Genomic DNA, 57,671 nt, shown 5'->3' on the forward strand with positions numbered 1-57,671 from the left:
GAGCGGTTTTTTATTGTTCGGCTCAAAGTACGAACTCCGTGGTCGAGCGCCTCAAGATTTGGTAATGGGCTGGGTCGCTACCAGCGCACTGGTCAGCGCGTCCGAGATTAGTCATCTTCTGCACACGGAAGAACACTTTCATGCGAATTGCGCTGAAGCCTGACCCACTCTCAAAGTAAAAGTGCTGTCCCCACATTCGACAGCTTGTTGTCGCGCCGAGCCAAACGCTGCCAACAGGCGATAGTGCTTGAGTTTCTTCCTCCAGGAAGCTGGCTATTTGCCACCAGGCCATCGAGGCAAGAATCGCGGAAACAGCAGCGCTCCTTGATGCAGATATCGAACGTAATCGCTTGTAATCGCAACAACTGGCCCGCTTGCCCATACTGCAGATGCACTTCCACCCAAGCTTTCTTGACAAAAAGATAGGCAAGACCGGTGCATTTTTTTAACTATTTTTAGGAGCACTAACATGCGTTATGCACAAAAAGACCTCGGTATGGGCGCGTACAACATTTCCGTTCAGATCAACAACACTCCGGACTTCCAAATGGTTCCCCAAGTTGAAGCTGTCATCGAAGTTCCCTTGACTACGATCACGTTTCATTGCCCGAACCAAACCATTCCCGTCACTGCCAACGCACCCGACAATACGATTTATCGGGTTGAAGAGAAGGCGCCCGCAGTGGCTGCGCCAAACTCGCTCGAAGTGGTGCAATATGCAGTGGAATGAAACGGTGCGAATTTGACCTGCCGATGGGCAAGAAGGGGAATCCTTGCCCCCTTCCCGCCGACGTGCCGCCAACGAAGCGCTCTACGCGACCGAAGCAGCGGGCGCCATGCCATGCTGGGCCAGCATGGCCCAAAGGCGCGTGGCCACGGGGCCGTGCTGGACATCACGTCGGCGCGCCGCCACCTGCAAACGGGTCGCCTTGAAGTGGCGCTCGGCGAGCGAAACCCACACGCCTGCAGCTTAAAACGGGTTATCGGGTCGATGTTCCACAGCGTAATTGGTCGTCTGGCAGGCGACTTCACACCTACTTCATATAGCTCATCAAGACCTCACAGGCGCGTATCAGACTGCACCTATCGAAAGACGAGTACATCAATCTGATGTTTTCGTTTCGAAGAAAGGTCGGTCTGTGAGTTCAATCCATAGCGTCGCTACTCTTCCGCCATACACACGAATTTTTGGCCCGGCAACGACAAGAAAGACTGTCCAGCTTTTAAAACTGTATCTGCTGCTCGTTGCGGGAGGCTCGGTTTTGCTGCTTTTTGCGCATCAGGATGCTTTGCAGATTTTCGGCTTGGGGTTGATGGTGCCGGGCGGCGGATTTCTGGCGCATGCTGGTATTTGCACAGGCGGTGGTATAGGTCATTTGGCCGCTTGGCTGTGTTCGGTGGGTGCCTTGGCGTTTGCACTGTTGGTCTGGTTTGGCACGGGTAATGTGTTGCTGCCTCCGTTTGTATGGCTCGGCTCGGCATTTTGGGCCGCGAGCATGAACCATGGCGCAATTCAGCCAGGTGTGGTCCTTAATGTGTACTACGTGCTCGCGCTGTCTGCAGCGGCGGGCTGCCTGTCGATGCTGGGCTGGTTTATGTTTTCAGGCCGGCAAAGGCGCATCGATAACGATTACCTGGTCCTGCAAGCGGCTAGATTAGACACGATCTTCACAGCCCAACCATCAAGGCAAAAACCGGAAATGTCGTTGGCGCATCTGCATCGTGTGAGGTTCGCGCTCGATCGGGCCCTGCAGCCTTTGGATGAATTTTCGGGGTTCGAGCAACGCGATCAATTTCAGACGGCGGCGCTTCGGTATCAAGTCAACTTTCTGGCTTATGGCATTGCCTTGACGCAGGCACGCTTCACGCCTGCGTTAGGCGGATACATGAGCGATGCGCAAAACAAGCTACTGAACAAGCAGACGCAGCATCGCGCGTGGGCCTACTGGTGGCTGGAAAATCTATGGGGAAACTTCCGGTGGAACTCCGACCCTACTGCCCGTGAAAACATCATGTACACGGGCTTCGTGGCGCTGCAGATGGCCCTGTTCCAGGCCAGCACGGGAAATCAGGAATTTTCAAAAAAAGGTGCCTTTACGCTGGTGCATCCGAACGGAAAACGCTATGAACACAGTTTCGAGTCCTTGCTGTCCAGGTTGGAAAAAGAATACGAACGCTCACCCTTTTATTTGATGGCCTGCGAGCCCAACTGGGTCTATCCCCTGTGCAACACAATGGGAGCCGCAGCGCTGCGTGCCCACGATGCGCAGCACGGTGAGATGAAATGGGCCGGTCACGCGCCAGAGTTTCACCGGCATCTGGACGCGGAGTTTCTGGATGGCATGGGTCGCTACGTGCCATGCCGTTCGACGTATACGGGATTGGCCTTGCCCGCCATTGGTGGCGCGATGCCTCTGGCGATGCCCTGCTACTTTTTGAATGCGCTGGAACCTGACTTGGCGCGTCGCCAATGGCTGTTGTTGAGACGTCAGCTGTTCGATAGTCATGAGCGGCTTCGACGCAGGGTGTTCTGGCCCATCGACACAGGAAACTATGGTTTCTCAAGAGGCAGTGCCTACGCAGCGACGGCCTTGGCGGCGGCAGAGTTAGGCGATGAGTGTGTGTATCAAAACTGCATGGATGCCTTGGAGCGCGCGTGTCCAACCACGCTCAGTCATGGGGTCGCCCACCGGAGTAAGGCTTCGGTATGGGCGCACGGTGTCGAGCTGATGGCGCATTCCGGAGGGCGCGACAGTTTTCGAAACTTGATCAGTAACCCACCTTCATCAAAAGGTCCCAGGTTGGAACCCCTGTCCTATCCCGATGTGCTGGTTGCGGCTGCGCACTCCGATGATGTGAGCAGCTCTTTGCAAGCGGTGCTGTACGGCGGAGCCGGCGATGGCATTAAAAGCTTGGGCGTGTCGGGCTTGCGCCCGTTGGCACCCTATCGGGTCACAGGTGCATGCCTGACGCAGGTTCGGGCTGACGACATGGGAAAGGTGTGCTTGCAGATTCCGCTTGCTGGGCGCACCTGTTTGACGCTGGAGCCGGCCGGCGCATTGTGATGGGTTGCTGTATTTTGATGGCCACGGTATGGGGCTGCTTGTATGGGTTGCAGGCTATACGGGCGTGCACTGTTCGACGTTCATGTGTTGCCCAGGCTTGGCGGTTGGTAAATAAGAAGGATGAGAAATGAAAGAAATCCCTCATGCCTGCGCTCCGCAGCGGTTCACTCTGACCGCACGCTTCAAGAGCTTTGGTTATGCCTTTGAGGGGATAGCTTTGATGCTTAAAACACAGCACAACGCATGGCTGCATCTAATCGCCACAACGCTGGTGACGGGACTGGCCGGTTGGTGCCGAGTGAACGCCGGCGATTGGCGCTGGCTGATTGGTGCGATGACCATGGTTTGGATGGCGGAGGCCATGAACACAGCAGTGGAGTCGCTCTGCGATGTTGTGTCGCCACACTATTCATTGGCAGTCAAATGCGCAAAGGATCTTGCCGCCGGCGGCGTGCTAATTGCGGCTTGTGCAGCAGCGGCAATCGGCGTCATAACCTTCTGGCCCTATTTGGGTGCCAGGTAGTTGCGCTGTGACGCTGTGCGTGATGCGCCGCCTTTTGGCAAAGCCTAAATCACAGATAAGGCTTATGTGGATCAGATTTCGACAGGATTCAAGCGAACCACGTAGCAAGCTGCTTGTCTGGTGGGAGTTGTGCTTTCTAAATCCCAAAAAAATAAAGGACACCGAGGTGTCCTTTATTGGATGTACTGACCGAGTGGTAGTTTTTTACTGCACACGGATTCGTAGCCATTTATTTCAGTTTGATTTCTTTGTATTCCACGTGCTTGCGTGCCTTGGGATCAAACTTCATGATCAGCATCTTGTCGGGCGTGGTTTTCTTGTTCTTGGTGGTCGTGTAGAAGTGACCGGTGCCGGCGGTGGATTCCAGCTTGATTTTTTCGCGTGCGCCTTTTGCCATGATGGTGCTCCTTAAGCTTGGCCGCGTGCGCGCAGGTCTGCGAGCACGGTATCAATACCCTTCTTGTCGATCAGGCGCAGTGCAGCGCTCGAAACGCGCAGGCGAACCCAGCGGTTTTCGGTCTCGACCCAGAAGCGGCGGTATTGCAGGTTCACGAGGAACCGGCGCTTGGTTTTGTTGTTGGCGTGGGAAACATTGTTTCCGACCATTGGGCCTTTGCCCGTGACTTCACATACGCGTGCCATGTGCACTCCAGTACTTTTCAACAGCAGTCGTGTCGAAGGCATTTGCTGCCTGTCGTCATTCCTGCCTCACCTCGCCAGAATAGGGTGGCGGTAACCCGAGACTGCCAAACACGGCCTTTTTGGGGCGAATTTAGCAAAGCCTTGAATTATAAGGGATTTTTGGCTTACTCCGCTTGTTCCAGGAAACGCTGGGCGTCCAGCGCGGCCATGCAGCCGGTTCCGGCGCTGGTGATGGCCTGGCGGTAGACGTGGTCCTGCACGTCGCCGGCGGCGAACACGCCGGGCACGCTGGTCATGGTGGCAAAGCCCTGCAGCCCGGTTTTGGTGATGATGTAGCCGTCTTTCATCTCCAGCTGGCCGGCAAAGATGTCGGTATTGGGCTGGTGGCCGATCGCGATGAAGCAGCCTTTGAGGGTCAAGTCCTGAGTCGCGTCGTTCTGGGTGCTTTTGAGGCGCACCCCGGTCACGCCGGAGGCGTCGCCCAGCACCTGGTCCAGCGTGTGGTGCAGCTTGAGCTCGATCTTGCCGGCCGCGACCTTGTCGTGCAGCTTGTCGATCAGGATGGCCTCGGCCTTGAATTTGTCGCGGCGGTGCACCAGTGTGACCTTGCTCGCGATGTTGGACAGGTACAAGGCCTCTTCCACGGCCGTGTTGCCACCACCCACCACGCAGACTTCCTGGCCGCGGTAGAAGAAGCCGTCGCAGGTGGCGCAGCCGGAAACGCCGCGGCCCATGAAGGCGCTTTCGGATTCCAGGCCCAGGTATTTGGCGGAGGCGCCGGTGGCGATGATCAGCGAGTCGCAGGTGTAGGTGCCGCTGTCCCCAGTCAGGGTGAAGGGGCGCTTGCTGAAATCGACCTTGTTGATGTGGTCGAAAATAATCTCGGTCTTGAAGCGCTCCGCGTGTTCGAGGAAGCGCTGCATCAGGTCCGGCCCCTGCACGCCATGAACATCGGCCGGCCAGTTGTCGACATCGGTGGTGGTCATGAGCTGGCCGCCCTGCGCAATGCCGGTGATCAGCACCGGGTTGAGGTTGGCGCGCGCCGCGTAGACGGCTGCGGTATAGCCGGCAGGTCCCGAACCGAGGATTAAGACTCTTGAATGTTTCATGTTGAAAAACTGATTGGGAAAGTGTAAGAACTCAGGTAGAGTCGTGCCGCATAAGCGCAGCGCAAGGTAAAAACCGTCGGGTAATACTTTTGCGGCATTTGGTTTTATAAATTACGTGCCATTGTAAGAACTCACGCGACGTCCCGTTGTTTGTGAGGTTGGGAGATATCAGATATGACGACGATGGTGTCCAACCTGGAATTGATTCGCCGGGTGCCCCTTTTCTCCGTGTTGACGGCCGCCCAGGCCGCATCCGTCGCCGATACGGTGGTCAAGCGCCGCTTCAAGCGGGGCGAGCCCATCGTCGAGCAGGGCAAAAAATCCAATGCCCTGTCCATCATCCTGACGGGTCGGGCCCGCGTCGTCACCACCGACGCCCGCGGCCGCGAGGTCATACTGGCCACCATGCACCCGGGCGATTACGTCGGCGAGATGAGCCTGATCGACAACGAACCCCATTCGGCCACGGTGCGCGCCGAGATCCAGACCGACGCCCTGATCCTGGGCCGCCTCGAATTCGCGCGCTGCCTGCCCGAGAACAGCTCCATGGCCTATGCCGTGCTCAAGGGGCTGGTGCAGCGCCTGCGCCACGCCGACCGCCAGATTGAGTCGCTGGCCCTGATGGACGTCTACGGCCGCGTGGCCAGGGCGCTGCTGGAATTTGCCAGCGACGACGGCACCGGCAACACCGTGATCCGCGACAAGGTCTCACGCCAGGATCTGGCCAAGATGGTCGGCGCCTCGCGTGAAATGGTCAGCCGGGTCATGAAAGACCTGGAGGAGCGCGGTTTCATCGAAACCCGGGAAGACGGCTCCGTGCTGGTCAAGGAACGCCTGCACACCCTGGGTTAACGCGCCCAGCCCGCCGCCCGCCATCCGCTTTGGCGCCCCTGGCGCCCTTCAGAGCCCTCGCCCAACTGCGTTAAGCTTCAAGCCGGGCCATGACTTACTCACTCGACACCCTGAACTCCAGAAACTCCCCCGCCACGGGCGCGCCCGGCGGCATCAAACGCTTTGCCCATGAAGTCAGCCTGATCCTGGGCCTGCTCGGCCTGGTTTTCTGGCTGGCCGCCTTGCTCAGCTACTCGCCGCAGGACGCGGCCTGGTCGACTTCCGGAACGGCTCAAGCCGCGGCCGGCGGCCACGCCACGAGCCTTGTCAACTGGGGCGGGCGTGTGGGCGCCTGGCTGGCTGACGCCAGCTATTACCTGCTCGGTTTTTCGGTCTGGTGGGCGCTGGCCGCCGGCGGCCAGGCCTGGCTGCAGTCGCTGGCGAGGTGGTTGCGCGGCGAACCGGTGGCGGACGGGGAGTCCCACCGCATCCGTTTCTGGCTCAGCCTGGCGTTGTTGCTGGTAGCCTGTACGGCGCTGGAATGGTCGCGCCTCTACCGTTTTGAATTGAAACTGCCCGGCCATGCGGGCGGGGTGCTGGGCTATCTGGTCGGCTCGATGGGCGAGAACTGGCTGGGATTCGCCGGCTCCGGCCTGGTGTTCATCGCGCTGGGCGTCATTGCCGTGTCGGCCGTGTTCGGTTTTTCCTGGGCCCATGTGGCGCTGCGCGTCGGCGCCTGGATAGATAACCTGATCGATTCGCGCCGCGAAAAGCGCGAGATCGCCGAAGACCTGGCCTTCGGCAAGCTGGCGGCCCGCGAGCGCGAGGAAACGCTGATCGACGAACGCATCGAAATCGAGGAACATCATCCGGTGCCGGTGCTGATCGAACCCGTGCTGGTCGACATCCCCAAGAGCGAGCGCGTCGCCAAGGAGCGGCAAAAGCCGCTTTTCAGCGAAATGCCCGACTCCAAGCTGCCGCAGGTCGACCTGCTCGACGGCGCGTTGAGCCGCCAGGAGACCGTGGCCCCCGAGACGCTGGAGATGACCTCGCGCCTGATCGAGAAAAAGCTCAAGGATTTTGGCGTCGAGGTGCGTGTGGTCGCCGCCGCGCCAGGCCCCGTCATCACGCGTTATGAGATCGAACCTGCCACCGGCGTCAAAGGCTCGCAGGTCGTCAACCTGGCCAAGGACCTGGCCCGCGCCCTGAGCCTGGTCTCCATCCGCGTGATCGAGACCATTCCCGGCAAGAACTACATGGCGCTGGAGCTGCCCAACGCCAAGCGCCAGTCCATCAAGCTCAGCGAAATCCTGGGCTCGCAGGTCTACAACGAGGCCAAGTCCCTGCTCACCATCGGCCTGGGCAAGGACATCAGCGGCGCCGCCGTGGTGGCCGACCTCGCAAAAATGCCGCACTGCCTGGTGGCCGGCACCACCGGTTCGGGCAAGTCGGTCGGCATCAACGCGATGATCCTGAGCCTGCTCTACAAGGCCGATGCGCGCGACGTGCGGCTGCTGCTGATAGACCCGAAGATGCTGGAAATGAGCGTCTACGAAGGCATTCCGCACCTGCTGGCCCCGGTGGTCACCGACATGCGCCAGGCAGCCCACGGCCTGAACTGGTGCGTGGCCGAAATGGAAAAACGCTACAAGCTCATGAGCAAGCTGGGCGTGCGCAACCTGGCCGGCTACAACGGAAAAATCGACGAAGCCAAGGCCAAGGGCGAATTCATCTACAACCCCTTCAGCCTCACGCCCGAGCAGCCCGAGCCACTCGAGCGCCTGCCCTACATCGTGGTGGTGATCGACGAGCTGGCCGACCTGATGATGGTGGTCGGCAAGAAGATCGAGGAACTCATCGCCCGCCTGGCGCAAAAAGCCCGGGCCGCAGGCATCCACCTGGTGCTGGCCACGCAGCGCCCCAGCGTCGACGTGATCACCGGCCTGATCAAGGCCAACATCCCGACCCGACTGTCCTTCCAGGTCAGCAGCAAGATCGACAGCCGCACCATCCTGGACCAGATGGGCGCCGAGGCTTTGTTAGGAATGGGTGACATGCTTTACATGCCGAGTGGTACAGGCTTTCCAATCCGGGTGCATGGTGCGTTTGTGAGTGATGACGAAGTGCACCGCGTGGTGGCCTATCTCAAGCAGCAGGGCGAGCCCAACTACATTGACGGCGTGCTCGAAGGCGGCACCGTCGACGGCGAAGACGGCGACCTGCTGGGAGAAGGTGGTAGTGGCGGCAACGGCGGCGGCGAGAAAGACCCGATGTACGACCAGGCCGTCGAGGTCGTGCTCAAGAACCGCAAGGCCAGCATTTCGCTGGTGCAGCGTCATCTCAAGATCGGCTACAACCGCGCCGCGCGGTTGGTCGAAGACATGGAAAAAGCCGGGCTGGTCAGCGCCATGAGTGGTAGCGGCCAGCGCGACATCCTGGTGCCTGCAAGGGCGGAGTGACGATCATGAAGAAATTTATTGCAACGATACTGGTGGCGGTTTGTGCGCATCCCGCCTGGGCCAACGGCCTGGACAGTCTGGAGCTTTTCGTGAAGACCGTCAGCAGCGGCCGCGCCGAGTTCACCCAGGTGGTCACCGCGCCGGCCAGGGACGGCCAGGCCGCGCGCAGCAAGACCTCCACCGGCACGTTCGAGTTTTCCCGGCCGAATCGCTTTCGTTTTGTCTATAAAAAGCCGTTTGAGCAAAGCATCGTGGCCGACGGCCAGACCCTCTGGCTGCACGATGTGGACCTGAACCAAGTCACCTCGCGCAAGCAGTCCAGCGCCTTGGGTTCCACACCCGCGGCCCTGATTGCCGCAGCCCCCGATTTGCGCGCCCTGCAAGCCGACTTCACCCTTGCCGCCGCACCCGATGCCGACGGCCTGCAATGGGTAGTGGCCACGCCCAAAAGCAAAGAGGGCCAGCTGCAGGCCGTGCGTGTGGGTTTTCGCCCCGGTGAAAAATCCTCGGGCCTGGCCGCGCTGGAGATCATCGACAGTTTCGGCCAGCGTTCGGTGCTGAGTTTCAGCAAGGTCGAGGTCAATCCCAGCCTGCCGCCCGACACCTTCCGCTTCACGCCGCCCAAGGGCGCTGACGTGATCCGGCAATAGGCAAGGCTTTCTCAGACCGTCGGAGGTTTGGGAAGCCGCTGCGCGGGGTCGTAGAAGAACGTTTCCTCCGCGATGCGCTCGCCTTCCCAGCGTTGCCAGGCGAGTTCCTCCATCTCGGTGCGGCTGCCGTCCTGCCACTCAAAGCGAAAGATCCAGCGGATCACCACGTGGTCGCCGTTGAGCAGGGCGGGGCGCACGCAGGTCGAGGTCAGCGATTTCGCCCTTTCCATCACCTTCTGCTCGCCCAGGACAAGGGTGGCGCGGCCGACGCGCGGGGCGGCCTGGTTTTCCTGCATGGAGGCATTCTCGGTGTAGAACTCTTCAATGGCTTCGGCGTGGGCGTTTTCTTCAACGCGCGCGATAAATCGTTCCAGTGTTTCGGGGCTTGGCATGGCGTTTCCTTGGAAGGGGATGATGGCGTTTTACACGACTTGCCGTAACCCTGCCGCCGACCCGGCTCGGTGGCTTAGACTTCTGCCATCGCAGTTTCCGATTTTCTGGTCTCCACTGTTTCCTGCCCTCCCGTGAAAGCCGCTTCCTCCACCCACCAGCCCCTGGCCGAACGCCTGCGCCCGCAGAACCTGGGTGAGGTCATAGGCCAGCAGCACCTGCTGGGCGAGGGCATGCCGCTGCGCATCGCCTTCGAATCCGGCCAGCCGCACAGCTGCATCCTCTGGGGGCCGCCGGGGGTGGGCAAAACCACCATCGCGCGGCTCATGGCCAGCAGTTTTGACGCGCACTTCATCACCATCTCGGCCGTGCTCGGCGGCGTCAAGGACATCCGCGAGGCGGTGGAGCAGGCCAGCATCTGGCAGGCGCAAAGCGGTCGCCGCACCATCGTGTTCGTCGACGAGGTGCACCGCTTCAACAAAAGCCAGCAGGATGCGTTTTTGCCGCATGTCGAGAGCGGACTCTTTACTTTTATTGGCGCCACCACCGAAAACCCCTCGTTCGAGGTTAACTCGGCCCTGCTGTCGCGCGCGGTCGTCTATGTGCTGCAGCCGCTGGGCGAGGTCGACCTGAAGCAGATCGTGGCCAAGGTCCTGGCCGAAAAAGCGCTGCCGGCCATCGAGACCATCGCGGCGGAGGCTGCCGACCGCCTGGTGGCCTATGCCGACGGTGATGCCCGGCGCCTGCTCAACACGCTCGAGTCGCTCAGCGTCGCGGCCAAGGCTGAAAAAGTCACCGAGGTCACCGACGCCTGGCTGCTCAAGGTGCTGGGCGAGCGCCTGCGCCGCTACGACAAGGGCGGCGAGCAGTTCTACGACACCATCTCGGCCCTGCACAAGTCGGTGCGCGGCTCAGACCCCGACGCCGCGCTTTACTGGTTCATGCGCATGCTCGACGGCGGCGCCGAACCGCGCTACATGGCGCGCCGCTTGGTGCGCATGGCCAGCGAGGACATCGGCCTGGCCGACCCGCGGGCGCTGCGCATGGCGCTGGATGCCGCTGAAGTCTATGAACGCCTGGGCTCGCCCGAGGGCGAACTGGCGCTGGCCCAGTGCGTGATTTACCTGGCGGTGGCGCCCAAGTCCAACGCGGTCTACAAGGCCTTCAACGAAGCCAAGGCTTTTATCGCCAGGGACGGCACCCGGCCGGTGCCCCTGCATTTGCGCAATGCACCAACAAAGCTCATGAAACAGCTGGATTACGGCAAAAATTACCGTTACGCCCATGACGAGGAAGACGGCTTTGCCGCTGGTGAGAACTACTTTCCCGAAGGCATGCAGGCTCCGGGCTTCTACCGGCCCGTCAACCGGGGGCTGGAGATACGCATCGCTGATAAGTTGAATGAGCTGAAATTAAAGAACAATAAGAAAGGCTAATAAAAAACAAAAGCCGCTGATAAAGGCTGCTTCGGCCGAAAAAATCCCCTTTCTCAAGGGTAAACCCCGCGTAAACCGCAGCGCTGGCTCGATTCTCGCTAGAGACGCTTGGCTACAATTTGCGGATTAGCTCGCCATCTTCACCAGCCAACCGGCTTTGATGGGCGGGCTTTTTGTTAACTCGCGCCAGCCGCCGGTGATCCCGGCGTAGGGCGGCCGCCAGGCGGAGTTTGCAATTTCAATCAATCGGACGGGAGAGTGAGTTATGGAAATATTGCTTCAGCAGATCATCAATGGTCTGGTCCTGGGCAGCATGTATGCCCTGATCGCCCTGGGCTACACGATGGTGTACGGCATCATCAACCTGATCAATTTCGCGCACGGCGAGGTACTGATGGTGGGCGCGCTCACCAGCTGGACCATCATCGGCCTGATGCAGAGCGCCATGCCGGGCACGCCGGGCTGGCTGATCCTGCTGATATCGCTGCTGATCGCCTTTGTCGTTTGCGGCGCCCTCAATTTCGCGATTGAAAAAATCGCCTACCGGCCGTTGCGAAACTCCCCCAAGCTGGCCCCGCTGATCACCGCCATCGGCATGTCGCTGCTGTTGCAGACACTGGCCATGATCATCTGGAAGCCCAACTACAAACCCTATCCCACCCTGCTGCCGAGCGAGCCCTTCCAGGTCGGCGGCGCCGTCATCACGGTGACCCAGCTCTTCATCCTGGGCGCCACCGCCGTCTCCCTCTCCGTGCTGATGTGGCTGGTGCACTACACCAAGCTGGGCCGCGCCATGCGGGCCACCGCAGAGAACCCGCGCGTGGCGGCACTGATGGGCGTCAAGCCCGACACCGTCATTTCGGCCACCTTCATCATCGGCGCCGTCCTGGCCGCGCTGGCCGGCGTGATGTACGCCTCCAACTACGGCACCGTACAGCACACCATGGGCTTCCTGCCCGGCCTCAAGGCCTTCACGGCGGCCGTGTTCGGCGGCATCGGCAACCTGGGCGGCGCGGTGCTGGGCGGCATCCTGCTGGGCCTGATCGAATCGATAGGCGCGGGCTACATCGGGCCGCTGACGGGCGGCGTGCTGGGCAGCCAGTACTCCGACATCTTCGCCTTTATCGTGCTGATTTTTGTCCTCACGCTGCGGCCTTCGGGCTTGCTGGGTGAGCGTGTGGCGGACCGGGCGTAAGGCCCTTCCATCCGGTACACAAGGAGAACTTTGATGAATTCCACACAATCCAAAAAACTGGTGACCTTCCTGGTCGTCGCGGCGGCGCTGCTGGTGCTGCCCCTCTTGTTGCAGCAGGGCGGCAACGCCTGGGTGCGCATCGTCGACATGGCGCTGCTCTATGTGCTGCTGGCCCTGGGCCTGAACATCGTGGTCGGCTACGCCGGCCTGCTGGACCTGGGCTATGTCGCCTTCTTCGCCGTCGGCGCCTACCTGTTCGCGCTGCTGGGCTCGCCGCATCTTGCCGATGCTTTCCCCTGGATCGCCGCGCAGTTCCCGAACGGGCTGCATTTGCCGATCTGGGCCATCATCCCGGCCGCCGCGGCGCTCGCCGGCTTTTTCGGCGTGGTGCTGGGCGCCCCGACGCTCAAGCTGCGCGGCGATTACCTGGCCATCGTGACGCTGGGTTTCGGCGAAATCATCCGGGTGTTCCTGAACAACCTGGACCGCCCCATCAACCTGACCAACGGGCCCAAGGGCATCAACCAGATCGACTCGATGAAGTTCTTCGGCTTCGACCTGGGCAAGCCGCATGAGTTCTTCGGCTTCGAGGTCAACTCGGTGTCCATGTATTACTACCTGTTCCTGGTGCTGGTGATCGTCTCGGTCGTCATCTGCCACCGCCTCGAAAACTCCCGCATCGGCCGCGCCTGGATGGCCATCCGCGAAGACGAAATCGCCGCCAAGGCCATGGGCATCAACACCCGCAACCTGAAGCTGCTGGCTTTCGGCATGGGCGCTACCTTCGGCGGCGTGTCCGGCTCGATGTTCGCGGCCTTCCAGGGTTTTGTCTCGCCCGAATCCTTCAGCCTGATGGAGTCCGTCATGATCGTCGCCATGGTGGTGCTGGGCGGCATCGGCCATCTGCCCGGCGTCATCCTGGGCGCCTTGTTGCTGGCCGCGCTGCCCGAGGTGCTGCGCCACGTCGCCGGCCCGCTGCAGGCCATGACCGATGGCCGCCTTGATTCCGCCATCCTGCGCCAGCTGCTGATCGCGCTGGCCATGATCACCATCATGCTGATGCGTCCGCGCGGCCTGTGGCCGTCCGCGGAACACGGCAAGTCGCTGAACAAGGTCGTCGGCAAAGACCCCATTCAGTCAATCAACCCTTAAGGAGAATGGACATGAGCGAAACCATTCTTAAAGTCTCCGGTGTCTCCAAGCGCTTCGGCGGCCTGCAGGCCCTGAGCGACGTCGGCATCCACATCGAGCGCGGCCAGGTCTACGGCCTGATCGGCCCCAACGGCGCCGGAAAAACCACTTTCTTCAACGTGCTGACCGGCCTTTACACGCCCGACAGCGGCAGCTTCGAGCTCGCCGGCAAGGCCTACAAGCCCACCGCCGTGCATGAAGTCGCGAAGGCCGGCATCGCCCGCACCTTCCAGAACATCCGCCTCTTCGCCGACATGACCGCGCTCGAAAACGTGATGGTCGGCCGCCACATCCGCACCAAGTCCGGCCTGCTGGGCGCCGTGTTCCGTTCGCCGGGCTTCAAGCACGAGGAAGCCGCCATCGCCAAGCGTTCGCAGGAGTTGCTCGACTACGTGGGCATAGGCAAATACGCCGACTTCAAGGCGCGCACCCTGAGCTACGGCGACCAGCGCCGCCTGGAAATCGCCCGGGCGCTCGCCACCGACCCGCAGCTGATCGCGCTCGACGAGCCGGCCGCCGGCATGAACGCCACCGAAAAAGTGCAGCTGCGCGAACTGATAGACCGCATCCGCAAGGACAACCGCACCATCCTGCTGATCGAGCATGACGTCAAGCTGGTCATGGGCCTGTGCGACCGCGTCACCGTGCTCGACTACGGCAAGCAGATCGCCGAAGGCGCGCCCGCCGACGTGCAAAAAGACGAAAAAGTGATCACCGCCTATCTGGGCACAGGTCATTGAAGGAAAGCAAGAACATGGCAGCAAACACACTCCTCAAGGTCACCGGCCTGAAGGTCGCCTACGGCGGCATCCAGGCGGTCAAGGGCGTGGACTTCGAAGTCCACGACGGTGAACTGGTCACGCTGATCGGCTCCAACGGCGCCGGCAAGACCACCACCATGAAGGCCATCACCGGCACCCTGCCGATGCTGGACGGCGACATCGAATACCTCGGCAAGAGCATCAAGGGCCGCGGCGCCTGGGACCTGGTCAAGGAAGGCCTGGCCATGGTGCCGGAAGGCCGCGGCGTGTTCACCCGCATGACCATCACCGAAAACCTGCAGATGGGCGCCTACATCCGCAGCGACAAGGCCGGCATCGCCGAAGACATCGAGAAGATGTTCGTGCTTTTCCCGCGCCTGCGCGAGCGCAAGGACCAGCTGGCCGGCACCATGTCCGGCGGCGAGCAGCAGATGCTGGCCATGGGCCGCGCGCTGATGAGCCGCCCCAAGGTGCTGCTGCTCGACGAGCCCTCCATGGGTCTGTCGCCCATCATGGTCGACAAGATCTTCGAGGTTGTGAAAGACGTCTCCTCCCGCGGCGTGACGGTGCTGCTGGTCGAGCAGAACGCCAGCCGCGCGCTGGGCATCGCCAACCGCGGCTACGTCATGGAGTCGGGCAACGTCACCATGAACGGCGACGCCAAACAGCTGCTCAGCGACCCGCGCGTGCGCGCCGCCTACCTCGGCGAGTAAGCCATTGCATTGCGCCAGCCCGCGCGCCGCACGGCGCCGCGGGATGCGCATTGCAGCCGTAACACCGGCGGGCCGGCCCGGGGCCATAAATGCCTTGCCGCGCCAAATCTTTGCGCATAAAGTTCAAAGGGTGCGCCGCGCGCGCACCTTTACCGAACCCTGGGAAGCAAAAAATGAATCCAATCTTTGTCCGCGCCGCCGCCGTGACCCTGGCCTTCCTGGCTTCTTCCGCGTTTACCGGCGCCTCCGCCCAGTCGCTGCGCTGCAAGGGCGACCTTGCGCAGATCGGCAACTCCAAAGGCACCATCCTGCAAAAATGCGGCGAGCCCGTCCTGAAAGACAGCTTCTGCAAACCTGTTCAGGAAACCGTGTCCAGCGCGCCGGTCACCACGCCGACAGTGCCCACTACCTCCGGTGGCACCACCAATGTCACGGTTAACACCTGCCAGCAAGTTGAAGAGTGGACCTACAACCCCGGCTACGGCCAGTTCATGACCATGCTGCTGTTTGAAGGCGGGTCCCTCAAGAGCATTCGCTACGGGGATCGGGTCACGAAATAAGCCCCCACGCTCCCCACTGCGTGTGGTTCGCTGCCCCCCAAGGGGGCGCTGCGCCTGCGGTCTGGCAAAGCCAGTCCCGCGGCCCCTGCTGGGTTTAAGAGACCACGACGGTGAGCAATTAAAAAGGCCGGCCCCTTTGTGGGTACCGGCCTTTTTTAAGGGCGCTGGATCACTCCAGGCGCCCCGGGATCAGTCCACCTTCGCGCCGGAGGCTTTCACCACTTTTTCATACTTGGCCAGTTCGCTTTTCATGAAGGTGCCGAACTGTTCGGGCGTGCTGCCCACGGGCTCGGCCATCAGCGTGGCGAAGCGGGCCTTGGCTTCGGGGGAGTTCAGCGCGGCGACAAAAGCATGGTTGAGCTTGGCCACCACGTCTTTCGGCGTGCCCGCGGGCGCCACCAGCCCCCACCAGGTGTCGATCTCAAAACCCTTGAGCGTCTCGGCAACCGCCGGCACGTCGGGCAGCATGGCGCTGCGCTGGGCTGTTGTGACCGCCAGGGCCTTGAGCTTGCCGGCCTTGATGTTGGCCGAGGCGGTGGCGAGGTTGTCAAAGTTGTAGTCCACTTGGCCGCTGAGYAGCGCCAGCTGCGCGGGGTTGCCACCGTTGTAGGGAATGTGCAGCGCGAAGATGCCGGCTCGTGCCTTGAACATCTCTCCGGCCAGGTGGCCCGCGCTGCCGTTGCCGCCGCTGGCGTAGTTGAGCTTGGCTGGGTTGGCCTTGGCGTACTTGATCAGGTCGGCCAGCGTGTTGATGTTCAGGCGCCGCGCGGTCTCGGCGTTCATCACCAGCACATTGGGCACACGCACCATCTGCGTGATGGGCGCGAAATCGGTGGCCGCGTTGTACGGCATCTTGCTGTAAAGCCAGGGGTTGATGGCGTGCGTGGCCACCGCCGAAATGCCGACCGTGAGTCCGTCGGGCTGGGCCTTGGCGATCGCGTCGACGCCGATGTTGCCGCCGCCGCCCGGCTTGTTTTCAATGATCACGGTGCCCAGCGAGTCTTTCACGCGCTCGGCCATCAGGCGGGCCGTCGCGTCGATGGGGCCGCCGGCCGCATACGGCACGATGATGCGCATGATCTTGGCCTGGGCTAGCGCCGGGGCGGGCGACAGGGCCGCGCCGGCCATAAAACATACCGCCAGGCTTTTTGCCAGCAGGGAGGGGAGGGTGAGAGGTCGAATATTCATACCCTATTGTTGCAAAAAGTTGGCCGGGCCATGGCTGCCCGGCCTGGCGCATGCCGTTACAGCATCTTTACCTGCCAGACATGGCCGCCCGGCGGCCGCCGGGCGTTGGGATTTCATGAGGCGCCCGCTTCATGTTTTTCAACCTTCAAGCCCAAGGAAACCCCATGAAGATCCATACCCTTGTCGCCACTTTCGCCCTGGTTGCCGGTGGCGCGGCCTTTGCCCAGGCGCCTGCCGCCCCCGCGGCGCCGAAAGACCCGCTGGCCACGCCTCGCATCGACCAGCGCCAGGCCAACCAGGAAAAGCACATCGACCAGGGCATCAGCTCCGGCGCGCTGACCGCCAAAGAGACGGCCAAACTCGATAAGCGCGAAACGAAAATTGAATCCGACAAGCTGGCCGCCAAATCCGACGGCAAGGTCACGCAAGCCGAGCGCCGCAAACTGAAACGCGAAGAAAACCGCGCCGGCACCGCGATACGCCGCCAGAAGCATGACCGGCAGGTCGCGCCCGCCAAAGCCGGCTGAGCGTTCGCACCGCAGCGCTTGACCCGCGTATAAAAAAGCCCCGGCTGATGCATCAGCCGGGGCGTTTCTTGTTCTTCTTCTTTATTCTTCTTGTTTGTCGGGAGGGTGCCCGCCTGATTCAAAGTTTCAGGTTTCAGGTCTCCGCAGGCACGGTTGCCTGGGCTTTTTCTTTTTCGGTCACAAAAGAGTCGGCATAAAACTCGTCTTCCGGCAGGCCGGCCGCGGTGTACGCGGCCTGGGCCGAGTCCACCACGATGGGCGCGCCGCAAGCATACACCTGATGGCCCGACAGGTCGGCGAAATCTTCCAGCACCGCCTGGTGGACAAAGCCGGTGCGGCCGGTCCAGTTGTCTTCGGGCAGGGCATTCGAAATAACGGGTATGTAGCGCAGATTCGGCATTTCCGCGGCCCTGGCCTTGACCCATTCGTCCATGTACAGGTCGGCAGGGCGGCGGCCGCCCCAGTAGAGCACCGCCGGGCGCGTGCTGCCCTTGAACTGCAGATGCTCGATCAGCGCCTTGATGGGCGCAAAACCGGTGCCCGAGGCCAGCAGCACCATGGGCTTGTTGCTGTCTTCGCGCAGGTAGAAGCTGCCGAAGGGGCCCTCGATGCGCAGGATTTCCTTTTCCTTCATGGGGCCGAACACGTGCTCGGTGAATTTGCCACCCGGCATGTGGCGGATATGCAGTTCCACGCCCGGGTTTTCGGCCTGGGTGTGCGGCGCGTTGCCCATGGAATAAGCGCGGCGGTCGCCGTCGCGCAGCAAAAATTCCACGTACTGACCGGCGTGGTACTTAAAGACGTCGCTGGCCGGCAACTGCAGGCGCACCACCATCACGTCATGCGAGGCCTTGGCCAGGCTGTTGATGCGCACCGGCATCTTCTTGACAGGGAAGGCGCTTTCATCGGTCACATGGCGCGACTCGATGACGACGTCGGAATGGGCCGTGGCGCAGCAGGTGAGGATGAAGCCGGCGGCTTCCTCCTCGGGCGAAAGGGCCTTGACCTGATGCGCGCCGTGGGTCACCGTGCCCTCGAGTTTTTTCGACTTGCAGGAACCGCAGGCGCCGTCCTTGCAGCCGTAGGGCAGGCCTATGCCCTGGCGTATGGCGGCGGCCAGCAGGGCTTCGTCCACCTGGGCAATGAAAGTCCGGCCGCTGGGCTGCACGGTCACGTTAAAGCTCATATTCGGTATCCTTGCGGTATCTGTTCTCGACTCGGCCGGTTTTCCCGGCAACCCCCCAATTTTGCCCTCAAACTTGAACCCCCTAGGTGCGCTGCCTTTCCGTTTCCGCCGGGAGCGGATTTTGGTCGTCGGCTGCGGCGACGTGGGCTTGCGCGCCGCCCGGCAACTGCCGCGCAATGCCAGGCTGATGGCACTCACGTCTTCGCCCGCGCGCGCGCCCGAATTGCGGGCCCGTCGCATCACACCGCTGCAAGGCAACCTGGACGACGGCGCCTCGCTGCGCCGGCTGGCCGGCCTGGCCACCCGGGTGCTGCACCTGGCGCCGCCCCCCAATGACAAACCCGACGAGCGCAGCGACCCGCGCACCCTGGCCCTGCTGCGCGCCCTGCGGCTACGCAGCCTGCCGCGCTCCCTGGTCTATGCCTCCACCAGTGGGGTCTACGGCGACTGCGGCGGCGAATGGGTGCGCGAAACCCGGCCCTTGAGCCCCCACACGCCGCGCGCCGCGCGCCGCGCGCATGCCGAGGCGCATGTGCGGCTGTTCGGCCGGGCAACCGGCACCCGCGTGCACCTGCTGCGCATCCCGGGCATTTACGCGCCCGACCGCGAAGGCGGTACGCCGCGCGGCCGGCTGCTCAAGGGCACGCCGGTGCTGCGCGCCGAAGACGACGTCTACACCAACCACATCCATGCCGACGACCTGGCCCGCGCTTGCCTGGCGGCGCTGTGGCGCGGCAAGCCGCAGCGCGTGAGCAACGCCAGCGACGACAGCCAGCTCAAGATGGGCGATTACTTCGACCTGGCCGCCGACCTTTACGGCCTGCCGCGGCCGCCGCGCCTGGCGCGCGGCAGCGCCCACGAGGAACTACCGCCGGTGCTGTTGAGCTTCATGAGCGAATCGCGCCGGCTCGACAACACCCGCCTGAAGCGGGAATTGCGGCTTCGCCTGCGCTACCCGACGGTGAAAATCGGCCTGCGCGAGCATTAAAAACGCATGCCCGGTGCGTGGCGGAGCCGTTCCCGGGCAAGTCGCTTTTTCATTTGTATGTTTTTTGCAACATTCATATTTATGAATATTGTTACAAAAGAAGTAACTATTTGAAACTTGCAGACCTCACTTGGAGCCGTTTCTATTAACCGTTAAAAGATCTTTTTTTGCACTGATCTGCGGTGATTCCATTCTGCATACCATCACTTTGACGGCCCTTTCCAGCAATTAGCTGAAAAAAGGGTTTTTGCGGAGTGTGAAAAATGCACAAAAAAAATTCGAGGGGCAGTGCACCAAAGGCTGCGGAACTTGTAACAAATATTGGCTGGCGGGTGCTTCCCACCGCTCCGTCGGTCCCTGATGGATTGAGCCGGAACGCCAGTCGCGCGGCGGGCAGATGGACCTTGCGCAAACCCGTCACCGCCGTTCTGCTGCTCGGCGCCGCAACGGCTCAGGCCGGGCCGGTGGACGGCCAGGTCACCTCGGGCGCCGCCACCATCTCCCGGAACGGCTCCGCCACCACCATCACCCAGTCCAGCCAGAACGCTTCCCTGAACTGGAAAAGCTTCAACGTCGGCGCGCAGGAAAGCGTCAACTTCGTGCAACCCTCGGCCAGCGCGATCGCGGTCAACCGCATCCTGGACACCCACGGCAGCCAGATCCTGGGCCAGCTGAACGCCAACGGGCAGGTCTTCCTGATCAATCCCAACGGCATCCTGTTCGGCGCCGGCGCGCAGGTCAACGTGGGCGGACTGGTGGCGTCGACACTGGATGTCAAGGATGCGGACCTCGGCGGCGGCAAGCGCAGCTTCAGCGGCGCGGGCGCAGGCAGTGTGGTTAACCAGGGCAGCATCAATGCCGCCACGGGCGGTTATGTCGCCCTGATCGGCAACACCGTGCGCAACCAGGGAAGCATCAATGCCGCCAAGGGCACCGTGGCATTGGCGGCCGGCAGCGCCGCCACCCTGACATTTCAGGGCAACCAGCTGCTCAAGATCGAAGTGGACCAGAGCGTTCTCAACAGCCTGGCCGAGAACGGCGGGCTGATCCTGGCCGACGGCGGGCAGGCGCTCATGAGCGCCGGCGCCCGGGATTCGCTCTTGGCCAGCGTGGTCAACAACAGCGGGGTGATCCAGGCGCGCACCGTGGAAAACCGCAGCGGCACCATCATCCTGCTGGGCGGCATGGCCGCCGGTACGGCCAATGTTGCGGGCACGCTGGACGCTTCAGCGCCCAACGGCGGCAACGGCGGCTTCGTTGAGACCTCGGGCGCGCAGGTGAACATTGCCGGCGGCGCCCGGATTTCCACGGCGGCCCCCGCGGGCAACAGCGGTACCTGGCTGATCGATCCGGTGGACTTCACCATCGCCGCCTCGGGTGGGAACATCACCGGCGCGACTCTGGATGCCAACCTGGGCGCAGGCAACGTTGTCATCCAGAGCAGCAGCGGGAACACCGGCACGGCAGGCGACGTGAACGTCAACGACGTGGTGAGCTGGAGCGCCAACCAGCTGACGCTTAACGCGCAGAACAACATCAACATCAATGCCAACCTCAACGCTTCGGGCACGGGCAAGCTGGCGCTGGAATACGGCCAGGGCACGACCAGCGGTACCGGCAACACTTACACCGTCAACAACGGCGCGAAAGTCAATCTGCCGGCGGGCAACAACTTCAGCACCAAACGAGGCAGCACCGGCGCCACCCTCGCGTATACCGTCATCACCGACCTGGGCGCCGCGGGCAGCACCACCACCACCGACCTGCAGGGGATCAGCGGCAATCTCGGCGGGCGCTATGTACTGGGCGCCGACATCAATGCCGCGCCCACCAGCACCTGGAACAGCGGCGCGGGATTCGCACCGATCGGAACGGGGAATGTCAGCTGCACCCCCAACTGTTTTTACGGCACTTTTGACGGCCTGGGCCACACCATTACCGGCCTCACGATAGATCGCACGACCCGCTTCACCGGCCTGTTTGGTTCCACCGGCTCGACCAGCGTCATCCGCAATGTGGGACTGGTAGGCGGTTCAGTCAAGAGCACCGACAGCGACACGGGCCCGCTGGCAGGATGGAACGACGGCATTATCAGCAACAGCTACGCCAGCACCACCGTATCCGGAGGAGGCGATGCCGGCGGACTGGTGGGGGGAACCAGCGGCAGCTCAAAAATCGACCACAGTTACGCGACAGGCGCTGTGAGCGGCTCGGTGTTTACCGGCGGCCTGGCCGGCTACAACCAGGGCGACATCAGCAGCAGTTATGCCACCGGCACCGTGACCAGCTCAAACAATGCCGGCGGCCTGGTGGGCTACATGCTCCATACCGGCGCCATCAGCAGCAGCTATTCAAGCGCCACCGTAAACAATTCCGGCGACACCAGTGGCGGGCTGGTTGGGTTGTGGAGCGGCAGCGGCGGAAGCATCAGCAACAGTTACGCCACTGGCACCGTCACCGGCACCACCAAGACGGGTGGCTTGGTGGGGGACATGAGCAATAACGGTGGTGTTCTCAGCAACAGTTATGCCGCCGGGCAGGTGACCGGTACGGCCGGCAGTGTTGGCGGGTTGGTGGGAAGCCGGACGACAGGAACGATCAGCGGCAGCTTTTGGGATAGCACCACGACCGGCCAGGCCACCAGCTCGGGCGGCGGCACGGGCATGACCACAGCCCAGATGCAGCAACAGGCCAACTTCAACTCAGCCACGGCCGCCAACGGCAACGTCAACCCGAATTGGGACCTCAGCAACGTCTGGCGCATTTATGAGGGCAACAGCCGCCCCCTGCTCAAATCACTGATGAAGGCCACCACGGTCACCGTTGGCAATGCCAGCAAGACCTACGACAAGCTGTCCTGGAACGGCGGAACCGGCATCAGTTGCTCCAACGTGGCCTGCGGCAGCTTGTCGGGGAGCATCAGTTTCGGCGGAACCGCGCAGGGAGCGGTCAATGCCGGCAGCTACACGGTGACGGGTTCCGGCCTGTATTCGAACCAGCAAGGCTATGACATCAACATTGTCAATGGCGTGCTGACGGTGAATCCCGCCAGCCTCACGGTCACAGGTGTAGGCGCAAACAACAAGGTGTATGACGCGGGCCTGGGTACCACCTTGAACGGCACGGCCAGCGTCACGGCCATCGCCGGCGACACGGTGAGCGTGGCCGGCGCCGGCAGCGGTGCTTTCGCCGACAAGAACGTGGGCAACGGCAAGGCCGTCACCGTCACCGGCTACACGCTGGGCGGCGCCGATGCCGGCAACTATGTCATCGTGCAGCCCACGGGCCTGACCGCGAACATCACGCCGGCCAGCCTTGCCGTTGGCGGTGTGACGATCCAGAACAAGGTGTACAACGCCAACGACGCCGCCACCATCAACGGCACGGCCAGCGTTGCAGCCTTCGCCGGTGATACGGTGAACGTGGCCGGCACGGGCATCGGCCGGTTTGCCGACAAGAACGTGGGCAACGGCAAGGTGGTTACCGTGACCGGCTACACGCTGGGCGGCGCCGATGCCGGCAACTACACCGTGGTGCAACCCACAGGTTTCACGGCCAACATCACGCCGGCCAGCCTGGCTGTGACCGGCGTAGGCGCGAACAACAAGGTCTACGACACAACCACCACGGCGACGCTCAATGGCACGGCCAGTGTTGCCGCTTTGGGCGGCGATGTGGTGACCGTGGCCGGCACGGGCAGCGGCGCCTTCGCCAACAAGAACGTGGGTAACGGCAAAGCCGTGACCGTCACCGGCTACACACTGGGTGGTGCCGACGCCGGCAACTACACCGTGGTGCAGCCCACGGCAGTGACCGCCAACATCACGCCGGCCAGCCTGGCTGTCACCGGTGTGGGGGCGAATAACAAGGTCTATGACACCACCACTACCGCCACGCTCAATGGCACGGCCAGCGTGACGGCTTTGGCCGGCGATGCAGTAACGGTTGGCGGGACCGGCAGCGGCAATTTCAACAACAAAAACGTTGGCACGGGTAAAGCCGTGACCGTCACCGGCTACACCCTTGGCGGCGCCGACGCCGGCAACTACACCGTGGTTCAACCCACGGCGGTGACCGCCAACATCACACCCGCCAGCTTGACTGTCAGCGGTGTGAACGCAAACAACAAGGTCTACGACACCACCACCACCGCCACCCTCAGCGGAACGGCGGCCGTCTCGGCCCTGGCTGGCGATACCGTGACGGTGGGCGGCACCGGCAGCGGCAACTTCGCCAACAAAAATGTAGGCAACGGAAAAACCGTCACTGTCACCGGCTACACGCTGGGTGGTGCCGATGCCGGCAACTACACCGTGGTGCAGCCCACGGCTGTCACGGCCAACATCACGCCGGCCAGCCTGGTTGTGACCGGCGTAGGCGCGAACAACAAGGTGTACGACACCACCAGCACGGCTACCCTTAATGGCACTGCTGGTGTTACTGCCCTGAGCGGTGATGTTGTGACGGTGGGCGGCACCGGCAGCGGCACCTTCGCCAACAAGAACGTGGGCAACGGCAAGGCCGTCACTGTCACCGGCTACACCCTTGGCGGCGCCGATGCCGGCAACTACACCGTGGTGCAGCCCGCGGCGGTGACGGCCAATATCACACCGGCCAGCCTGGCGGTCACGGGTGTGAACGCAAACAACAAGGTCTACGACGCCACCACCACGGCGACGCTGGGCGGAACAGCGGCCGTTACGGCCCTCGCTGGCGATACCGTGACCGTGGGCGGTACCGGCAGCGGCAATTTCAACAACAAGAATGTGGGCAACGGCAAAGCCGTGACCGTCTCGGGCTACACACTTGGGGGCGCCGACGCCGGCAACTACACCGTGGTTCAACCCACGGCGGTGACTGCAAACATCACACCGGCCAGCCTCACGGTGACGGGTGTGAACGCCAACAACAAGGTGTACGACACCACCACCACGGCCACGCTCAGCGGAACAGCGGCGGTGGCAGCTTTGGGTGGCGATGCGGTGACGGTTGGCGGTGGCAGCGGCACTTTCGCCGACAAGAACGTGGGCAACGGCAAGGCCGTCACCGTCATCGGCTACACATTGGGCGGTACCGATGCCGGCAATTACACCGTTGTGCAACCCACGGGATTGACCGCCAACATCACGCCAGCCAGCCTTGCCGTCACGGGTGTGGGCGCCAACAACAAGGTCTATGACACGACCACCACGGCGACGCTCAACGGAACGGCGGTCGTCACGGCCTTGGGCGGCGATACCGTGACTGTGGGCGGCGCCGGCAGCGGTACTTTCGCCAACAAGAACGTGGGTAACGGCAAGGCCGTGACCATCACCGGCTACACCTTGGGCGGTGCCGATGCCGGTAACTACACCGTGGTTCAGCCCACGGCAGTGACAGCCAACATCACACCGGCCAGCTTGGCGGTGACGGGTGTGAGTGCAAACAACAAGGTCTACGACGCAACGACCGCCGCCACGCTCAGCGGAACGGCGGCTGTTACGGCCCTGGGGGTTGACGTCGTGACGGTTGGCGGTGGAAGTGGTGCGTTTGCCAACAAGAATGTGGGCAATGGCAAGGCCGTCACGGTCACCGGCTACACACTGGGCGGTGCGGACGGCGGCAACTACACCGTGGTCCAACCCACGGGGCTGACCGCCAACGTCACCCCCGCCAGCCTCACGGTCACAGGCGTGAATGCCAACAACAAGGTGTACGACACCACGACCGTGGCCACGCTCAGCGGAACAGCAGCGGTGGCGGCGCTGGGTGGCGACACGGTAACGGTAGGCGGCACCGGCAGCGGCAGCTTTGCCAACAAGAACGTTGGCAACGGCAAGACCGTCACCGTCACGGGCTACACACTGGGCGGTGCCGATGCCGGCAACTACACCGTGGTTCAGCCCACGGCGGTGACGGCCAACATCACACCGGCCAGCCTGGCGGTCACAGGTGTAGGTGCAAACAACAAGGTATATGACACCACCACCACGGCGACGCTCAATGGTGCGGCCGGTGTCACGGCCCTGAGCGGTGATGTCGTGACTGTGGGTGGCACGGGCAGCGGCAGCTTCGCCAACAAGAATGTGGGTAACGGCAAGGCTGTCACCGTCACCGGCTATACGCTGGGCGGCGCCGATGCCGGCAACTACACCGTAGTGCAGCCCACAGCTGTCACGGCCAACATCACCCCGGCCAGCCTGGCCGTCACCGGCGTGGGTGCCAACAACAAGGTCTATGACACTACCACCACCACCACGCTGAACGGCACGGCCGGCGTCGCGGCCCTGGGCGGTGATGTCGTGACGGTGGGTGGCACCGGCAGCGGCAATTTCGCCAACAAGAATGTTGGCAACGGCAAGGTTGTCACCGTCACCGGCTACACACTGGGTGGCGCTGACGCCGGCAACTACACCGTGGTGCAACCCATAGCTGTCACGGCCAACATCACACCGGCCAGCCTGGCCGTCACGGGCGTGGGGGCCAACAACAAGGTCTACGACAGCACGACCACCGCCACCCTCAATGGCACGGCAAACGTCGCGGCCCTGGGCGGTGACGTGGTGACGGTTGGCGGCGGCAGCGGCGCCTTCGCCAACAAGAACGTGGGCAATGGCAAGGCCGTCACCGTCACCGGCTACACCTTGGGTGGTGCCGATGCCGGCAATTACACCGTCGTGCAACCTGCCGGCGTCACGGCCAACATCACCCAGGCCACCCTCGCCGTCACGGGTGTGGGCGCCAACAACAAGGTCTATGACACCACGACCACCGCCACGCTGAACGGTACGGCCGGTGTCACGGCCCTGGGCGGTGATGTGGTGAGCGTGGCCGGTACCGGCAGCGGCAGCTTCGCCGACAAGAACGCAGGAAATGGCAAGGCCGTGACCGTGACCGGCTACACGCTGGGCGGCGCCGACGCAGGCAACTACGTCATCGCGCAGCCCGGCGGCGTCACCGCGAACATCACCCAGGCCAGCCTGGCCGTCACCGGTGTGAACGCCCAGAACAAGGTGTTTGACGGCACAACCGCAGCCACCCTGGGCGGCACCGCCGCCGTCACCGCCCTGGCCGGCGATGTGGTCAGCGTCGGCGGCGGCGGCCGCGGTGCTTTTGCCGACCCGAACGTGGGCAATGGCAAAGCCGTGACCGTGACCGGCTTTACCCTGGGTGGTGTCGATGCCGGCAATTACACGGTGGTGCAGCCCACCGGGCTGACGGCCGCCATCACGCCTTTGCCCGCGGCACCTGTGCCCGCTCCCGCGCCGGCGACGTCCGGGCGGGGATTGGGAGCGGATGGTGACGGCATACGTTCGGCCATGCAACAGGCCCTGGATACGGAGCGCTCTACATCCAGCTCCAACGCCAACGCCAACTCCAACGCCAAATCCAATCCCAACGCCAGCTCGACCGAGGCATCGTCAACCCTGCGCGTGACGCACAGCGCAAGCACCGACGCATCGTCGGGCGGTGAGGCGCTGGAGCTGTCCAGCCGGCCCGCCGAGGTGGTGGTGGAGGACACGCCCCTTGCCGCGGGAAGAAAAGACCCGCGCCTGCACATCGTTGACGGCGGCGTGCAGCTGCGGATCGGTGTGCTCTCCGCCAAAAAATAAAACCGGTCGCCCCACGGAAGTTTTTCATGAAATGCCTCGTATCCCGAAAGCACGTGGTGCTGCTGCTGGCCGCCGCGCCCTTGTTGGCGGCCCAGGCGGCCGATCCCCCACCGGTCGATATCGGCGGCATCCTGCAGCAGGTCCAGCCGTCCCAGCCATTCGCGCCGCCGCCCCGCGGGGAAGGGCCGTCCCTCAACAACCAGGAAAGTGCCCCGGCGCCGCCCGTACGTCCCCCGGTTTCGGTGGACGTCAAATCGATCCAGATCCTCGGCAACACCGTGGTCGAGACGGACACCCTGCATGGGCTGGTAGCCGATGCGGAAGGCAAAACCCTGACGCTTGACCAGCTCGATGAAATGGCGACGCGCATCAGCAGGTACTACCGCGGCCGCGGCCACACCTTTGCGCGCGCCGTGGTGCCCGCGCAGGTGATCCAGTCGGGCATTGTGCGTTTTCTGGTGATAGAGGCGCGCTACGGCAAGGTCGGCATCGACAACCAGACGCGCGTGAACGACCTGCTGCTGCAGGCGACGGCGGCGCCGCTGCAAGGCGGGCAGCCGGTCGAGCAGGCTTTGCTCGACAGGTCCCTGCTGCTGATGTCGGACATACCCGGCGTGGTGGTGCAGGCGACCTTGAGGCCCGGCGACGGCATGGGAAGCTCGGACCTGAGCATCCAGGTCGCGCCCGGCCAGGCGGTCTCCGGAAGCCTGGTTCTGGACGACTACGGCAACAGCTATACGGGCAGGGGCCGGCTCGGTGGCACGGTGTACTTCAACAACCCCTTGCGGCGTGGCGATGTCCTGGGCGTGGGCGGCCTGAGTTCAGGCGCCGGGGTCAACTACGGGCGCGTGAGTTACGAGTCCTTGTTGAACGGGCAGGGCACGCGCGGCGGCGCCGCCTATTCCATGCTGAACTACAAAATCGGCGGATCCTTGCAGGAGCTAGGCGCGCATGGTTCCGCCGAAACCAAAAGCCTGTGGGGCAGGCATCCGCTGCTGCGAAGCCAGACGGCCAATGTCTACGGCCAGGTCCAGTACGACAACCTGCAGTTGCGTGAGCGCATCGATATGGCGGGCATGAAGACCGACCGGCATCTCGGCAGCTGGGTTTCAAGCCTGAGCGGGGACTGGCGCGACACCCTGTTGTCCGGCGGCATCAACACCTGGAGCCTGACATGGAGCCGGGGCCGGGTGGGCTTTGACGCAGCGGAGGCCCAACTGGCGGACGCGGCCGGCGCAAGAACTGAAGGCTGGTTTTCAAAGACCAACCTGAACTTCTCCCGGCTGCAGCGCTGGGGAGACAAGGGCACGGTGTATTTGTCCTGGGCGGGCCAATGGGCGAACACCAACCTCGACTCGTCGCAAAAAATGTCCGTGGGCGGGCCCTATTCCGTCCGTGCCTACGACGTGAGCGCGCTGTCGGGCGATGCCGGTTACCGCGCAAGCATTGAGCTGCGCTACGACCTGGGTCAGGCCGGCGGCGGGAAACTCCAGGCGCTGGCGTTCTGGGACGGTGCTTACCTCAAGGTCAATCAGCGCCCCTGGACGGCCGGCGCCAACAGCGCGAACTTCAGCGGCGCCGGGGTCGGGCTTGACTGGACCGGGTTCAACCAGTGGCGAGCTCGGGCCTACCTCGCCTCGCCGCTGGGGCCTGCACCTGAGCTGGTCAAGGCGCCGGATGCGATGCGGATGTGGACAGAAGTCGCTTACCGGTTCTGATGTTCTTTGTTCTTATGAGCGCTGCTGCTTTTTGCTTAGGCTTGCTGGCCGGTTTTGCTCCGGCCCTTGTGCTCTTGTTCTCTCTGCTGAGGGCGGTTGGCCGGGGGTTGCCCGGCGGCAAGTAACTTTCTTTTGCTTCGCCAAAAGAAAGTCACCAAAGAAAAGGCGACCCGCAGTCTGGGTCCCTACGCTTCGCTACGGGCAACCTGCGGTGCTCGAGCCAAGCGGGGTCCGGCTAAACTCGCTTCGCTCAGACAACGCCGGCCCTGATCCGCTTGTCTCTGCGCTCCTCGGCCCAGCCAGGACGGGGCAAGCGGGAACGGGGACAGAAGACAAACACCAAAGAATAAACCAAGACAAACAAGGACTCGCCAAGGCGAGTCCTTGTTTCTTCAGGTCTTCGGTATTGGTATTCCTTCCCCACCCCTTGTGGATGCGCCGAGGAGCGGAGGTCCAGACGGATCAGGGATCGCGTTGTTTGAGCGAAGCGAGTTTAGCGAGACCCCGTCTGGACCGAGCACCGCAGGTTGCCCGTAGCGAAGCGCAGGGACGCAGCAACCAGGGTCGCCTTTTCTTTTGCTTACTTTTCTTTTGGCGAAGCAAAAGAAAAGTGAGTAGCTGCCGGGCTACCCCCGGCCAGCAGCCCTCAGCAGAGAGAACAAAAGCGCAAAGGCCGGAGCAAGACCCGGCCACCAATCCCTTTCAATTCCATGAACAAAGCCCTGTTTTGCGTCTTGTTCGGGCACAAGCGCCCGAACTTTTCTTGATACCGTGCATGAGCTTGGCCTCTCCCGCGCCTTCAGACGGAAGCGGCTTGCAGGAGACAACACCATGCAACTGGACAATTTAAAGATCAGCACGCGGCTGGGCGCGGGTTTTGGCCTGGTATTGCTGCTGACCGGCGGCTTGCTGGCCGTGGGCCTGAGCCACCTCGCCGGCGCCGGCGCCTTCAGCCGCGATGTGAGCGGTGACGCCTGGACCCGTGCCGGCGCCGTGGCGGCATTGGCCGCTTCATCGCAGGCCAATGCGCGCGCCACCCTGGAACTGTCCCTGGCGGGCGATCCCACGCAGGCGGCCGCCGCGCGCCGCCAACTGGCGCTTGGCGACAAGAACATCACGGACGCACTTGCGGTGCTGGAGGCCGGCGCCCCGCCGGCCGAAGAGAAAACCTTGCTGGCTGGCGTGCGCGGCGCGCAGGCCGCCCATGCCCAGGCGCTTGCCAAAACGGCCAGGCAATTCGAAGCGGGCGACCGCGACGGGGCCTCCCGCGCCTGGGCGGGCGAAGCCGGCCCCGCGCTGGATCGGCTGCAGCAGGAACTGGCGGCACTGGCCCAGCTGCAGGCGCGGCGAGCCAAGTCGGGCGGTGAGGCTGTCGCAAGCGGCATCGCATCGGCGCAGCGCTGGATGCTGGGCCTGGCACTGGCTGCTTTGTTGGTGGGCGCGGCCGTAGCCTGGCGGCTGGGCCGCAGCATCGCGCAGCCGCTCAATGAAGCGATTTACATCGCCGAAACCGTGGCCGCCGGCGACCTCAGCCAGGAGTTTTCCACTGAGCGCGGCGGCGATTTCGGCCGGCTGCTGGGCGCGCTCGGTGACATGGAAGACACGCTGACCGACCTGGTCAGCCGCATCAAGGCCTCGACCGACTCCATCACCCTGGCGTCCGGCGACATCGCCGCCGGCAACGCCGACCTGTCGCGCCGCACCGAAGAGCAGGCCGCCTCGCTGGAGGAAACCGTCTCCAGCATGGAAGAGCTGACCTCCACCGTCAGGCTCAACGCCGAGCATGCGCGCTCGGCCAGCGGGCTGGCGGCCACCGCCTCGGGCACCGCGGAACAAGGCGGCGCGGTCGTGGCCCAGGTGGTCGACACCATGGCGGCCATCAGCGGCAGTTCCAAAAAAATCGTGGACATCATCGCCGTCATCGAAGGCATCGCTTTTCAGACCAATATCCTGGCGCTCAACGCGGCTGTGGAAGCCGCGCGCGCCGGCGAGCAGGGCCGCGGCTTTGCCGTGGTGGCCAGCGAAGTGCGCGGCCTCGCCCAGCGCAGCGCCCAAGCCGCGCGCGAAATCAAGGCGCTGATCGCCGACTCCGTGGCGCACGTCGAGAACGGCTCCGAGCTGGTCGGCCAGGCCGGCCGCACCATGCAGGACATCGTGCAGGCCGTCAAGCGCGTCAGCAGCCTGCTCGAGCAAATCTCCGCCGCCTCGGTCGAGCAAAGCAACGGCATCGAACACGTGAACCAGGCCATGGTGCTGATGGACAAGGCGACCCAGCAGAACGCCGCGCTGGTCGAGCAGGCCTCCACGGCCGCGGCCTCGCTGGCCGAGCAGACGCTGCAGCTGCAGGCCGCGGTCGATGAGTTCAAGCTGGACGCGGAACCCGAAACCGCGCCGTCCACCGCGCTGCACTTTCAGGCGATAGGCAAGAACCTGCACCGCACGGCGCCGCTTCCGGCATAGCGCCGTGGCGCCGGTCAGATACCGGGCGGTTTTTTGAGCGTCTGCATGCGGTCCTGGCCGCGCAGCACGATGGTCTTGATCTCCGCGCCCTGCAGCACCGTGAGGCGGATTTCCGCATCCGGTGCGGCGTGGTCCCAGAGCTTTTTGTAAAAGGCTTCCAGCGTCGCGACTTTCGCGTCGTCAACCGCCAGCACCACGTCGCCCGCCGACAGCCCGGCCAGGTCCGCTGGGCTTTCCTTGCTCACGCGCAGGATCTGTATGCGCCCGCCCTGGTCGTTGGAGGTGATGCCCAGCCAGGGCCTGCGGCTCTTGGCGCTGTAACCCGCGCGCTGCAGCTCCGCGAGGATGGGCCGCAGCAGGTCCACCGGCACAAACATATTGCCCGGCAGGCGGCGGTTCTCGCCCGTCGCGTCCGACACGAACAGCGAACCTATGCCCATCAGCTCGCCGCGCTGGTTGAAGAGCGGTGCGCCGCTGTGGTTGCCGCCGCTGGCCAGCACCGGCGGGCTGGTGAACAGCGCCGATTCAATATGGTATTCCCAGCTGCCCGAGAACGCGCGCCGGCTGACCAGCCGCGTCATGCTCACGTCCCCGTCCTCGTCCGGCTGCGGGCCCGTCACCGCCATCAGCGGCTCGCCCGGCTGCAAGTCCCGGCTGCTGCCCAGTGCCGCCACCGCCACATTGCGCAGCGGCAACAGCGGGCGCAGCAGGCCGAAACCCGTGGCCAGGTCGTAGGCCACGGCGCGTGCCGGCAGCGTCCTGTTGTCCTGGGTGACGATCTCGATCTGCTCGGCCTCCAGCATCAGGTAGCCGATCGTCAGGATCAACCCGTCCTGGCTGATCAGCACACCCGAACCGGCGCGCCGCAAGCCCAGCGTCTCGGCCGAGCGAGCGTCTTCCGTCGCCGTGACCTTGACCCCCACCACCGCCGTCGTGGCCCGGTTCAGCGCGTCCATCATGGCTTGCGCAGGCGGCGGCGGTGGCGTGGCCGCATGGACCGCGCCTGCCAGCAAGCTGCTTGAGAGGAGGAGGTAGAGCCAATGACGCAGATGCAGGGTGCACATGACGGACTCCAGACGCGGCCAGGGGCGTGGGCACAGAAGAAAATGGGCCGGCCGCGTTGGGAGAATGCGCTTTATTAAATGGTGTTGCAAGCGGCAGGGTCAAAAAACCGCAGCAAAGAGTAAGCGCGCGCAAACCGGGGCGCCAGCGCTGCCCGGGCTTGCCGCCGGCTCGACGTGCGGGCAGAGACCTTGAGTGGAGTGCCGGCGGCGTTGGACAGAAGATCAGCTAGCAGGTCAAAGGCCTGTCGGGCAAGCTGCAAAGAAACATCACGCGCGTCTATGACGCCTTGAACCGGGTCCAGAAAATCACCGGTGCGAGCAACTGAGAACTATCCAATGCAGTAAAAATCAGCGGCGCAGATATTCAATTCTTTCTACTTACCTCGCGTAAATAATGTCAGTTGTAAAAAGTGCACTGTCATGGCTTTCGCATTGACAGGCCCCGGAGCCTCATCAACACTTCCTCTCAAACAGCAACAGAGGGTGGGATGCATGACAAGACAATTCTTTCGGCGCGTCGGCCGGCGGTCCATTGCGGCTCCGGCATCACTGCATGTGGCACGCCAGCCCTTATCCCTGCTTCCGATTTCCCCTTCGAGCCCGCACGCATCCCCCAGGGTGTTTGACGAATACCGTCTGAATCCCTAGAGCCCGGGCTCGGGACATGACGGCAATATTGCCGGGCGGAAACGCCCGAACCTCCACTTGCACCGATGGCCATGCGGGCCCGCAGCTTGGCGGCAGCGCCATGGAATTGGCGGGGGTTGCTAAAACGCAAGGTGGTAGAGGCTATGGCGGGGGAAAGGCGCCTGCGTCAATGATGAGGCGGTTTTTTTTCCTGTGCATGGTGATTTCATTTTTCACCATGGGCTCATCCGCCTGGAGCGAAACGATTCCGGGGGAAAAATTTTGGGGCTGGCCCAAAGGCGCTGGCTCCCCCTGGGGCAGTCCTAATTGCCCTGCCGCCACCTATGAGTTCATTACCAAAGATGAATTTGGATGTGCGCCTATTGCGGCGCAATGCCACCCCAACAGGGGGCAGGCGGGTTATTCGCCGTTTCAGGGCAAGGCCGCCTGCAATATGTACACCGCCGACAACAGGTTGGCCGGAACCGGATTCGGCTGGACTGTATGCCCGTCGGGATTCGCCCTGGACCCCGGCGGGACAAGCTGTACGCGTCCCAACTGCAGCGATCCAAGGGAATTCCGGAACGATGAGGGAATATGCGTCCCCATTCGCCCCGAATCCGCATCGGAAGAAAAATCCTCACCGTCACCATGCAATGCCTGCCCTTGCCCGCCTCCACCGCCGGATGGTCTCAAAGCAGGCAATCCCATCGTTCCGGGAACCGGAGAAAAGATCCTCACTGAACAGGACATCGCGGGTTCGGGCCCTGATGCATTGAGCTTTGTCAGGTACTACGGCAGCAGCCGGGTGGTCGGTGCGGCCACCGGGGCCATACCTGCCGGTTTGGGTAAACCTTGGTCGCACAGCCAGTCCGCCTTCCTCAAGCAGGACGGGATCAGCGGCATGGCCGGGACCATGGCCCGGGTGATGTTTGGCGACGGCAGCGTGCGGGGCTTCCACTGGGATACGGCAAGCAACCAATGGAAGCCTGCCAACAGCGCAGACACCCTGGCATCCAACCCGGCGGGTTTGCAATACAAGAGGCTGGACGACGACTCCGTATGGCAGTTCGATGCGACGGGGAAATTGCTGACTGTGACGCAGAGAAACGGCTGGGTCAGAACATATACCTACAGCACCGTCAATACCCCCGCGAGCACTGCACCCGCCGCAGGCCTTCTCATTGCGGTGCAGAACCATTTCGGCCGCACCCTGGGTTTCAAGTACAACGCGGCCGGCCAGCTGGCCGGCGTCACGGCCTCCGATGGCCAGGTCATCAGCTACAGCTACGACGGTACGGCCGCCACAGCCCGGCTGACGGCCGTGGGCTACCCGAACATCGCAGGAGGCACGGCCAGCAAGACCTACCTCTACGAGAACAGCGGTTACCCGCAACTGCTGACCGGCATCATTGACGAGAAGGGCAACCGCCTGGCCACTTACGCTTACGACAGCCAGGGCCGGGGCGTCAGTACCCAGTACAGCGGCGGTGCCGGGCTGCACAGCATCAGTTATGGCGCCGGCGGTTCAGCGACGGTGACGGACCCCCTGGGTACCCAGCGCACCTACAGCTATGGAGCCGCCAAAGGGAAGCTTGCCGTTCTGGGCGCCGACAAGCCCAGCGGGACCGGAGACGCTTCCGCAGCCAGCCGGGTGCAGGATGCCAAAGGCTTCATCACCGAGGAGACCGACTTCCTGGGTGTCAGCACCATGTACACCTGGGACATCACCCGACGTCTGCCCGTGACAACCACCAAAGCGGCTGGTTTGCCCGAAGCGCAAGCCAGCACGACGCAGTGGCACGCCAACTACCGGCTTCCCGTGCTTGTCACCCAGGAGGGGAGGGCCACTGCCTATGTGTATGACGGCGCCGGAAACAGGCTCAGCCAGACCGTGACGGACACAGTAGGCAATGTGAGCCGCATGAGCAGCTGGACTTACAACGCCAATGGACAGGTTCTTACCGCCAAAGGTCCTCGGACCGATGCCGATGACACCACCCGCTTCGCCTACTACACCACGTCAACCGACTTCACCGACCTGTCGGCCAGCTCGGATCCCTTCTTTGATTCGGTAAGCCTTTTGCTGCACGGGGACGGCCTCAACGGTGCCGTCGCGGTCACCGACAGCAGTGCGGTTTCCAAGCCCGTGACGGTGGTGGGCAACGCCGTGATCAGCACGGCCGAAAGCAAATTTGGCGGCGCGTCCCTGCGCTTTGATGGCGTGCGCGATTATGTTTCCATGCCGGCCGATTCTTCGCTGGCCATGAAGTCCTCCGACTTCACCATCGAGATGTGGATCCACAAGCTGGGAAACAACGCGAACTACTCGCGCCTGTGGGATCCCGACGGTGATTTTTATACGGACATCAACCTCCAGATTGACCCCAATGGCAATCTGGTGACGCATGGATCATCCAGCGGGACGGGATGGAATGCCTGGGCTTATACGACGGGCATACCGATACCCAACGGCGTCTGGAAACACGTGGCGCTGGTGAGGTCGGGCGGGACTTTGACCCTGTATGTGGATGGCGCCGGCACGGTCATCACCACGGCCCTGGGCGCGTCGGTTCTGCACGACAGCGGAAACCGGCATGCGATCGGCGGTCAAGGCGTGCATGCTGACAAGTCATTCAACGGCTACATCGATGAGGTGCGCGTCACCAAAGGCGTCGCAAGGTATTCGACCAACTTCACGCCACCCACGCAAGCTTTTCCAGGCAGGGGAATCGTCTTTGACCCAAATGCCGTGGGGCATACGGCAGGAGATCTCCAGTCGATCACGAACGCGGCCGGCCACGTCACGCAGTTCACGCTGTACGACAGGGCGGGGCGTGTGCGCCAGATGGTCGACCCCAGTGGCGTGGTCACCGATATGGTGTACACCCCCCGGGGCTGGGTCGGCAGCGTGACGGTGACCCCGCCCGGCGGCACGGCACGCACCACCAGCTACACCTACGACAGCGCAGGCCAGCTCACGGGCGTGACCCTGCCCGACGCCACAACGCTGGGCTACAGCTACGACGCAGCCCATCGCCTGACGGGCGTCACCGATGCCAGAGGCAACACCGTGAGCTACACATTGGATGCGATGGGCAACAAGGTCGGCGAGCAGGTCAAGGACCCCTCGGGCAACCTGCAAAGAAACATCACGCGCGTTTATGACGCCTTGAACCGGGTCCAGCAAGTGACGGGAGCGAGCAATTGAATCACCTGGTAAAAACGCTGGCCGGAGCAATTTTTGCTTCGACAGGCGTGCTTTCTCCTGTAGCCGCCGCACCTTCGGATTGCGTTGGAACCTCATTGGACGGGCAGGCTGTTTGTAGTTCGCCTACATATGCACCGGCAACTTACAGCTTGTGCACGGAGACCGGCTCATACCTCTACATTGACAACGCCTTTAATGCTTGCTTCGGCGAGCTCGGTCTGAGTTCGCCGTTGACCAGTGATAGCCAGGTTATTGCTGTCACCAACTGCGCCGACAGAAAACTGAGGTCGAATGCGGCGGGTTCGGGGTACAGCGGTCCGGTCCCATGGGCGCCTGCGGGCCTGAAAAGCCCGGTTGACAATTTGTGCTGGTCGGAAGTTCCATCCAGGATTGTGAACGGCCACTATGTCTCGGGGTGGGCGAAAGACTCTGTCAGCAGCTTTGGGATGATGTTTCTCCGGTCCGAGAGTCCATCTTGCCCCGCAGGACATACCGGGGTTTATAAATTAATCAATGGTTCCAATGAACTGATCTCTTGCAAGCCTCCCGTGTCTGGCAGCAACTGCGCTCCAGACATGGAATGGAACGGTTCACTCAGTTCATGTGTTCTGAAGCTTCCGCAGTGGCGCAACACCGCTAAACCAGGTGCCAGCTGTCCGGCAAAGAACCCGGGATTTGGGGATCCCATCTATCCGCTGACCGGCGCGAATCGGGAAAGCATTGACACCGGTTTTGGCATCGGCACGGAATCATTGCAGTTCACCTACGATACCGCGCGGCAGCTGGGCGGTCTGACTTCGGGAAATCTCCCGTCCCTCGGTCGCCTGTGGGTGAGCAGCCTGCACCGCAACCTGAGCATCTCAACCGGTGCGGCTGCCATCAAGGCTTACCGGGGCAATGGCGGTATGGTGACCTTTGTGCTCAAGGGTGGAGCCTATACCCCGGACGCCGACATCAATGATCGCATCGCCGTGGTTCCAGGTGGATATGCGTACACCAACGCGTCCGAGCAGAAGGTCGAACTCTACAACTCCGCGGGGCAGCTCACCAGCATCGCCGACAAGGCCGGCAATACCTTGTCCTTCACCTATAGCGCGTCGAGTACAACGATTGCACCCGATGCTGGGTACCTGATACAGATTGCGGATAGTGCCGGCCGTGTACTGAGGTTTGAATATGCCCTTGCAGCCGGTGGCAATACGGTGCTTGATGGCCGCATTTCGAAGATCACCCATACCAACGGGCGCGTCATTGGCGTTGGCTATGACGTCGCGGGCAACCTTGCCTCTATCACCTGGCCGGATGGCAGGACAAGGCAGTTGTTGTACGAGAACGCCGGCCTGCCCTGGGCGCTGACCGGTGTCATCGACGAGAACGCCAGTCGTTTCCTGACATTCACCTACGACACCGCGGGCCGCGCCACTTCAACTGAACAGGCTGGTGGCGTGGATCGCTACAGCGTGAGCTACGCAACGCCGCCATCCATGGTGGTCAATGAAGTGCTGGATCCGGTGGCCAAAATCAAGCACCAGTACCATGAAGTGCAACTGCCTGCATCGACCTTGCTGACCCAGCCGACGGGGCAAATGGTGAGCTTGTCGGCTATCAGCGTCTTCGGTTCGCCGGCGCTCAGCGGCTCGAGCCAGCCTGCCGGGTCCGGCTGTGCGGCGTCCAACAATGCTTCAAGCTATGACGCCAGCGGAAACTTGCTATCGCATGACAACTTCCAGGGCGAACGTTCCTGCTACGCCTATGACGGCGCCAACCGTGAAACCGTCCGGGTCGATGGCCTTGCCACAACGGTCGCCTGTTCGGCTGTGCTGCCGGCAGGCGCGACACTTCCTTCGGGTGCCAGAAGGACCCTGACCCAATGGCACCCTGACTGGAAGGTCCCGGCAAGAATTGATGCTCCAGGAAGGATCACCAGCCTGGTGTATCACGGGCAACCGGATCCATTCAACAACAATGAGGTTGCGAGCTGCACCACCGCGGCGAACTTTGCCAACGGCAAACCATTGCCGCTGGTCTGCAAGCGTGTTGAGCAGGCAACGCAGGATGTGAATGGAGCGTCTGCGTCTACTTACGACCCGTACTTCGGCAACGTTGCCTTGCTGCTGCGCGGCGATGGCGCCGATGGATCAACATTGTTCTTGGACAGCAGCACGGCGCCCAAAGCGGTGACTGCGGGGGGCAACGCCAGGATCAGCACGGCGCAGAGCAAGTTCGGCGGCTCGTCCATGTATTTCGATGGAGTGCGCGACTACATTACCTTGCCCTCCAGCCCTTCTCTGTCCATGGGAGCGTCCGACTTCACCATCGAGATGTGGATTTACAAGCTGGGAAACAACGCCAACACTTCACGCTTGTGGAATCCCGATGGCGATCTATATGCGGACGTACATCTCGGATTTGATGCGAACGGAAACCTGTGGAGTTATGGCTCTTCGACTGGGACTAGCTGGAACTCATGGGCATTCGCGACAGGTATTGCCATTCCCAACGGCGTCTGGAAGCACCTTGCGCTGGTAAGGGCCGGCGGCACCGTCACCTTGTACGTTGACGGCGTGGGCACCGTCCTGACAACGTCCCTGGGCGATACCGCCCTGTATGACCCGGGCGGGACCCACCTAATAGGCGGGCAAAGCACAGGTGCTGACCGCCCCTTCAACGGCTACATCGACGACTTTCGCGTGACCAAAGGCCTGGCCAGGTATACAGGACCGTTTGCCGCACCAACCGCAACCTATTCAGGGCCGGCGGCGTTGGACCCCAGCGTCCAGGCGAAGGTGTCCGTCTTTACCTATGACGGCTCAGGCCGGCTCCTGACCAGCAAAGACCCCTTGAACCGCGTCACCACGTACACCTACTACAGCAATTCAACGGATTTCAACAATCCTTCGGTCAGCTCCGATCCGGGTTTTGATTCTGTGAGCGTGCTGTTGYATGGGGATGGCGCCGACGGGGCCACCTCATTCGCAGACAGCAGCCTGGCGCCCAAGGTGGTCACCGCCGGAGGCAACGCCAGGGTCAGCACCGCCCAAAGCAAGTTCGGCGGTTCGTCCCTGTATTTCGACGGCGTGCGCGACTATGTCTCCGTGCCTGCCGATCCGTCCCTGGCCCTGAAGTCGTCTGATTTCACCATCGAGATGTGGATGTACAAAGTCGCCAACAATCCCAACACTTCCCGTCTCTGGAATCCTGACGGGGATGTGATGACGGGCACCTACCTGACCATCGCAGCTGACGGAAACCTTGTCAGCGCCGGATCGTCCAATGGCACCAGCTTTAATGCCTGGAACGGGCCGGGCGTTTTCATTCCCAACAATGTCTGGACGCACGTGGCGCTGGTGAGGTTGGGTGGCACCGTGACCCTGTACGTGGATGGAGTGGGCACGGTCCTCACCACCAGCCTTGGGGCGACGGTGTTGTACGACGAAGGAATGGCGCATTTGATTGGTGGCCAGGCTTCGGGAATTGATCGCGCATTCAATGGTTACCTGGACGACTTTCGCGTCACCAAAGGCCTGGCTCGCTACACGGCCAACTTCACACCGCCGGCGCAGGCGTTTGCAGATACGGGGCCGGTGCTTGACCCCAATGCCGTGGGCCATACGAAGGGAGATCTGCAATCGGTCACGAACGCCGCCGGCCACGTGACCCAGTTCACGCTGTACGACGGGGCAGGGCGGGTCAGGCAGATGGTCGACCCCAACGGCGTGGTCACCGACACGACATACACCCCGCGCGGCTGGACCAGCAGCGTGACGGTCACGCCACCCGGCGGCACGGCCCGGACCACCAGCTACAGCTATGACAACGCAGGCCAGATGACAGGCGCAACGCCGCCCGATGGCACAACGCTGGGCTACAGCTACGACGCCGCGCACCGCCTGACCGGCGTGACGGATGCGCAGGGCAACTCGGTGAGCTACACGCTCGACAACGCCGGCAACAAGGTCGGTGAGCAAGTCAAGGATCCTTCGGGCAACCTGCAGAGAAACATCACGCGCGTCTATGACGCGCTGAACCGGGTCCAGCAAGTCACGGGAGCGGGCAATTGAGCCGGCCAGTGCGATCTCAATCATTGTGTGAATTCACCTAAAACAGACAGGAAGTCGACGTGTTGAAAAAAGCATTTTCTGGTTTGGTGTTGATGGCGGCCATGGTTTCCGGCCTCGCGATCGCCGCGGTCACGCCTTTGGCGGTGGAAACTTATGGAGGGGCAATTGACTGTGGAGGCGTTTGCATGCCCACAGCGGCCCAATCTTGTAACGCCTGGAATTTCCAGGGGGTGTTCGGCGTTGCCCAGTCCGCTGAACCAGTGCTTCCGCCCATAGGTAACTGGGTGGGCTTTACTTGCACCATTCCGAACAAAGGCGTTACCTGCTACACGGCAAGCAAATGTGTTCTGACGCCCACGATATGCCCAGAAGGCGCGGAAGCCAGCGGAACAAGCTGCGTCTGCAAGTCGGGCTATTCGGAGAATCCTCTTAAAGATGGCTGCTTCAACAGCAGCACCAGCAACATCGTTGATGTGCCTGTAAGCTCCCAGCCGGAAAGATGTCCGGCTCCCGGGGTGGTGACGGTCGGCAAGCCCATCACGCCTTTGGTGGGTGCCGAGACACACACCGTCTCCACGGGCTTTGCGCTTGGCGGCCAGCCATGGCGTGTGACCTATGACAACCGCAAGGTCTTCGCTGCCGCATCCATGGGCAAAACGCCCGCGGCATTCGGCAACATTCCTGCCTTTGGCGCGCTGTGGGAGAGCTCACTGCACAAGAACATCGTCATAGGCTCAGGTGGGTTCGGCATACAAGTCATGCGCGGCAACGGCACCGTCGTGAGCTTCCGCTACAACCCGACGAACGCTTCCTATGCACCCATGGGTAACCACAAAGACTCACTGAGCGTCATTTCCGGCGGCTATCGCTACGTGGAGACTTCCTCGCAGATCCAGGAGACCTACAACACCGCGGGGCGGATCACCTCTGAAGCCGATGGCCGCGGGAACAAGATAACGTACGCGTACAGCTCGGCGGCGGGAACCGGTGCCCCGGCCGCCGGGTACCTGATGTCGGCAACCGACAACGTGGGCCGCGGCATCAGGTTCAGCTACACATTGCCCTCCGGCGGCATTGCCGCCACCGACGGGCTGCTGAGCACCATCAGCAATTCCATGGGCCAGACCATCAGCGCCCTTTACGACGCCAATCGCAACCTGGTGCAACTCACCTGGCCCGACAACACGGCGCAGACTTTTGTTTACGAGAACTCCAGCCTGCCGTGGGCGTTGACGGGGTCGGTGGACGAGCTGGGGAACCGCTATTCCACCTATGGCTACGATGCCGCCGGCCGTGCCATCTCCACCGAACTCGCCGGAGGCGTTAACCGCTACAGCGTGGCTTACGGCACTCCACCTTCCGTGGCTGTCACGCAAACCTACGATGCCGCAACGACCATTACCACCCGCGCCCACAGCATGGTGTCGCCCAGCAACGTGGTTCTCGCCCTGCCCAACGGGCAAAGCTCGGACATCGCGTCCACCACGGTGGGCGGCCTGAACAAAGCCACGGGCCTGAGCCAGCCGGCGGGCTCGGGTTGCGCCGCGGCCAGTAGCACATCCGCTTTTGATGCCGCTGGAAATTTGCTCTCGCAAGACGACTTCAACGGCGTGCGCAGCTGCTATGCATATGACGGTTCGAACCGGGAGATTACGCGGGTGGAGGGTTTGCCCACGAGCGCGACCTGCAGTGCCGTGCTGCCTGCTGGCACCACCCTGCCGGCGGGAGCCAGGAAATTCACGACCACCTGGCACCCGGATTGGCGGCTTCCTGTTGCCAGCGCTACGCCCGGCACGCTGACCACGCTGGTTTACCAGGGCCGGCCGGACCCTCTAAACACCGATGCTGCCGCCAATTGCACCAGCGCGCCGGCGCTGCCCAATGGAAAGCCCTTACCCGTGGTGTGCAAGCGGGTTGTCCAGCTCGCGAACCTTGCGGCCGCCGGAGCCGGTTCCACCGATTCCAATGCGGCATCCAATTCGCTGTTGCTTCACATGGACGGGACGAACGGCTCGGCGGCCTTTGTGGACGATGGCGCGGCCCTGAAAACGCTTTCCGTCACCGGTAGCGCGTCAATATCGACCGCTTCGAAAGTATTCGGCACCGGCTCTGCCGCTTTCGCCAACGGCGGGTACATCTCGGTGCCTGCCGGAGCTGACTTCAACTTCGGGTCGTCGCCGTTCACCATCGAATTTTTTCTGAAGCCTAGTTCCATTGGCGGTATCCAGAGCCTTATCTCCACGCGACTCGGCGCTGTTTACTCGCCATTTGAAATCGACCTTGAAAACAACGCTGTCCGTATTCTCAAGAGCAATGCGGCCGTGAACAATTGGGAGATTGTTGGCGTATTTCCCAGTACGTCAATTACTGCCAATGTCTGGCAGCACGTCGCCATTGTGGGAAACGGGACCACGATGTGGGTGTACGTGAACGGCGTCCCTTCCGCCAGCACCGCCGCCTACACGCCTTTCGCGGCGCTCACAGGCCCTTTGTATCTCGGCAAGGGCGGAGAAACCGTCGCGTTCACCGGTAACATGGATGAAATCCGTATTACCAAAGGTGTGGCCCGTTATTCCGCGGCCTTCACGCCGCCTGCGGCACAGTTCCCCGGTGTCGCGGCCTATCTCCCGGCTTCAGGCCCCGATGCCAGCTTTACCTACGACGCTGCCGGCCGCGTCCTCAGCAGCACAGATGCGAACAACCGCACCACCAGCTATGCCTACTATGCAGACACCAACTTTGGTGGCCAGCCGCCTGGGTCATTCGATCCGCATTTGAACGCTGTGAGTTTGTCGCTGCATGGAGATGGTGCCCATGGCTCAACCACCATGCTTGACAGCAGCCTCAACCCGAAGAGTGTGAGCGCAGTTGGCGGTGCGCAACTCAGTACAGCGCAGAGCAAGTTTGGTGGTTCTGCAATTTCGTTTAACGGCAGCGATGCGTACCTCACCGCGCCCAATAGCCCGGACTTCAATTTTGGAACCGGGGACTTCACCATAGAGGCGTGGATATATCCTCTATCTCTTTCCAGTCCCCAATACCAGGCGATTTTTGGAGGTGGCAGCGGAGAGTTCATATTTCTCCTGAACAACACCACGGTTGAGGTCGGGCGTTTCTATGTTGCGGGAATTGCCGGGGGTGGGCCGGTCGCCGCAAACACGTGGCAACACATTGCAGTGTCGCGCGCAGGGACGACGCTTAAAGTCTTTATCGGCGGTGTTCAAAAGTCATCCGTGACCGACTCGACGAATATCACCTACGCGGGCATGCCCCGGATTGGCGGCTCGAGTAACGCGACTAACTTTGCTTACTTTAATGGTTATCTGGATGATCTCCGTATCACCAAGGGGGTGGCTCGCTACACCTCTGATTTTCCCTCTCCAGCGCAGGCATTTCCGGATGTTGGACCTATCGTCGTTACTCCTGGCCCCGGTACCACCGGGCACACGGCAGGCGATCTCCAGTCGATCACCAACGCGGCCGGCCATGTCACCCAGTTCCCCTTGTATGACGCTGTGGGGCGGGTCAGGCAGATGGTTGACCCCAATGGCGTAGTCACCGATACGGCCTACACACCGCGCGGCAGGGTAAGCAGCGTGACGGTGACGCCACCCGGCGGCACCGCCCGGACCACCAGCTACACCTACGACAACGCAGGCCAGCTGACAGGCGCAACCCTGCCCGACGGAACGACGCTGGGCTACAGCTATGACACCGCGCACCGCTTGACGGGCATCACCGACGCCAAAGGCAACTCGGTGACCTACACCCTCGACAACACCGGCAACAAGGTCGGTGAGCAGGTCAAGGATTCATCGAACAACCTGCAAAGAAACATCACGCGCGTCTATGACGCCTTGAACCGGGTCCAGCAAGTCACGGGAGCGAGTAATTGAAAACTATCAAACCACCATTACTCAAGCAGGAGGAATCAGCATGAGCAGCCTTAGCCTCACCCGAGCCTTCACCGCGTGGCTAAGCCGCCTGGTGCTGCTCATCCTCATGGCCCCGGCCATGGCCTTTGCCGCCACCCCGACGACCACGGCGCTTTCCAGCAGCGCCGGCACCGCCCCGGTCGGGCAGAGCGTTACGCTGACTGCCACCGTCACGGGTGCCAGCCCGACGGGTACTGTCACCTTCAAGGATGGTGGTACCACGGTGGGCAGCAGCGCATTGACTGGCGGCGTGGCAACACTCGCCACCTCCAGCCTGGCCCTGGGCAGCCACACCCTGAGCGCCGACTACGCGGGCGACACCAACAACGACCCATCCACCTCCGCCGGCATCAGCGTCGTCATCAACGCCGCCTCGCCTGGCCCCATGACCTGGCAATTCGGCTATGACGCCATGGGCAGGCCCACTACGGTGTTGGACCCCAATGGCTTGGCCAGCTACACCTACTACGACAGCCTGGGCCGCCCCATCCAGACCCAGCAGCCCGCCAATACCGGCAGCGCCACGCCAACGACCACCAGCTTTGCCTACAACGCGGCCGACGGCCTGACCCAGGTCACCGACCCGCGCAACCTCAATACCACCTACAGCCCCAACGGCCTGGGTGATGTCACCGCGCAGACCAGCCCGGATACCGGAGCCAGCCAGTACACCTATGACGCGCTCGGCAAGCTGCTCACCAAAACCGACGCCAGGGGAAAGCTCACCCAGTACACCTACGACAACGGGGATCGCCTCAAAACCATCAGCTACCCCACGGGTACAGGAAGCGTCTTTGAATACGACGGCGGCACGACCCCGGTCCCAGGCGCCATAGGGCAGCTCACCAAGATCACCGACGCCTCCGGCCAGGCTGTCTATACCTACGACAGCATGGGCCGCAAGACCAGTAAAACCCAGACCACGGGCACCAGAATCTTCACGGTTGGCTATACCTGGGGCGATACCGGTAGCGCGCTGGACAAGCTCACGGCTATCACTTACCCCAGTGGCACGCGTGTCAATTACAGCTACGACAGTTATGGCGATGTCTCCGGCATCACCGTGAACCCGCCGAACGCCAATGGCGTGGGCACCAATACCGGATCCACCTTGCCGATGCTGAGCACCATCACCCGTAATGCCGAAAGCAAGCTCACCGGCTGGACCTGGGCCAGTACCAAGACCCAGGCCATCAGCTATGACGCCAACGGCCAGATCAGCGCCTACAACCTGGGTGATTCGACGGGTACCGGTGTTCGCCGCACCATTCTTCGCGACAGCGTAGGGCGTATCACGGGTTACACGCATATCAGCAACGGAACGCCTGTTCCCGCGCTGGACCAGAGCTTTGGCTATGACAACCTGAACAGGCTGGTCAGTGCCACGCTGGGCAGCACGGCCATCCAGTACAGCTATGACGCCACCGGTAATCGCACGGCCAAGGTCGTTAGTGGAACAAGCTATCCCAACACCATCTCGGCCACCAGCAACAAGCTGACCCAGACCCAGGACGTGGGCGGCACGGCCACCGTGGTGCATGACGCGGCGGGCAATATCACAAGTGATGGGATCAACACCTATACCTACAGTGATCGGGGTCGCCTGGCGACGATGATGAATGCGGGTGGCACAGTCACCTATAGCTACAACGCGCTGGAGCTGCGGGTTGGCAAGGCTGGGCCGACGGCGTTGGTGCCGACGGGTGCAACTTATTACGTCTACGACGAAAAAGGAAAACTGCTCGGCGAATATGACTCCAACGGAGCTCCGCTCTACGAAACCATCTATTTCGGTCGTCCAGTGGGAGTGGTCAAGCAGACAGGGACGGTGGGCGCCGGCGATATATCAATCGCCCTGTACAACGTCTCAACGGATCAGCTCGGTGCGCCGCGCATCATTACTCGTCAAAACGATGAGGCCATCGTATGGCGCTGGGATTCGGCCGAAGCTTTCGGGGCCACGGCACCAGATCAGAATCCAAGCGGCCTTGGAGTCTTCAACTTTAACCAACGCTTACCTGGCCAGGTGTTTGATGCCGAGAGCGGCCTGTTCCAGAACTGGAACAGGGAGTACAACCCGCGCATCGGGCGATATATGCAGTCTGATCCGATCGGGCTCGCTGGCGGAATCAATACCTTTGCTTATGTGGAGGGAAATCCCCTGAGCTACTTTGACCTCGAAGGTTTGATGGGCGGTGGAGGACCGGGCGCTGGAAGGGGGGCGCCTACGGTGTCTGCGTTTGGTTGCATGGGGCTCATGTGTGTGAGCGGAGGGACGCATGATAGCGGTCCTCAGTTAAGCGCGGAACTTAGCTTTGGCGGCGGCATTGAAATATGTGATCCACCACCGCCACCACCACCGCCAAAACCCGATCCAGAGGTATGCTCGAAGAATGACTATAAAAGTCGTGGCATGTATGCAACCACTGCACCCCCACAGGTACAGCCGCCTGGAGTTCCCGTGCCAGCGAGGTTTGGAGGCGCCTTCTTTGGACCTTCAGTGAAGGCCAACGGCCAGTTCTGTCTCCGCATCGGGCCACATGCATCTGTTCCTCTTGTGCCTTCTGTTGATCTTGGTGGATTGAAGAATTGAAATGAATACAACTCAAATTGCTATGGGCTCGCTGGCAACGGCTCTCGGCGTTTACTACGCCGTTCTTGGATTGACGGCGATTAAGTATCTGCGTACTCCCGATCAGGTAGATAAGGCTGTGGGCTGGACACTTTGGTGGTGTGTAGATTTGACAAGATATGAAGAGAAAGGTCAGCGACTCTGCAAACGGGGTCAACTGGTTTCCCTCTTAAGTATTGCGTTGTGGGTGGCGGTGTACGCGACAAAATGGTGACAACGTCTTAGTTGTGTAATCGCCGGACTGAGAGGTTACGCAACTCGATACGACTGGCTGGTTTCAATATGTTTAGTTGGGATTTCCTGATGCGAAACGACACGGCATATCGCCAATACCTGCTAAATAAGGAGCGCTAGCCAGTATGGAAAATGATTTCGAACAACTTTCCGAGAGATGAGATCAGATTCAATCGTGCAGAGGAATACGAACATTGAGGTCAGGGCGCAGCCTCAATTCACCGAAGCCACAAGTGCCCACTCCGCATAAGTCTCCTTGTCCTGGAAATTCCTGTACTGAATCGGGAACTCCCTTTTCTAGATGGCGATGAGTGTGGCGCGGCTGTGCACGCCGAGTGTTGCGCTGCATCAGCATGCAGTCGGCCTCGCCCGTCATGGGGTCGTTGTGGAGACGGCACAGGTGCTCATGGGACACAAGCTTGTCTAGCAAGTTAACAACCACATTGCAAGAGCAGAAAATGCCACGCGTATTGACGACACTTGACCGTGCCCCGAAAAATCACAGACGGCAAGCAATTGAGAACTATCCAATGCACTGAAAATTTTCCGCGTACGCTTCCAATTCTTTCTACTTACCCACGTAAATAATTGCAGTTGTTAAAAGCACACTGACAACATTTGCGCATTGACAGGCCAACACGCCTCGTCAAAACTCCCTTCCAACTTCAATACAAATGGCGACGTCCTTCAAGTGACTCGCCGACACGCTGCATCCAAAAGATTGCCAGCCAAGGCAACGACGATCAGCAACCTCTGGGAGGGGGACTATGGCCAAGGTGCTCGCAAGAAGCTGTGTTGCCGTTTGCAAAACGCTTTCACTCGCATGCGGTGTCGCCATAGCGCTCGCTACCAGCGCAATCGCCCAGACACCCAGCATCAGCCTGATACCGGTCAAGCGTCAGAACACCAATCTCACCGCGTGCCCCGCTGGTGAAACGCTGAATTATTTTTTTTACTACTCGGACCCGCCGTATTTCCATGGCGATAGCTGGTGTGATGCCGCCCAGAAGGCAATTGATTACAGCAACTCAGTCGAACCAGACAAACCTGCATGGGTCACCAGTTGCGTGCCAGGTGAATCCTGGACTTACTCCCATACGCTGGTCAGCAATCCGTCCTTCCTGTACAACAGCCCGGTACTTTCCAGCATTCACATGGTGTGCACGCCGGTGCCACCTGTCCCACCGGAGCCTGAGCCCATAGTTCCGGTCATTTCGAGCCCCCCCAAGCCATGCAAGGCATGCCCGTGCCCGACCGATAAACCCAAACTTGATGGAATCCAAGCTGGTAACCCTATCTTGCCGGCAACAGGAGAGAAAGTTCTAAGCGAGACAGACCTCAGCGGGCAAGGCGCGGATCCGCTCAGCCTGGTGCGGCACTACCGAAGCAGCCAGGCAGGTATTGGCGGAAGGGATCTGGCCGTCAACCCGGGACTGGGTCAGGCCTGGTCGCACAACCACGCCGTGTCCGTCAGATGGGAAGGCGTTGCGGGCACCGCCAACAGCGTGGCCCGGATCATCTTCGGCGACGGCAGCGTACGCGCCTTTGACTGGGATCTGGGCAGCGGAAGCTGGAGTGCCGGCAACAGCGCCGACACACTGGTGGTCAATACTTTGGGCCCTCTATACAAACGCCTGGACGACGACAGCCAGTGGCAGTTCGATGCGGCGGGCAAGCTGCTGACAGTGACCCAGCGGAACGGTTGGACCACTACCTACACCTACAGCACCGCCAGCACTCCCTTTCATATGGCTCCCGTACCCGGTTTGCTCATCACCGTGAGCAACCAGTTCGGCCGCACCTTAAGCTTTGCATATACCGCCGGTAGCCAGCTGGCGAGCGTGACCGGCAGCGACGGCCAGGTCACCAGCTACACCTACGGCGGCACCGCAGCAGCACCCCGCCTGATAACCGTCACCTACCCCGGACTCACGGGAGGCACGGTTAGCAAAACCTACCTCTACGAGAACACCACCTTCCCGCAACTGCTCACCGGCATCAACGATGAGCTGGGCGTGCGGCTTGCGACCTATGCCTACGACGCGCAAGGCCGAGGCATCAGCACCCAGCAAGCAGGCGGCGCCAATTTGTACACGGTGAGCTACGGTGCCGCCGGAGTAGCCACGGTCACCGACCCCCTGGGCACACAACGCACCTACAACTACGGAAGCACCAAAGGCAAGCTCGCGGTCACCGGCGCCGACAAGCCGAGCGGAGCTGGGAACAGCTCAGCCGCCAGCCGGATGCAAGACACCAACGGCTTCATCACGCAAGAAACCGATTTTCTGGGCGTCAACACCATGTACACCTGGGACATCAACCGGCGGCTTCCGTTGACGACGACGCAGGCGGCTGCTTTGCCAGAAGCACGAACTACCAGCACCCAGTGGCACGCGACCTTCAGGCTGCCCGTGCTCGTCACCGAGGCAGGACGCACCACCGCCTACACCTACGACACGCAAGGCAACAAGCTGAGCCAGACCGTCACCGACACGGCCAGCAATGTGACGCGTACCGCCGGCTGGACTTACAACCCGCAAGGCCTGTTGGCCACCGAGACCGCCAACGGCATCGTCAAGCAGACCTACGCCTATTACGGCAACACCAGCTTCAGCGGCACGGTGCCCAACGAAGCCAATACCGATCCTGTGTTCGGTAGCGTCAGTTTGTTGCTCAAGGGCATTGGTATTGCCGGTTCTCCCATCTTGGACAGCAGCCTGTCGTCCCGGCCTTTAACCGTGGTGGGCAATGCGCAGATCAGCACGGCCCAGAGCAAATTCGGCAGCAGTTCAATTCTTTTTGATGGTGGAAGTTCATACATCTCGACGCCTCCCTCCGGAGCCTTCCAGTTTGGCGCGGGAAACTTCACCATTGAAAGCTGGGTCTACCAGGCGAACAACACCACGGGCTATCCGTCGGGGATCCAAAGCATCGTGGGCCAGTACCAGCTGGGTGTGGGTGGAAACGCCAGCTTTGGATTGCTCACCATTGAGGGGCGCCCCCAGGCCGCATTCTTCGCGGGTAGCTCGGTGGTGGCTGTTGTCAATGCGCCCAGTGCACTGGTCTTGAACGCCTGGAATCATCTCGCCGCGGTGCGCAATGGCAACCTGGTGACCCTGTACGTCAATGGCATCAGTGTTGGCTCCGCGGCCATTTCCGCCAGCCTGGATGTTTCTTCGCGCAATATAGCCATCGGCGCCGATTCGATTGGCGCGGGCGGCTGGAACGGTTATCTCGCTGATTTACGGATCACCAAGGGGTTTGCCCGCTACACCGCCAACTTCACGCCGCCGACTCAGGCCTTTCCCATTAGCGCACCCATCGCCATTGATCCCAATGCCGTGGGCCACACGGCGGGCGACCTGCAAAGCGTGACCAACGCAGCAGGACACGTCACGCAGTTCACCCTGTACGACAGGGCAGGGCGGGTCAGGCAGATGGTCGGCCCCAAGGGAATCGTGACTGACATGGCCTACACCCCCCGTGGCTGGGTCAGCAGCGCGGCGGTGACCCCACCGGGTGGAGTGACCCGGACCACTACTTATACCTACGACAACGCGGGCCAGCTGACGGGTGTGGTCATGCCTGACACAACCACCATGAGCTACAGCTACGACGCAGCCCACCGTTTTACCGGTGTCACCGATGCCAGGGGCAACACCGTCGCCTACACCCTGGACGCGATGGGCAACAAGGTTGGCGAGCAGGTCAAGGATCCCGCAGGCAACCTGCAGAGAAACATCACGCGTGTGTACGACAGCTTGAACCGGGTCCAGCAGGTTACGGGAGCGGGCAATTGAACACAACCATTATTCAGGCCGGAATGAGCGCTTTGGAAGATCGCATGACCCGTCCGAATTCAGCGGGAGCTCGTACGTATTTTTTTGAGCGCGGTGAACAGCTGCCTGGCAGGTTTGTTGCACGGCGAGTCTTTGAGTTGCTGTTACTTCTGCCCTTGCTGGGTCATACGGCGCCAGGATGGTATGCCGGTAGCGCTGGTTGTCTCTCGTCTTTTGAGGCCGCCAAGTCCTTCGTCTGCTCGGTTCAGAATCCCGACACCACGACGGTCCCGGGAAATGCCTATTACAGAGATTCCTGCACCGTCACGACAGTGCCCAATTTTCTGGTTCAGGCGCATGTCACGTTCTCAAGCGGTGGATCCTCGGCATTCAGCTATATGGCAAGCCTGTCCAGCTGCGCAACCGCCGACGATACGGGCCTACAGGGACAGCCGAAGCCTGAAACAAAAGAGTTGATGGCTGTCTATAAAGTGCCGGCACCAAAACCTGTCAGCAAGCCGCCCAAGTGCGATTGCATTGCGCAGGCCGGCGCCAAGACATTAAGTCCTGTCGTGCCGGCTACCGGGGAAAAGATGTCCACCGAGATCGACTACGCGGGCGGTGGCGTTCAGGACCTCGAATTCGTCAGGTACTTCCGCAGCACGTGGGGTACGGGAGCTCCCCGTTTCTTGCCGACCGACCCGGGGCTTGGCCAGGGCTGGTCGCACAACTTCTCCACGTCCCTGGTTCTTGAGGGTGACGCTGCCAGCATGGCGCGCGTGTTTTCTGCCGATGGCAGCATTCACACCTTTATCCGAAGCGGCTATACGGCGCCATGGACTTCGTATTCAGGGGTCAACGCTCTGGTCCTGGCGCCTGACGGCTCCGGCAACTACATCTTCACGCTGACCGAAGACGATTCCAGGTGGCTGTTCACCCCCAACGGCAAACTGCTGACCATGACCGAGCGAAACGGCTGGGTCACCACCTACGGCTACCTCAACGGTGGCACGCCCCCCCTGACGGGGCCACTGGTCAGCGTGACCAATCATTTTGGGCGCCGCATCAGTTTTTCCTATAACAGCAGCAAGCAACTTACCGGTGTCATTACGTCGGACGGCCGCGTCATCAGCTACCAATACGATGGCACGGCGGCTGGCTCTCGCCTGGCCAGCGTGGTCTATCCCGGGGTTGGCGGCCCCGTTACCAGAAGCTACGTCTATGAGAACGCGGCTTTTCCGCAACTGATGACCGGCATCGTTGACGAAAACGGCAACCGCCTGACCACCGTTGTCTACGACAACCAGGGCCGCGCCACCAGCAGCGGTTACGCGCTGGGCTCCAATCTGTACAGCATGAATTACAGCGTGCCCGGTGCGACGGCGGTCACTGACCCGTTGGGCACCGTCCGCACATACAGCTACGGCACCGCCAAAGGCAAGCTGCTGGTCACCGGCGCCGACAAAGCGGGTGACGCCGGCGTCAGTTCCGCAGCCAGCCGCGTGCAGGACGCCAACGGCTTCATGACGCAAGAGACCGATTTTTTGGGCGTGAACACCCTGTTCACCTGGGACACCAACCGGCGGTTGCCGTTGACGGCCACCAAAGCGGCAGGCTTGGCAGAATCTCAAACGACCACCACCCAGTGGCACGCCAGCTTCAGGCAGCCCGTGCTGGTCACCCAAGCCGGGCGGACCACCGCCTACACTTATGATGCGGGCGGCAACCCCCTGACCCGCACGGTGACCGACACCGCTACCGGCGTGGCCCGCACCACCACCTGGACCTACAACGCACTGGGTCTGCCGCTGACGGAAACCGCGCCCAACGGCGACGTCACAAGCACCTACGCTTATTACGGCAGCACGGCAGGCTTCACAGACATCGCGGGCTCAGACCCCCACTTCGACCATGTAAGCCTGCTGCTGCACGCCGATGGCGCCGATGGTTCGACAGCGCTCCCCGGCAACAGCGCCGCCCCCTTGCCGGTGACCGCCGAGGCCGACGCCAAAGTCAGCACCGCGCAAAGCAAATTTGGCGGCGCGTCGCTCAGCGTGGACGGCGTGCGCGACCTGATCTCCATGGCGGCGGAGCCCTCGCTGGCCATGAAGGCCTCCGACTTCACCATCGAGATGTGGATTTACAAGCTGGGCAACAATCCCGACTGGTCAAACCTGTGGGATATAGACGGCGACTTTTATACAGACATCAACATCCAGATCGACCCCAGCGGCAAGCTGAAGGCCCACGGCACCATCGCCGGTACGCAGGACTGGAATGCCTGGCCTTCTCCGGCGGGCCTGCCGGTGGCCAACAACGAGTGGAAGCATATGGCGCTGGTCAGAAACGGCGGCACCGTGACCTTGTACCTTGATGGCGTTGGCACTGTCCTCACCACCACGCTGGGCACCACCGTGCTGCTGGATGCCGGAAAGCGGCACGTCATAGGCGGCCAGGGCCTGGGCCTGAATCGATCTTTTTACGGCTATATCGATGATGTGCGAATCACCAAAGGCGTGGCGCGGTACGCCGCCAATTTCACGCCAGCCACCCAAGCCTTCTCCAACTCAGGGCCAGTGGTAGACCCGGCCTCCGTAGGCCACACGGTCGGTGATCTGCAGAGCGTGACGAATGCCGCAGGGCATGTCACGCAGTTCACCCTGTACGACAGGGCGGGACGGGTGCGGCAGATGGTCGATCCCAGGGGGATCGTCACTGATATGGCTTATACCCCCAGAGGCTGGATCAGCAGTGCGGTGGTGACGCCACCCGGTGGCACTGCACGCGCCACCACTTATACCTATGACAACGCGGGCCAGCTGACGGGTGTGGTGATGCCCGACGCCACAACGATGAGCTACAGCTATGACGCAGCACATCGCTTGATCGGCGTGACGGATGCCAAAGGCAACACCGTCACCTACACCCTGGATGCCATGGGCAACAAGGTTGGCGAGCAGGTCAAGGACCCGCAGGGAAGCCTGCAAAGAAACATCACGCGCGTCTACGACGCACTGAACCGGGTCCAGCAAGTGACGGGAGCGAGCAATTGAATTACGTTGAAGAAAACCGGGGTTGCAAATCGAAGGTGAGCGGGCGAAGGCATGGGTACCGCTTAATTTTGGAGGCACCATGGCCCGTTTTTATCGTGTAGGTGCTGCCATCTTTCTAGTCTGTATGCTGTGCATGACGTGGGCATCCAGGGCCCACGCCTACCCAGCGTCGACCGACCCATCGTCATGCGGTGTTGCGCCTTGCTATCTGTATTGGACCCCGTGGGGCTCCAATGGTCCGACGCCTGCTGCTGCTTGTGCGGCTGAAGCTTCGACTCGTAATGGCCCTGTCGAAGGTCGCGGATGGTTGTGGACCGTCACCGGCTCGAGTGAGACGCTGTGCTCGTTTCATGTAGAGGATTTGCGCGGCTACGGTGCCCATAGCGACGGCACAATGACTGTCACTCGGTCGGAGGTTTCGCCATCGCCGGTCTATATCTGTCCTAATGGTGGCACCTTAAGTGGTTCCAGTTGCATGTGCGTAGCCCCGGAGTCTGAAAACTCTGCACGAACCGGTTGCGAGTTACTCGCATCCCCGCCGGTGATCTTGACTCCTGTGGAACCCGAGCGAAAAGTATGCAATGTATGCCCTTGCCCGCCCGGCACGGCCACAGCTGATGTAGCAGTCCAAACCCCCCGGCCGATCATTCCTGCGACAGGCGAGAAAATCCTGGCGCAACCCGACTATGCAGGGCAAGGCGCAGATGCCTTGAGCTTGGTGAGGCACTTTCGAAGCAACTGGGCCGGTGCAACAGACAGAGGCCTGGCAGTCGATCCCGGACTGACCCGCGCCTGGTCGCATAACCACGCCATCTCCATCAAGCAGGAGGGTGCGGCTGGAACCGCAGGCAGCATCGCCCGTATCATCTTCGGCGACGGCAGCGTGCGCGCCTTTGACTGGGATATAGCGACTACCAGCTGGAGCGCCAGCAACAGCGCCGACAGCCTGACAGCCAACACCACAGGCCTTCTCTATAAAAGCCTGGACGACGACAGCCAGTGGCAATTTGATACCGCAGGCAAGCTGCTCACCGTGACCCAGCGAAACGGCTGGACCACTACCTACACCTACAGTAGCAACAGCACTCCGACCACGATCGCTCCTGTGCCTGGTTTGCTTCTCACCGTGAGCAACCAGTTCGGCCGTACCTTGAGCTTTGTGTACAACGCCAGCAGCCAGCTGACGGGCGTCACCGCCAGCGACGGCCAAGTCACCCGCTACACCTACGACGGCACTACCGTCACCTCACATCTGATCGCTGTCAGCTACCCTGGTGTCTCTGGCGGCACCGTCACCAGGATCTACCACTACGAGAACGCTACTTACACCCAACTGGTCACCGGCATCACCGATGAGCGGGGAATCCGGCTGTCCAATATCGCTTATGACAGCCTGGGCCGCGCCATCAGCAGCGGCTATGCAGGTGGCGCCGATCTGTACGCGGTGAGTTACGCCACTCCTGGTTCAGCCACAGTCACCGACCCGCTCGGCACGCAGCGTACCTACAGCTATGGCACCAATAAAGGCAAGTTGGCTGTCACCGGCGCCGACAAGCCCAGTGGCACGGGCAACAGCTCGGCGGCCAGCCGGGCACAAGACGCCAACGGCTTCATCACTCAGGAGACTGACTTCCTGGGCGTGAACACCATGTACACATGGGACGTCAACCGGCGCCTGCCCCTGACAACAACCAAGGCAGCAGGCCTGCCCGAGGTACAGACCACGACAACACAGTGGCACCCCACCTTCAGGCTTCCCGTGCTGGTAGCTGAAGCGGGAAGAACCACCGCCTATAACTACGACACGCAGGGCAACCAGCTGGGCCAGACCGTGACCGATACGGCGACCAATGTGGCCCGAACGACCAGCTGGACCTATGTCCCCAGTGGAAGCGCACAAGGCCTGGTGGCGACCCAGAGCGCCAATGGCACCGTCCGCCAGACCTATGCCTACTATGGCACTACCAGCTTTAGCGAGGCTGTGTCCAACGGAGATCCCGAGTGGAGCCGCGTCAGCTTGCTGCTCAATGGCATCGGTGCGGCCGACTCACCCATCGTCGACAGCAGCCTGTCGCCCAGGCCCTTGACGATGGTGGGGAATACGCAGATCAGCACGGCCCAGAGCAAATTCGGTAGCAGTTCAATTCTTTTTGACGGTGGAAGTTCCTATGTATCGACACCCGCCTCGGGAGCCTTCCAGTTCGGCGCGGGAAACTTCACCATTGAAAGCTGGGTCTACCAGGCGAACAACACCACAGGCTATGCATCGGGCATTCAAAGCATCGTGGGCCAGTACCAGCTGGGTGTGAATGGGGACGCCAGCTTTGGACTGCTCACCATTGCGGGTCAGCCCCAGGCCGCCTTCTTCGCTGGCAACTCGCTGGTTGCGGTCATCAATGCGCCCAGTGCACAGGCCCTGAACACCTGGAACCATCTCGCCGCGGTACGCAATGGCAACCTGGTGACCTTGTACGTCAATGGCGTCAGTGTTGGCTCCGCGGCGCTGTCCGTCAGCCTGAACGTTTCCTCGCGCAATGTGGCCATCGGCGCCGACTCGATCGGCGCGGGCGGCTGGAACGGTTATCTCGCTGATGTGCGGATCACCAAGGGATTTGCGCGGTACACCGCCAACTTCACGCCGCCGGCACAGGCGTTTCCAAATGCGGCGCCGGTCATTGACCCCAATGCCGTAGGCCACACGGCAGGCGACCTGCAAAGCATCACCAATGCTGTGGGCCATGTGACCCAGTTCACCTTGTACGACAGGGCAGGGCGAGTCAGGCAGATGGTCGATCCCAAAGGAATCGTCACGGACATGAGCTACACCCCCCGAGGCTGGGTCAGCAGCGTAGTGGTGACGCCGCCAGGTGGCGCAGCCCGCACCACCATCTACAGCTACGACAACGCAGGCCAACTGACGGGTGTAGTCATGCCTGACAGCACGACGATGAGCTACAGCTATGACGCAGCACATCGGCTGACCGGTGTGACGGACGCGAAAGGCAACACCGTGAGCTACACCTTGGACGCCATGGGCAACAAGGTTGGCGAACAGGTCAAGGACCCGTCGGGCAACCTGCAAAGAAACATCACGCGCGTCTATGACGCCTTGAACCGGGTTCAGCAAGTCACGGGAGCGGGAAGTTGAAGCGCTGCGGCGAATCTGTAAAAAATGGGGAACAAAAATGATCGTATTAAAAACAGGTGAGTCGATTGTTTTTCGATTAAAGGCCCGTGCTATTTTCTGGTTCTTTGTCGGAATGCTTTGTATCTCCAAGGTTTATGCTTTTCCGATGCCCTCCCCCACGGAGTATTTGTATGGATCCACGGGCGTTGATACTGGGCCGTACCGTACACCGGCGTTAGCGGGATGTGCTGCGTGGGCTGATGTTTTCAACTCGCATCACTCCGAACAAGTCACTGTGTCACCCATCGGGATTTCATCGGACTATCACTGCCTTTATTCATATATCTACACTCTTTCAGGTCAGGCCGGCAATGATGGGGACCTCGCACCGAGCATGCGTTTGGGCCAGGCCGTCTGCCCTGTCGGTTCGTCGCCCGGAGGTGATGGTTGCATCTGCGCGGCTCCGCAGATAGAAAACTCCACACACACGGGTTGCGATTTACTCTCTCCACCGGCCATCCCAATCCCTCTTGAATCAAGCAAGCCGAGGGTATGCAATATATGCCCGTGCCCGCCCGGAACGGTCAAAGTTGACGGAGAGCAAACTGCCAAGCCGATCATTCCGGCGACGGGCGAAGAGGTGCTGGCACAAACCGACTACACAGGGCAAGGCGCAGACGCCCTGAGCCTGGTTCGGCACTTCCGAAGCAGCTGGGCCGGTGCAACAGACAGGGGCCTGGCAGTCGATCCCGGACTGACCCGCG

Annotated in this window: 34 protein-coding genes (1 of these 34 running past the window's edge); 26 read left to right on the plus strand and 8 right to left on the minus strand. The window is 61.8% G+C overall.

The genetic code is table 11. From position 1 onward, the window contains the following. Nucleotides 1-469: 469 nt before the first annotated feature. The gene (locus AC1D0O_RS06310) at nt 470-730 is read left to right on the plus strand and encodes a hypothetical protein (RefSeq protein WP_477652682.1); all 261 of its coding nucleotides are present in this window, start codon (nt 470-472) and stop codon (nt 728-730) included. An 81-nt stretch (nt 731-811) separates the two neighbouring features. Here AC1D0O_RS06310 and AC1D0O_RS06315 read toward each other — a convergent pair whose 3' ends face one another. Beyond that, complete coding sequence (locus AC1D0O_RS06315) at nt 812-961, minus strand: hypothetical protein (protein ID WP_477652683.1); 150 nt, start codon at nt 959-961, stop codon at nt 812-814. A gap of 178 nt (nt 962-1,139) precedes the next feature. Between AC1D0O_RS06315 and AC1D0O_RS06320 the strand changes: the two genes are divergently transcribed. Together AC1D0O_RS06320 and AC1D0O_RS06325 are read left to right on the plus strand one after the other, a co-directional pair. Continuing rightward, nucleotides 1,140-3,065 carry a linalool dehydratase/isomerase domain-containing protein gene (locus AC1D0O_RS06320; protein WP_477652684.1) on the plus strand — a complete coding sequence of 642 codons (1,926 nt, stop codon included), beginning with the start codon at nt 1,140-1,142 and terminating at the stop codon, nt 3,063-3,065. Nucleotides 3,066-3,192: 127 nt separating this feature from the next. Beyond that, entirely contained in the window at nt 3,193-3,588 is a 396-nt protein-coding gene (locus tag AC1D0O_RS06325; protein WP_477652685.1) for a diacylglycerol kinase family protein, read from the plus strand. A 229-nt stretch (nt 3,589-3,817) separates the two neighbouring features. Here AC1D0O_RS06325 and rpmG read toward each other — a convergent pair whose 3' ends face one another. The 3 genes from rpmG to trxB form a co-directional block, all read right to left on the minus strand. Then, the gene (gene rpmG, locus AC1D0O_RS06330; protein WP_007863188.1) at nt 3,818-3,985 is read right to left on the minus strand and encodes a 50S ribosomal protein L33; all 168 of its coding nucleotides are present in this window, start codon (nt 3,983-3,985) and stop codon (nt 3,818-3,820) included. A gap of 11 nt (nt 3,986-3,996) precedes the next feature. Next, nucleotides 3,997-4,230 (minus strand): 50S ribosomal protein L28, encoded by a 234-nt coding sequence (gene rpmB / locus AC1D0O_RS06335; RefSeq protein ID WP_092128623.1) that lies wholly within the window; start codon nt 4,228-4,230, stop codon nt 3,997-3,999. A gap of 164 nt (nt 4,231-4,394) precedes the next feature. Then, complete coding sequence (gene trxB / locus AC1D0O_RS06340; RefSeq protein ID WP_436153466.1) at nt 4,395-5,339, minus strand: thioredoxin-disulfide reductase; 945 nt, start codon at nt 5,337-5,339, stop codon at nt 4,395-4,397. A 174-nt stretch (nt 5,340-5,513) separates the two neighbouring features. On the opposite strand from trxB, the gene AC1D0O_RS06345 reads away from it, so the two are divergent. The 3 genes from AC1D0O_RS06345 (at nt 5,514) to lolA (ending at nt 9,279) form a co-directional block, all read left to right on the plus strand. Then, nucleotides 5,514-6,191, plus strand: a complete 678-nt coding sequence (locus AC1D0O_RS06345) for a Crp/Fnr family transcriptional regulator (protein WP_477652686.1) — start codon at nt 5,514-5,516, stop codon at nt 6,189-6,191. 89 nt (nt 6,192-6,280) lie between these two features. After that, entirely contained in the window at nt 6,281-8,629 is a 2,349-nt protein-coding gene (locus AC1D0O_RS06350) for a DNA translocase FtsK (RefSeq protein ID WP_477652687.1), read from the plus strand. Between the two features lie 5 nt (nt 8,630-8,634). Further along, nucleotides 8,635-9,279: an outer membrane lipoprotein periplasmic chaperone LolA gene (gene lolA, locus AC1D0O_RS06355; protein ID WP_477652688.1), complete on the plus strand. Its 645-nt coding sequence runs from the start codon at nt 8,635-8,637 to the stop codon at nt 9,277-9,279. 11 nt (nt 9,280-9,290) lie between these two features. Here lolA and AC1D0O_RS06360 read toward each other — a convergent pair whose 3' ends face one another. After that, nucleotides 9,291-9,671, minus strand: a complete 381-nt coding sequence (locus AC1D0O_RS06360) for a nuclear transport factor 2 family protein (protein WP_477652689.1) — start codon at nt 9,669-9,671, stop codon at nt 9,291-9,293. Between the two features lie 132 nt (nt 9,672-9,803). On the opposite strand from AC1D0O_RS06360, the gene AC1D0O_RS06365 reads away from it, so the two are divergent. The 6 genes from AC1D0O_RS06365 (at nt 9,804) to AC1D0O_RS06390 (ending at nt 15,525) form a co-directional block, all read left to right on the plus strand. Continuing rightward, nucleotides 9,804-11,105 carry a replication-associated recombination protein A gene (locus AC1D0O_RS06365; RefSeq protein WP_477652690.1) on the plus strand — a complete coding sequence of 434 codons (1,302 nt, stop codon included), beginning with the start codon at nt 9,804-9,806 and terminating at the stop codon, nt 11,103-11,105. Between the two features lie 265 nt (nt 11,106-11,370). Continuing rightward, nucleotides 11,371-12,300, plus strand: a complete 930-nt coding sequence (locus AC1D0O_RS06370; protein ID WP_477652691.1) for a branched-chain amino acid ABC transporter permease — start codon at nt 11,371-11,373, stop codon at nt 12,298-12,300. A gap of 33 nt (nt 12,301-12,333) precedes the next feature. Beyond that, nucleotides 12,334-13,452 (plus strand): ABC transporter permease subunit, encoded by a 1,119-nt coding sequence (locus AC1D0O_RS06375; protein WP_477652692.1) that lies wholly within the window; start codon nt 12,334-12,336, stop codon nt 13,450-13,452. A gap of 11 nt (nt 13,453-13,463) precedes the next feature. Then, a complete protein-coding gene (locus tag AC1D0O_RS06380; protein WP_477652693.1) occupies nt 13,464-14,231 on the plus strand; it encodes an ABC transporter ATP-binding protein in 768 nt (255 codons plus the stop codon). 14 nt (nt 14,232-14,245) lie between these two features. Further along, nucleotides 14,246-14,965 (plus strand): ABC transporter ATP-binding protein, encoded by a 720-nt coding sequence (locus AC1D0O_RS06385; protein ID WP_074578237.1) that lies wholly within the window; start codon nt 14,246-14,248, stop codon nt 14,963-14,965. 173 nt (nt 14,966-15,138) lie between these two features. Beyond that, entirely contained in the window at nt 15,139-15,525 is a 387-nt protein-coding gene (locus AC1D0O_RS06390; protein WP_477652694.1) for a DUF2845 domain-containing protein, read from the plus strand. A 189-nt stretch (nt 15,526-15,714) separates the two neighbouring features. On the opposite strand, the gene AC1D0O_RS06395 is transcribed toward AC1D0O_RS06390, so the two are convergent. Beyond that, on the minus strand, nt 15,715-16,653 hold the full coding sequence (locus tag AC1D0O_RS06395) for a Bug family tripartite tricarboxylate transporter substrate binding protein (RefSeq protein ID WP_477652814.1): 939 nt from the start codon (nt 16,651-16,653) through the stop codon (nt 15,715-15,717). A gap of 224 nt (nt 16,654-16,877) precedes the next feature. Between AC1D0O_RS06395 and AC1D0O_RS06400 the strand changes: the two genes are divergently transcribed. Continuing rightward, nucleotides 16,878-17,240, plus strand: a complete 363-nt coding sequence (locus AC1D0O_RS06400; RefSeq protein WP_477652695.1) for a hypothetical protein — start codon at nt 16,878-16,880, stop codon at nt 17,238-17,240. 133 nt (nt 17,241-17,373) lie between these two features. On the opposite strand, the gene AC1D0O_RS06405 is transcribed toward AC1D0O_RS06400, so the two are convergent. Further along, nucleotides 17,374-18,426, minus strand: a complete 1,053-nt coding sequence (locus AC1D0O_RS06405; protein ID WP_477652696.1) for a CDP-6-deoxy-delta-3,4-glucoseen reductase — start codon at nt 18,424-18,426, stop codon at nt 17,374-17,376. 61 nt (nt 18,427-18,487) lie between these two features. On the opposite strand from AC1D0O_RS06405, the gene AC1D0O_RS06410 reads away from it, so the two are divergent. The 4 genes from AC1D0O_RS06410 to AC1D0O_RS06425 all read left to right on the plus strand — a co-directional run bounded on the left by AC1D0O_RS06410 (nt 18,488) and on the right by AC1D0O_RS06425 (nt 31,184). Then, complete coding sequence (locus tag AC1D0O_RS06410) at nt 18,488-19,414, plus strand: NAD-dependent epimerase/dehydratase family protein (RefSeq protein ID WP_477652697.1); 927 nt, start codon at nt 18,488-18,490, stop codon at nt 19,412-19,414. Nucleotides 19,415-19,818: 404 nt separating this feature from the next. Next, complete coding sequence (locus AC1D0O_RS06415) at nt 19,819-27,006, plus strand: YDG domain-containing protein (protein ID WP_477652698.1); 7,188 nt, start codon at nt 19,819-19,821, stop codon at nt 27,004-27,006. 26 nt (nt 27,007-27,032) lie between these two features. Continuing rightward, a complete protein-coding gene (locus tag AC1D0O_RS06420) occupies nt 27,033-28,724 on the plus strand; it encodes a ShlB/FhaC/HecB family hemolysin secretion/activation protein (RefSeq protein WP_477652699.1) in 1,692 nt (563 codons plus the stop codon). Nucleotides 28,725-29,555: 831 nt separating this feature from the next. Beyond that, entirely contained in the window at nt 29,556-31,184 is a 1,629-nt protein-coding gene (locus AC1D0O_RS06425) for a methyl-accepting chemotaxis protein (RefSeq protein ID WP_477652700.1), read from the plus strand. A gap of 14 nt (nt 31,185-31,198) precedes the next feature. On the opposite strand, the gene AC1D0O_RS06430 is transcribed toward AC1D0O_RS06425, so the two are convergent. Continuing rightward, nucleotides 31,199-32,248 carry a S1C family serine protease gene (locus AC1D0O_RS06430; protein WP_477652701.1) on the minus strand — a complete coding sequence of 350 codons (1,050 nt, stop codon included), beginning with the start codon at nt 32,246-32,248 and terminating at the stop codon, nt 31,199-31,201. 1,081 nt (nt 32,249-33,329) lie between these two features. Here AC1D0O_RS06430 and AC1D0O_RS06435 point away from each other — a divergent pair. The 9 genes from AC1D0O_RS06435 to AC1D0O_RS06475 all read left to right on the plus strand — a co-directional run. Further along, a complete protein-coding gene (locus AC1D0O_RS06435) occupies nt 33,330-36,086 on the plus strand; it encodes a LamG-like jellyroll fold domain-containing protein (protein ID WP_477652702.1) in 2,757 nt (918 codons plus the stop codon). A gap of 575 nt (nt 36,087-36,661) precedes the next feature. Then, nucleotides 36,662-40,147: a LamG-like jellyroll fold domain-containing protein gene (locus AC1D0O_RS06440; RefSeq protein WP_477652703.1), complete on the plus strand. Its 3,486-nt coding sequence runs from the start codon at nt 36,662-36,664 to the stop codon at nt 40,145-40,147. A gap of 59 nt (nt 40,148-40,206) precedes the next feature. Next, complete coding sequence (locus tag AC1D0O_RS06445; protein ID WP_477652704.1) at nt 40,207-44,043, plus strand: LamG-like jellyroll fold domain-containing protein; 3,837 nt, start codon at nt 40,207-40,209, stop codon at nt 44,041-44,043. A 40-nt stretch (nt 44,044-44,083) separates the two neighbouring features. After that, nucleotides 44,084-46,675 carry an Ig-like domain repeat protein gene (locus AC1D0O_RS06450; RefSeq protein ID WP_477652705.1) on the plus strand — a complete coding sequence of 864 codons (2,592 nt, stop codon included), beginning with the start codon at nt 44,084-44,086 and terminating at the stop codon, nt 46,673-46,675. Between the two features lies 1 nt (nt 46,676). Further along, on the plus strand, nt 46,677-46,928 hold the full coding sequence (locus tag AC1D0O_RS06455) for a hypothetical protein (protein WP_477652706.1): 252 nt from the start codon (nt 46,677-46,679) through the stop codon (nt 46,926-46,928). A gap of 1,174 nt (nt 46,929-48,102) precedes the next feature. Continuing rightward, nucleotides 48,103-50,748, plus strand: a complete 2,646-nt coding sequence (locus tag AC1D0O_RS06460; protein WP_477652815.1) for a LamG-like jellyroll fold domain-containing protein — start codon at nt 48,103-48,105, stop codon at nt 50,746-50,748. 455 nt (nt 50,749-51,203) lie between these two features. Then, a complete protein-coding gene (locus AC1D0O_RS06465; RefSeq protein WP_477652707.1) occupies nt 51,204-53,780 on the plus strand; it encodes a LamG-like jellyroll fold domain-containing protein in 2,577 nt (858 codons plus the stop codon). Nucleotides 53,781-54,498: 718 nt separating this feature from the next. Next, nucleotides 54,499-56,928, plus strand: coding sequence for a LamG domain-containing protein (locus tag AC1D0O_RS06470; protein ID WP_477652708.1), 2,430 nt, complete (start codon nt 54,499-54,501; stop codon nt 56,926-56,928). 373 nt (nt 56,929-57,301) lie between these two features. Then, nucleotides 57,302-57,671, plus strand: partial view of a DUF6531 domain-containing protein gene (locus AC1D0O_RS06475; RefSeq protein WP_477652709.1) — the 5' end (the start) only. The gene runs 1,646 nt beyond the window's last position; 370 of the gene's 2,016 nt are visible here — the first part of the coding sequence; its start codon is at nt 57,302-57,304; its stop codon lies beyond the right edge, outside the window.

Source organism: Polaromonas sp. P1_F2 (assembly GCF_056405735.1).

Excerpts from the sequence above, each read along its gene's own strand:
- trxB (WP_436153466.1), bottom strand. The coding sequence starts at position 5,339 with ATGAAACATTCAAGAGTCTTAATCCTCGGTTCGGGACCTGCCGGCTAT.
- AC1D0O_RS06430 (WP_477652701.1), bottom strand. The coding sequence starts at position 32,248 with ATGTGCACCCTGCATCTGCGTCATTGGCTCTACCTCCTCCTCTCAAGC.
- AC1D0O_RS06460 (WP_477652815.1), top strand. The coding sequence starts at position 48,103 with ATGGTGTGCACGCCGGTGCCACCTGTCCCACCGGAGCCTGAGCCCATA.
- AC1D0O_RS06420 (WP_477652699.1), top strand. The coding sequence starts at position 27,033 with ATGAAATGCCTCGTATCCCGAAAGCACGTGGTGCTGCTGCTGGCCGCC.
- AC1D0O_RS06350 (WP_477652687.1), top strand. The coding sequence starts at position 6,281 with ATGACTTACTCACTCGACACCCTGAACTCCAGAAACTCCCCCGCCACG.
- AC1D0O_RS06425 (WP_477652700.1), top strand. The coding sequence starts at position 29,556 with ATGCAACTGGACAATTTAAAGATCAGCACGCGGCTGGGCGCGGGTTTT.
- AC1D0O_RS06450 (WP_477652705.1), top strand. The coding sequence starts at position 44,084 with ATGAGCAGCCTTAGCCTCACCCGAGCCTTCACCGCGTGGCTAAGCCGC.
- lolA (WP_477652688.1), top strand. The coding sequence starts at position 8,635 with ATGAAGAAATTTATTGCAACGATACTGGTGGCGGTTTGTGCGCATCCC.
- rpmG (WP_007863188.1), bottom strand. The coding sequence starts at position 3,985 with ATGGCAAAAGGCGCACGCGAAAAAATCAAGCTGGAATCCACCGCCGGC.
- AC1D0O_RS06390 (WP_477652694.1), top strand. The coding sequence starts at position 15,139 with ATGAATCCAATCTTTGTCCGCGCCGCCGCCGTGACCCTGGCCTTCCTG.
- AC1D0O_RS06370 (WP_477652691.1), top strand. The coding sequence starts at position 11,371 with ATGGAAATATTGCTTCAGCAGATCATCAATGGTCTGGTCCTGGGCAGC.
- AC1D0O_RS06385 (WP_074578237.1), top strand. The coding sequence starts at position 14,246 with ATGGCAGCAAACACACTCCTCAAGGTCACCGGCCTGAAGGTCGCCTAC.
- AC1D0O_RS06380 (WP_477652693.1), top strand. The coding sequence starts at position 13,464 with ATGAGCGAAACCATTCTTAAAGTCTCCGGTGTCTCCAAGCGCTTCGGC.
- AC1D0O_RS06375 (WP_477652692.1), top strand. The coding sequence starts at position 12,334 with ATGAATTCCACACAATCCAAAAAACTGGTGACCTTCCTGGTCGTCGCG.
- AC1D0O_RS06345 (WP_477652686.1), top strand. The coding sequence starts at position 5,514 with ATGACGACGATGGTGTCCAACCTGGAATTGATTCGCCGGGTGCCCCTT.
- AC1D0O_RS06310 (WP_477652682.1), top strand. The coding sequence starts at position 470 with ATGCGTTATGCACAAAAAGACCTCGGTATGGGCGCGTACAACATTTCC.
- AC1D0O_RS06455 (WP_477652706.1), top strand. The coding sequence starts at position 46,677 with ATGAATACAACTCAAATTGCTATGGGCTCGCTGGCAACGGCTCTCGGC.
- AC1D0O_RS06405 (WP_477652696.1), bottom strand. The coding sequence starts at position 18,426 with ATGAGCTTTAACGTGACCGTGCAGCCCAGCGGCCGGACTTTCATTGCC.
- rpmB (WP_092128623.1), bottom strand. The coding sequence starts at position 4,230 with ATGGCACGCGTATGTGAAGTCACGGGCAAAGGCCCAATGGTCGGAAAC.
- AC1D0O_RS06435 (WP_477652702.1), top strand. The coding sequence starts at position 33,330 with ATGTACACCGCCGACAACAGGTTGGCCGGAACCGGATTCGGCTGGACT.
- AC1D0O_RS06465 (WP_477652707.1), top strand. The coding sequence starts at position 51,204 with ATGGCTGTCTATAAAGTGCCGGCACCAAAACCTGTCAGCAAGCCGCCC.
- AC1D0O_RS06360 (WP_477652689.1), bottom strand. The coding sequence starts at position 9,671 with ATGCCAAGCCCCGAAACACTGGAACGATTTATCGCGCGCGTTGAAGAA.
- AC1D0O_RS06400 (WP_477652695.1), top strand. The coding sequence starts at position 16,878 with ATGAAGATCCATACCCTTGTCGCCACTTTCGCCCTGGTTGCCGGTGGC.
- AC1D0O_RS06325 (WP_477652685.1), top strand. The coding sequence starts at position 3,193 with ATGAAAGAAATCCCTCATGCCTGCGCTCCGCAGCGGTTCACTCTGACC.